Origin of the sequence: Sphingomonas sp. MM-1 (assembly GCF_000347675.2) — a bacterium.
In the GTDB taxonomy this organism is placed as follows: domain Bacteria; phylum Pseudomonadota; class Alphaproteobacteria; order Sphingomonadales; family Sphingomonadaceae; genus Sphingomonas_E; species Sphingomonas_E fennica.
On record NC_020561.1, the window covers coordinates 2,312,671 to 2,369,592 of the forward strand.

General features: G+C 65.7%; 53 protein-coding genes (1 of these 53 only partly in view). 30 read left to right on the forward strand and 23 right to left on the reverse strand.

Going from position 1 to position 56,922, the window contains the following annotated elements:
• Positions 1–14 precede the first annotated feature (14 nt).
• The 17 genes from G432_RS11120 (at position 15) to G432_RS11200 (ending at position 23,242) form a co-directional block, all read left to right on the forward strand.
• Positions 15–1,058, forward strand: a complete 1,044-nt coding sequence (locus G432_RS11120) for a phytanoyl-CoA dioxygenase family protein (RefSeq protein WP_015458920.1) — start codon at positions 15–17, stop codon at positions 1,056–1,058.
• Between the two features lie 210 nt (positions 1,059–1,268).
• On the forward strand, positions 1,269–2,147 hold the full coding sequence (locus G432_RS11125; protein ID WP_236626764.1) for a KpsF/GutQ family sugar-phosphate isomerase: 879 nt from the start codon (positions 1,269–1,271) through the stop codon (positions 2,145–2,147).
• A gap of 6 nt (positions 2,148–2,153) precedes the next feature.
• Positions 2,154–2,975: a 3-deoxy-manno-octulosonate cytidylyltransferase gene (locus G432_RS11130; RefSeq protein ID WP_015458922.1), complete on the forward strand. Its 822-nt coding sequence runs from the start codon at positions 2,154–2,156 to the stop codon at positions 2,973–2,975.
• A 212-nt stretch (positions 2,976–3,187) separates the two neighbouring features.
• Positions 3,188–4,753, forward strand: a complete 1,566-nt coding sequence (locus G432_RS11135; RefSeq protein ID WP_236626765.1) for a capsular polysaccharide export protein, LipB/KpsS family — start codon at positions 3,188–3,190, stop codon at positions 4,751–4,753.
• Positions 4,750–6,021: a capsule biosynthesis protein gene (locus tag G432_RS11140; RefSeq protein WP_015458924.1), complete on the forward strand. Its 1,272-nt coding sequence runs from the start codon at positions 4,750–4,752 to the stop codon at positions 6,019–6,021. The genes G432_RS11135 and G432_RS11140 overlap by 4 nt, the downstream gene beginning before the upstream one ends.
• 85 nt (positions 6,022–6,106) lie before the next feature.
• On the forward strand, positions 6,107–7,393 hold the full coding sequence (locus tag G432_RS11145; RefSeq protein ID WP_015458925.1) for a glycosyltransferase family 4 protein: 1,287 nt from the start codon (positions 6,107–6,109) through the stop codon (positions 7,391–7,393).
• Between the two features lie 293 nt (positions 7,394–7,686).
• Positions 7,687–9,117: a glycosyltransferase family 2 protein gene (locus G432_RS22130; RefSeq protein WP_084673650.1), complete on the forward strand. Its 1,431-nt coding sequence runs from the start codon at positions 7,687–7,689 to the stop codon at positions 9,115–9,117.
• Entirely contained in the window at positions 9,114–13,328 is a 4,215-nt protein-coding gene (locus G432_RS22135) for a rhamnosyltransferase WsaF family glycosyltransferase (protein ID WP_144062034.1), read from the forward strand. Before G432_RS22130 ends, G432_RS22135 begins: the two co-directional genes overlap by 4 nt.
• A gap of 53 nt (positions 13,329–13,381) precedes the next feature.
• On the forward strand, positions 13,382–14,359 hold the full coding sequence (locus G432_RS11160; protein WP_015458928.1) for a hypothetical protein: 978 nt from the start codon (positions 13,382–13,384) through the stop codon (positions 14,357–14,359).
• A gap of 35 nt (positions 14,360–14,394) precedes the next feature.
• Positions 14,395–15,537: a polysaccharide pyruvyl transferase family protein gene (locus tag G432_RS11165; RefSeq protein WP_015458929.1), complete on the forward strand. Its 1,143-nt coding sequence runs from the start codon at positions 14,395–14,397 to the stop codon at positions 15,535–15,537.
• Between the two features lie 211 nt (positions 15,538–15,748).
• Positions 15,749–16,912, forward strand: a complete 1,164-nt coding sequence (locus G432_RS11170) for a putative capsule polysaccharide export inner-membrane protein (protein ID WP_015458930.1) — start codon at positions 15,749–15,751, stop codon at positions 16,910–16,912.
• 3 nt (positions 16,913–16,915) lie between these two features.
• Entirely contained in the window at positions 16,916–17,698 is a 783-nt protein-coding gene (locus G432_RS11175; RefSeq protein WP_015458931.1) for an ABC transporter permease, read from the forward strand.
• Entirely contained in the window at positions 17,695–18,342 is a 648-nt protein-coding gene (locus G432_RS11180) for an ABC transporter ATP-binding protein (protein ID WP_015458932.1), read from the forward strand. The genes G432_RS11175 and G432_RS11180 overlap by 4 nt, the downstream gene beginning before the upstream one ends.
• 37 nt (positions 18,343–18,379) lie before the next feature.
• Positions 18,380–19,324, forward strand: coding sequence for a phytanoyl-CoA dioxygenase family protein (locus tag G432_RS11185; protein ID WP_015458933.1), 945 nt, complete (start codon positions 18,380–18,382; stop codon positions 19,322–19,324).
• Positions 19,325–19,621: 297 nt separating this feature from the next.
• The gene (locus tag G432_RS11190; RefSeq protein ID WP_015458934.1) at positions 19,622–20,752 is read left to right on the forward strand and encodes a polysaccharide biosynthesis/export family protein; all 1,131 of its coding nucleotides are present in this window, start codon (positions 19,622–19,624) and stop codon (positions 20,750–20,752) included.
• A 99-nt stretch (positions 20,753–20,851) separates the two neighbouring features.
• Complete coding sequence (locus G432_RS11195) at positions 20,852–22,441, forward strand: glycosyltransferase family 2 protein (RefSeq protein ID WP_015458935.1); 1,590 nt, start codon at positions 20,852–20,854, stop codon at positions 22,439–22,441.
• Positions 22,442–22,450: 9 nt separating this feature from the next.
• On the forward strand, positions 22,451–23,242 hold the full coding sequence (locus tag G432_RS11200; protein ID WP_015458936.1) for a DUF5672 family protein: 792 nt from the start codon (positions 22,451–22,453) through the stop codon (positions 23,240–23,242).
• A gap of 89 nt (positions 23,243–23,331) precedes the next feature.
• On the opposite strand, the gene glk is transcribed toward G432_RS11200, so the two are convergent.
• The 11 genes from glk to G432_RS11255 all read right to left on the reverse strand — a co-directional run bounded on the left by glk (position 23,332) and on the right by G432_RS11255 (position 32,598).
• Complete coding sequence (gene glk, locus G432_RS11205) at positions 23,332–24,300, reverse strand: glucokinase (RefSeq protein ID WP_015458937.1); 969 nt, start codon at positions 24,298–24,300, stop codon at positions 23,332–23,334.
• Between the two features lie 4 nt (positions 24,301–24,304).
• Positions 24,305–24,727: a 6,7-dimethyl-8-ribityllumazine synthase gene (gene ribH / locus G432_RS11210; protein ID WP_015458938.1), complete on the reverse strand. Its 423-nt coding sequence runs from the start codon at positions 24,725–24,727 to the stop codon at positions 24,305–24,307.
• A 7-nt stretch (positions 24,728–24,734) separates the two neighbouring features.
• The gene (gene ribB / locus G432_RS11215; RefSeq protein WP_015458939.1) at positions 24,735–25,883 is read right to left on the reverse strand and encodes a 3,4-dihydroxy-2-butanone-4-phosphate synthase; all 1,149 of its coding nucleotides are present in this window, start codon (positions 25,881–25,883) and stop codon (positions 24,735–24,737) included.
• The gene (locus tag G432_RS11220) at positions 25,873–26,484 is read right to left on the reverse strand and encodes a riboflavin synthase (protein ID WP_015458940.1); all 612 of its coding nucleotides are present in this window, start codon (positions 26,482–26,484) and stop codon (positions 25,873–25,875) included. Before G432_RS11220 ends, ribB begins: the two co-directional genes overlap by 11 nt.
• 12 nt (positions 26,485–26,496) lie before the next feature.
• On the reverse strand, positions 26,497–27,444 hold the full coding sequence (gene ribD / locus G432_RS11225; protein WP_015458941.1) for a bifunctional diaminohydroxyphosphoribosylaminopyrimidine deaminase/5-amino-6-(5-phosphoribosylamino)uracil reductase RibD: 948 nt from the start codon (positions 27,442–27,444) through the stop codon (positions 26,497–26,499).
• A gap of 22 nt (positions 27,445–27,466) precedes the next feature.
• Positions 27,467–27,790, reverse strand: coding sequence for a hypothetical protein (locus G432_RS11230; RefSeq protein ID WP_015458942.1), 324 nt, complete (start codon positions 27,788–27,790; stop codon positions 27,467–27,469).
• A 136-nt stretch (positions 27,791–27,926) separates the two neighbouring features.
• A complete protein-coding gene (locus tag G432_RS11235) occupies positions 27,927–28,571 on the reverse strand; it encodes an energy transducer TonB (RefSeq protein WP_015458943.1) in 645 nt (214 codons plus the stop codon).
• A 469-nt stretch (positions 28,572–29,040) separates the two neighbouring features.
• Positions 29,041–29,925, reverse strand: a complete 885-nt coding sequence (locus tag G432_RS11240; RefSeq protein ID WP_015458944.1) for an alpha/beta fold hydrolase — start codon at positions 29,923–29,925, stop codon at positions 29,041–29,043.
• A gap of 16 nt (positions 29,926–29,941) precedes the next feature.
• Positions 29,942–31,324: a phosphoglucomutase/phosphomannomutase PgmG gene (gene pgmG, locus G432_RS11245; protein ID WP_015458945.1), complete on the reverse strand. Its 1,383-nt coding sequence runs from the start codon at positions 31,322–31,324 to the stop codon at positions 29,942–29,944.
• Between the two features lie 63 nt (positions 31,325–31,387).
• On the reverse strand, positions 31,388–31,807 hold the full coding sequence (locus tag G432_RS11250; protein WP_015458946.1) for a molecular chaperone DnaJ: 420 nt from the start codon (positions 31,805–31,807) through the stop codon (positions 31,388–31,390).
• A complete protein-coding gene (locus G432_RS11255; RefSeq protein ID WP_015458947.1) occupies positions 31,807–32,598 on the reverse strand; it encodes a division plane positioning ATPase MipZ in 792 nt (263 codons plus the stop codon). The genes G432_RS11250 and G432_RS11255 overlap by 1 nt, the downstream gene beginning before the upstream one ends.
• 93 nt (positions 32,599–32,691) lie before the next feature.
• Here G432_RS11255 and panC point away from each other — a divergent pair, with 93 nt between their 5' ends.
• Positions 32,692–33,537 carry a pantoate--beta-alanine ligase gene (gene panC, locus G432_RS11260; protein WP_015458948.1) on the forward strand — a complete coding sequence of 282 codons (846 nt, stop codon included), beginning with the start codon at positions 32,692–32,694 and terminating at the stop codon, positions 33,535–33,537.
• A gap of 117 nt (positions 33,538–33,654) precedes the next feature.
• Entirely contained in the window at positions 33,655–33,951 is a 297-nt protein-coding gene (locus G432_RS11265; protein ID WP_015458949.1) for a sel1 repeat family protein, read from the forward strand.
• A gap of 27 nt (positions 33,952–33,978) precedes the next feature.
• Here the strand turns inward: G432_RS11265 and G432_RS11270 are convergent, their stop codons facing one another.
• From G432_RS11270 to mutS, 3 genes are all read right to left on the reverse strand, one after another.
• Complete coding sequence (locus G432_RS11270; RefSeq protein ID WP_015458950.1) at positions 33,979–34,662, reverse strand: Fe2+-dependent dioxygenase; 684 nt, start codon at positions 34,660–34,662, stop codon at positions 33,979–33,981.
• Between the two features lie 47 nt (positions 34,663–34,709).
• Positions 34,710–35,462 (reverse strand): energy transducer TonB, encoded by a 753-nt coding sequence (locus tag G432_RS11275; RefSeq protein ID WP_015458951.1) that lies wholly within the window; start codon positions 35,460–35,462, stop codon positions 34,710–34,712.
• A gap of 143 nt (positions 35,463–35,605) precedes the next feature.
• Positions 35,606–38,221 carry a DNA mismatch repair protein MutS gene (gene mutS, locus G432_RS11280; RefSeq protein WP_015458952.1) on the reverse strand — a complete coding sequence of 872 codons (2,616 nt, stop codon included), beginning with the start codon at positions 38,219–38,221 and terminating at the stop codon, positions 35,606–35,608.
• 202 nt (positions 38,222–38,423) lie between these two features.
• Between mutS and G432_RS11285 the strand changes: the two genes are divergently transcribed.
• Entirely contained in the window at positions 38,424–40,688 is a 2,265-nt protein-coding gene (locus G432_RS11285) for an NADP-dependent malic enzyme (RefSeq protein WP_015458953.1), read from the forward strand.
• 122 nt (positions 40,689–40,810) lie between these two features.
• Here G432_RS11285 and G432_RS11290 read toward each other — a convergent pair whose 3' ends face one another.
• Complete coding sequence (locus tag G432_RS11290) at positions 40,811–41,302, reverse strand: outer membrane protein assembly factor BamE (RefSeq protein ID WP_015458954.1); 492 nt, start codon at positions 41,300–41,302, stop codon at positions 40,811–40,813.
• 150 nt (positions 41,303–41,452) lie between these two features.
• Between G432_RS11290 and G432_RS11295 the strand changes: the two genes are divergently transcribed.
• The 5 genes from G432_RS11295 to G432_RS11315 all read left to right on the forward strand — a co-directional run bounded on the left by G432_RS11295 (position 41,453) and on the right by G432_RS11315 (position 44,884).
• A complete protein-coding gene (locus tag G432_RS11295) occupies positions 41,453–41,971 on the forward strand; it encodes a ubiquinol-cytochrome C chaperone family protein (protein WP_015458955.1) in 519 nt (172 codons plus the stop codon).
• Complete coding sequence (locus tag G432_RS11300) at positions 41,968–42,504, forward strand: YceD family protein (protein WP_015458956.1); 537 nt, start codon at positions 41,968–41,970, stop codon at positions 42,502–42,504. The genes G432_RS11295 and G432_RS11300 overlap by 4 nt, the downstream gene beginning before the upstream one ends.
• A 159-nt stretch (positions 42,505–42,663) precedes the next feature.
• Positions 42,664–43,203: a translation initiation factor IF-3 gene (gene infC / locus G432_RS11305; protein ID WP_041864887.1), complete on the forward strand. Its 540-nt coding sequence runs from the start codon at positions 42,664–42,666 to the stop codon at positions 43,201–43,203.
• A 229-nt stretch (positions 43,204–43,432) separates the two neighbouring features.
• Positions 43,433–44,185, forward strand: coding sequence for a TrmH family RNA methyltransferase (locus G432_RS11310; protein ID WP_041864888.1), 753 nt, complete (start codon positions 43,433–43,435; stop codon positions 44,183–44,185).
• 3 nt (positions 44,186–44,188) lie between these two features.
• Positions 44,189–44,884 (forward strand): hypothetical protein, encoded by a 696-nt coding sequence (locus G432_RS11315; RefSeq protein WP_015458959.1) that lies wholly within the window; start codon positions 44,189–44,191, stop codon positions 44,882–44,884.
• Between the two features lie 16 nt (positions 44,885–44,900).
• Here the strand turns inward: G432_RS11315 and G432_RS11320 are convergent, their stop codons facing one another.
• Positions 44,901–45,572 carry an HAD family hydrolase gene (locus G432_RS11320; protein ID WP_015458960.1) on the reverse strand — a complete coding sequence of 224 codons (672 nt, stop codon included), beginning with the start codon at positions 45,570–45,572 and terminating at the stop codon, positions 44,901–44,903.
• A 183-nt stretch (positions 45,573–45,755) separates the two neighbouring features.
• Here G432_RS11320 and G432_RS11330 point away from each other — a divergent pair, with 183 nt between their 5' ends.
• Genes G432_RS11330 through G432_RS11345 form a run of 4 tightly spaced genes read left to right on the forward strand, consistent with a single transcriptional unit; the run spans position 45,756 to position 49,209 of the window.
• Positions 45,756–46,856, forward strand: coding sequence for an ABC transporter permease (locus G432_RS11330; RefSeq protein WP_015458962.1), 1,101 nt, complete (start codon positions 45,756–45,758; stop codon positions 46,854–46,856).
• Positions 46,856–47,662: an ABC transporter ATP-binding protein gene (locus tag G432_RS11335; protein WP_015458963.1), complete on the forward strand. Its 807-nt coding sequence runs from the start codon at positions 46,856–46,858 to the stop codon at positions 47,660–47,662. The genes G432_RS11330 and G432_RS11335 overlap by 1 nt, the downstream gene beginning before the upstream one ends.
• A 6-nt stretch (positions 47,663–47,668) precedes the next feature.
• Positions 47,669–48,622 carry an MlaD family protein gene (locus G432_RS11340; RefSeq protein WP_015458964.1) on the forward strand — a complete coding sequence of 318 codons (954 nt, stop codon included), beginning with the start codon at positions 47,669–47,671 and terminating at the stop codon, positions 48,620–48,622.
• A gap of 5 nt (positions 48,623–48,627) precedes the next feature.
• Complete coding sequence (locus tag G432_RS11345; RefSeq protein WP_015458965.1) at positions 48,628–49,209, forward strand: ABC-type transport auxiliary lipoprotein family protein; 582 nt, start codon at positions 48,628–48,630, stop codon at positions 49,207–49,209.
• Positions 49,210–49,429: 220 nt separating this feature from the next.
• Here G432_RS11345 and ppc read toward each other — a convergent pair whose 3' ends face one another.
• From ppc to G432_RS11370, 5 genes are all read right to left on the reverse strand, one after another.
• Positions 49,430–52,111 (reverse strand): phosphoenolpyruvate carboxylase, encoded by a 2,682-nt coding sequence (ppc, locus tag G432_RS11350; RefSeq protein ID WP_041864891.1) that lies wholly within the window; start codon positions 52,109–52,111, stop codon positions 49,430–49,432.
• A 54-nt stretch (positions 52,112–52,165) separates the two neighbouring features.
• A complete protein-coding gene (locus G432_RS11355) occupies positions 52,166–52,576 on the reverse strand; it encodes a hypothetical protein (protein WP_015458967.1) in 411 nt (136 codons plus the stop codon).
• A gap of 186 nt (positions 52,577–52,762) precedes the next feature.
• On the reverse strand, positions 52,763–53,491 hold the full coding sequence (gloB, locus tag G432_RS11360; protein ID WP_015458968.1) for a hydroxyacylglutathione hydrolase: 729 nt from the start codon (positions 53,489–53,491) through the stop codon (positions 52,763–52,765).
• Positions 53,488–54,555: an NAD(P)H-dependent flavin oxidoreductase gene (locus tag G432_RS11365; RefSeq protein ID WP_015458969.1), complete on the reverse strand. Its 1,068-nt coding sequence runs from the start codon at positions 54,553–54,555 to the stop codon at positions 53,488–53,490. The genes gloB and G432_RS11365 overlap by 4 nt, the downstream gene beginning before the upstream one ends.
• The gene (locus G432_RS11370; protein ID WP_015458970.1) at positions 54,549–54,965 is read right to left on the reverse strand and encodes a VOC family protein; all 417 of its coding nucleotides are present in this window, start codon (positions 54,963–54,965) and stop codon (positions 54,549–54,551) included. The genes G432_RS11365 and G432_RS11370 overlap by 7 nt, the downstream gene beginning before the upstream one ends.
• A 322-nt stretch (positions 54,966–55,287) precedes the next feature.
• On the opposite strand from G432_RS11370, the gene G432_RS11375 reads away from it, so the two are divergent.
• Positions 55,288–55,653: a UrcA family protein gene (locus tag G432_RS11375; protein WP_015458971.1), complete on the forward strand. Its 366-nt coding sequence runs from the start codon at positions 55,288–55,290 to the stop codon at positions 55,651–55,653.
• Between the two features lie 134 nt (positions 55,654–55,787).
• On the opposite strand, the gene G432_RS11380 is transcribed toward G432_RS11375, so the two are convergent.
• A complete protein-coding gene (locus G432_RS11380) occupies positions 55,788–56,540 on the reverse strand; it encodes a LytR/AlgR family response regulator transcription factor (RefSeq protein WP_015458972.1) in 753 nt (250 codons plus the stop codon).
• On the reverse strand, positions 56,530–56,922 hold the final stretch of the coding sequence (locus G432_RS11385) for a sensor histidine kinase (RefSeq protein ID WP_015458973.1). The gene runs 879 nt beyond the window's last position; the window shows 393 of its 1,272 coding nt (coding positions 880–1,272); the start codon falls outside the window, past its right edge; the stop codon is at positions 56,530–56,532. Before G432_RS11385 ends, G432_RS11380 begins: the two co-directional genes overlap by 11 nt.

Below are 56,922 nucleotides of genomic sequence, written 5' to 3' on the forward strand. Positions count from 1 at the left end.
CTTCGACCGTCACGATGCCGCGGGCGCCGCATCCGGTCTCGCGCATCAAGGCGATAACGGGCTTTCCCTGGTGGCTGGCGCAGCTTTTCACCGGCGCCAAATCCTTCAAGGACAACCCCCTCATCGGTTCGCATCGGCTGAACCGGTGGGGGCTGCACGCGCTGCGGGTGCGGGTCGCCCACTCTCTGGCCGCGCGGCGGCGGCGGCGGATGGAGGCGCGCATCGCGCCGGAGCACCGCGCGGCCTTTGCCCGCGACGGTTTCGTCCGCGTCGATAATGTGCTGCCCGAGGCCGAGTTCGAGGCGCTGCGCGATCGCCTGTTCGCAGTGGAGATGCCGGCGCGCGAGATGCTGCAGGGCGATACCATCACCCGCCGGATCGCGATCGATCCCGAACTGCTCGGTGCCGTGCCCGCCCTCCGTGCCCTGCTCGCCTCGCCCCTCTGGTCGGGGCTGACGCGCTACGTCGCCAGTTTCGACAGCGAGCCGGTGCATTATATCCAGACGATCCTCACCCATCGCGCCGATGCGCCGCTCGATCCGCAGACGCATCTTCATGCCGATACTTTCCACCCGACGATGAAGGCTTGGTATTTCCTTACCGACGTGGCGGAGGACGAAGGGCCGTTCTGCTATGTTCCGGGATCGCACCGGATCACCCCGGAGCGGCTGGCCTGGGAAAAGGCGAAGAGCGAGGCCGCCCCCCACGGGATCGATCATCTTTCCGCGCGCGGATCGCTGCGGATCACGCCGGATGAGGTGGCGGCGCTCGGCCTGCCGCCGGCGCAGAGCTTTGCGGTGCCGGCCAACACGCTGATCGTGGCGGACACCTTCGGCTTCCACGCGCGGGGCCTTGCGGCGCGCCCTTCGTGCCGCATCGAAATCTGGGCCTATGGCCGCCGCAATCCCTTCCTGCCCTGGAAAGGGCTCGATCCCCTGTCCCTTCCCGGCATCGCCGAAAGACGGGTGGGGTGGATGTGGTTTGCGCGCGACAGGTTTGAAAAATGGATCGGCCAGCCGTGGAAATCCAGGGGGCGAATGAAACCAGGATCGAGTTAAAGGGTATATAACCCCAATAAAGGACCGTTCGTCGCTCGACTTCGGTTTGGCGACTTGCTAATGCCGCGCCGCAATATAGTGTGAAATGGTGACAAAAGAATAGATGGCGATCCAGTCGATATGCTGATCAACCCCAGATTGGATGCACGATCGACGGGGGCGTCGGTCATTCAGCAGGAAGCGGCGGGGCTTGCCAGTCTTGCGGCGCAATTGGATCAGTCCTTTGATGCCGCGGTTGCGCGCATCGTCGCCACCGAGGGGCGGATCATCGTCGCGGGCATGGGCAAATCCGGCCTGATCTGCCGGAAGATCGCCGCGACCTTGTCGGCAACCGGTTCGGCCGCCTATTTCATCCATCCCGCCGAAGCCTCGCATGGCGATCTCGGCTCGCTGAAGCCCGGCGATACGCTGCTGGTCCTGTCCAATTCGGGCTCCACGCCGGAATTGCGGCCGCTGGTGGCCTATGCCCTGGCGCTGGATGTTCCGGTGATCGCGGTAGCATCGGAACCGATGTCGGAACTGATGCTGCAGGCCGATATCGGCATCCTGCTGCCGAAGGTAGCCGAAGCCTGCCCGGAAAAGATCGCGCCCACGACGTCCACGGCGATGATGTTGGCGCTGGGCGACGCCCTGGCCATCACCGCGATGCAGATGCGCGGCATCTCGCGGGACGAGTTGATCCGTTGGCATCCGGGCGGCAATATCGGCTGGCAGGCGCTGCCGGTCTCCCGCCTCATTCGCCGAACCGACGCGCTGCCGCTCGTCAAGCGTTCGGCCAGCATGCGCGACGTGGTGATCGAGATGACGTCGATCGGCAAGGGCGTCGCCGGCGTGGTCGACGATGCCGGCGGGCTGATCGGCATCATCACCGATGGCGACCTCCGGCGCTCTTTCGATCGCATGTTGCTGGCAACGGCGGAGGAGATCATGACGCACGCCCCCAAGACGGTGTCGGGCACGACCACGGTGGCCGAGGCGCGCGAGCTCATGGCGGAGAACCGGATCACGGTGGTTTTCGTCATGGATGGCGATAATCCCAGCAAGCCCGCCGGGCTCATCCACATCCACGATCTCGCTCCGGCCGCCTGAGGCGCCATGGCACCGTCGGGCCCGCCCCGGGACGTCGCGATCGTTATTCCGGCGCGCTACAAGTCGAGCCGTTATCCCGGCAAACCCCTTGCCGGGATCCGCGGCGCGACGGGAATCGCCAAGCCCCTGGTTCAGCGCAGCTTCGAGGCGGCCGGCATGGTGGCCGGCGCCGCGTCTGTCCATATCGCGACTGATGACGATCGCATCGCGGAGGCGGCCCGGGCCTTCGGGGCATCGGTCATCCTGACCCCCGAAAGCTGCGCCAACGGCACCGAACGAGTCGCGGCTGCCTTGCCCGATCTGCCCGATGCAGCGGAGATCATCGTCAATTTCCAGGGCGATGCGCTGTTGACGCCGCCCGCGCTGGTCGAGGCGTTGATCGCCCACATGCGGGCTGACCCGGCTTGCGGTGTCGCCACGGTCGCGGTGCGCTGCTCGCCCACCGCCTACCGGCATCTGCTGGCCGATCAGGCGGCGGGCCGGAGCGGGGGCACGACGGTCGTCGTCGACCAGGCGGGCCGCGCGCTCTATTTCTCGAAGCGGGTGATTCCCTTCATCCAGCCGGGCAGCCCGGCCGAGGCCGACCCGCCCGTGCTGATGCACCTCGGCCTCTACGCCTATCGCAGGCAGGCGCTCGAGGGATATCGCGCCGCACCGCCGTCACCGGCGGAGGAGCATGAAGGGCTGGAGCAGCTCCGCTTCCTCGATCGCGGAATCGCGGTGGCGGTGGTCCGGTGTGATCCGCCCGAATGGGATGCGATCGAGCTCAACAATCCCACCGACATGGCCCCGATCGAGGCCGTGCTCGCCACGCGGGGGCTGGTCTGATGGCCGGCGCCACATATCGCGGCCATGCCGCAGCCCCACCTAGAGCGCCGATCCGACCGGCGGCTTTCAATGACATGATGGAGCGGGCTTATCCTCCGCGCGCGATGCGGGAGCCCCTGCTCCGCATCCCGCCATTCCCCGGCGCGCGCGTGCCGGCGCTCATGGTGCCCGCCCGGACCGCCCCGGAACGGGGGGAGGATATCGGGGCTTGCATGGCCGCTCTGCGCGAGGCGCGGGTGGGCGGGACCTTCTGGGCCGCCCGGCCGGCGATCGATGCCGCCCGGACGATCGTCGCCCGCCCCGCCAGCGCGGCTCAGGCGCGCGCAATGATCGCCGCCGCCCGCGCGGAGGGATGCCGGGACCGGCTTCTTTTCTGGCTGCCGAGGCGGATTTTCCGTCTTGGATCGGAATTGCGGGGCTTTCCGGTCATCCATGGGAATTGCGATCCGTGGGCATTGATCGACCAGGTCGAGAGGATATGGCTCGACGCGGGCGACCCTCTCGCCCTCCTCGCCCGGATCGGCGGCCGGCAGGTCAGGACCTGGGGAGACGGCGTTTTCGCCGGTCTCGCGGAGGCCGGGGAGGATAAGCTGACGGCCTGGGTCGCCAGCTTCCTGGTCGATGGAGTCTGCTATCGCGATCCCTTCTCCGGCCAGGATATCGGGCTGTCCGCGGCGATCGATCTGCTGGAATATTGGCGGCGGCTGATCGATGCCAATCGCCCCATCGCCGCCGCCGCCGGTTTCGCGCGATGGAAACGCGCGACGGTGGCGCCGCTCTTGTGGAACGGCACCGATCCCGTCCGGTTCATTTCGCCCGGCGAGCCCGCCCTTTCCAGCCTGCCCACGGGAAGCGTTCTGGCATTATGGAAATCAAAGGTCCCTGATGCGTTCCTGTCTGCGGTTGCAGAAAAGGAAATTGCGGTGAGGGAGGTTGAGGACGGCTTTATCCGCTCCAGCGGGCTCGGGGCCAATTGCGTCCCCCCCCTCTCCATCACGGTCGATCGCCTGGGCGTCCACTTCGATCCCGCCCGGGCCAGCGAGCTTGAGACGTTGCTCGAAACGGCGACTTTTCCGGCGGAGCTGCTCGATCGCGCGGACCGGCTGCGGCAGATGATCCGCGCAACCGGCCTCAGCAAATATGACGTGGGCGGCGATGCCATGGATCGCCCCGGGGGTGACCGCCGCCACGTGCTGGTGCCGGGTCAGGTGGAGGATGATCGCTCCGTGCTTTCCGGCGGCGGCGGCGTGGGTGGCAATCTCGGCCTGCTTCGCCGCGCGCGCGAAATGGAACCGGATGCCTTCATTCTTTACAAGCCCCACCCCGATGTCGAGGCCGGGCACCGGAAGGGCAGGATTCCCGAGGGCGAGGCGGAACGGCTTGCCGATATGGTGGTGCGCGACGCCCCGATCTCCGCATTGCTGGACATGGTGGACGCCGTCCATGTGATGACGTCGCTTGCGGGGTTCGAAGCGCTGGTCCGCGGAAAGCCCGTCGTCGCCCATGGCGTCCCTTTCTATGCGGGGTGGGGGCTCACCACCGATCTCGGGCCGGTTCCGCCGAGGCGGACGCGCCGTCGCAACGTCTTGGAGCTGATCGCGGCCGTGTTATTGCTGTATCCGCGCTATCTCGATCCCGCGACGCGGCTGCCATGTCCGCCGGAGATCCTGGTGGAGCGCCTTGTCGCCGGGGTTCGGCGTCAGAACGGTGCGGTGGTTGCTTTCCGGCGTCTACAGGGGAATTTCATGCGTTTGATCATGAGGGGCGGGATCGCGTGAAGCTTATCGATCGCCCGCAACGGTCCTTTCTTTTCCTCCAGGGTCCCCCGGGGCCCTTCTTCGCCATGCTGGGCGCGGAGCTGCGCGCGCGGGGCTGTGCCGTCCACCGCATCAACCTCAATGGCGGCGACAAGCGCGACTGGTCGGAAGGAGGCGTCGATTATCGCGGCCCCGTCTCGCGATGGCCGATCTTCGTCGATCGCTACATGCGGGAAAACGGCATCACCGATCTGATGCTTTACGGTGATTGCCGCCCCATGCATATCGCGGCGCACGGCATGGCGAAGCTGCGCGGCATCGCCATCCATGTCCTGGAGGAAGGCTATATCCGGCCCGACTGGATGACGCTGGAACCCGACGGCGTAAACGGCCGCTCCACGCTGTCCCGCGATCCGCAATGGTTTCTCGACCAAGCGCGCAACCTGCCTCCCGTGCCGGTGCTGCCGCCGATCACGGCCAGCTTCGGCCGGCGCGCGCACGACAGCTACTGGCATTATCATCGGATCGTCACCGGGCGGCTGCATTTTCCTTATTACCGCCCGCACCGGCCGGGTTCGATCATCATGGACGGCTTCGGCTGGCTCAACCGCTTCCGTCTGGCCAAGCGCCGCGCGCGCGAGGCGGAAGCGGTGCTGCGCGCGATCAAGGGCAGCGACTATTTCCTGTTCCCGCTGCAACTGACGGCGGATTACCAGATCCGCGCCCATTCGCCGTTCGGCGACATGAAGACGGCGGCGGAATATGTGATCGAAAGCTTCGGCCGCCACGCTCCCGCCAGCGCGAGGCTGGTGGTGAAGGAGCATCCGCTGGATTCCACCTTCTTCGACTGGTGCTCCTTCGTGCGGAAGACGGCCCGCCGGTTCGGCTGCGAGGACCGCATCTTCCATATCGACGGCGGCGATCTGGAGGCCTTGTCCTCCGCGTCGCGCGGGATGATCTGCGTCAACAGCACGTCCGGCACGCTGGCATTGGCGTGCGGCACGCCGGTGATGGTGCTGGGGGATGCCATCTACGACATTCCCGGCATGACCCATCAGGGGCGGCTGGACGAATTCTGGACGGCGCCGAAGCAGCCCGATGTCCGCCTGTTCGATGCATTTCATCGCGTGCTGCTGGCCCGCTGCCTCATTCGCGGTGGCCTGGCGAGCCAATCGGCGACAAGGATACTCGTTCAGTCGACCATCGAGCGGCTCATGATGCCAACCGAGTTGCGGGTGGCGTCTACGGTTATCGAGGTTGAAGCCCGCTGGGCTCGGAGAGGCACTTGAAGCAGGTTGACCTGGCAACGCCAGAGATGCGCCGGGGGGGCGTATTTGGTAATCAAAGAAGATGAAGATGCTCTTCCCCACGGTGATGGAGCGGTCCGCATCCCAGCGCCAGCCCACCGGAGTGGTTCGCCGCGATCCTGTAAATAACGCCACCCCGCTGGCGGACGTCGAGGTCGTGCTCGACATATCCCGCCTGATCTCGCGCATCCATCATTCGACTCCCACAGGCATCGACAGGGTCGAGATGGCCTATGCGCGGGAGCTGCTCCGGCTCATTCCCGAACAACTTTCTTTCGCGGCGCTGCATCCGCTGGGGCCTTATGGCAGGCTCCCGCGCGCGGCGGTGATCGACTTTCTCGACAACCTGGAGGCGCGATGGAGCGGGCATGGGGAGGCGGTGTCGCGCCATCCCGTGCTCAAGGCCCGGTGGATGCTGAAGGCCTTGTGGAGGATGCGTCCCCGCCCCCTGCCCCGGGGCGCATTGGGACGGAAGCGGGTGCTGTTGCAAAGCTCGCCGCACCATCTGCATGACGAACGCGCGCTCCGGAACATCCTCGACAGGGAGCAGGCGCGCTTCGTCTGCCTGCTGCACGATCTCATTCCCATGGAATATCCGGAATATGCCCGACCGGGCGGGGCGGCGCTGCATCGCCGGCGGATCGATACGGTGGCACGCCATGCCGCTGCCGTCATCGCCAATTCCGACGCTACCCGGCAGGCTTTCCTCCCCTATCTGGAGAAGGAAGGGCGCACGATTCCGGTGGAGGTCGCGCTTCTCGGATTGGATCCTTATGGGCAGGGCGAGGTCGCCGCACCGGCCGTGCAGCCATATTTTCTTTGTCTGGGGACGATCGAACCCCGCAAGAACCACCTGCTGCTCCTGCATATCTGGCGGCGCCTGTCCGAGCAGTTCGGCGCGCATAATATCCCCAAGCTGATGATAGTGGGACGGCGCGGCTGGGAAAATGAACAGATCGTCGATCTGCTGGATCGCTGCCCCGCGCTCGTCGATTGCGTGGAAGAATATGGCGATCTGCCGGATTCGGAACTCCGCGTCCTCATGAAGGGTGCGCGCGCCCTGCTGATGCCCAGTTTCGCCGAAGGCTTCGGCATGCCGGTGGCCGAAGCCCTGGCTCTGGGCGTGCCCGTGGTCTGCAGCGACCTGCCGGCCTTGCGGGAAGTTGGAGGTGCGGTGCCGGACTATCTTGATCCCCTCGATGGAAGGGCGTGGATCGAGACTATCCTCGATTTCTCGGAGGAAAATTCGGCCGGGCGCGAGGCTCAGTTGAGCCGGATTGCATCCTGGTCTCCCCCGGAGTGGAGGCAGCATATCATGGTTGTCGTCAACATATTGGCGAATATAAATTACTGAAGTGATTTGCCGATGTTGAAGATCTGTTGATCTTGTCCGATAAGGGGCGCTGCCATATGGGTAGTTATACATCCGAGCTATCAGATCGGATTTATGGGCGGGATGATTTCAATAAAATTATTCCGTCTTCGAAATGAAGTATGCTCTTCTGGTCCGCCTGGAACATTGGGGGCGCGCGAAGACGGATTGGCGAGACGGTGCAGGGTCGGCATATGAACGAGGATGGACTATGATTCCGGATTGCCCGCCGGCGACAGCCGGCAGCGGAATTCGGAAAGCGGGGCGAGTTTCTGATGAAATTGGGCGGTGAAAATAATCCTGTGAATGACATGACGATAAAAGTGGCTAACGGCGAAGAGGCCGAAGGGTCAAAGGGCGCGGCCAAGGTTGCTGTCATTACCAGAACCAGAAACCGCCCTCTCTTGCTCGAACGGGCGGCCCGAAGTGTCGCGGCACAGACTTTCAGGGATTTTATCTGGGTCGTCGTCAATGACGGCGGTGACGAATCGGCCGTCGAAAAGGTTGTGGAGGAAGCGGGATTTCCTTCCGGGCAAGTTCTTCTGATCTCGCAGCCCGTCAGCCGGGGTATGGAGGCGGCCTCCAATGCTGGCATCCGTGCATGTGGGTCCGAATATATCGTCATTCACGACGACGATGACAGTTGGGAGCCGGATTTCCTCCAGAAGACGGTAGCGTTTCTCGAGCGGCCCGAATCGTTTCGTTATGGCGGCGTCGCCGTGGAGGCGCTCCATGTCTCGGAAGAATTACGGGCGGGGCGTATCGTCGAACATGCGCGGCATTCCGCCATGCCGCTGCCTCGGCAAATCGAGCTTGCAGTCATGCTGCGCCACAATCAGTTTCCCCCCATCGCATTTCTATTCCGTCGTTCGATATGGGAAAGCATTGGCGGATACGATGAAGATCTTCCTGTGCTGGGGGATTGGGCTTTCAATCTCAATTTTCTGCTGAACGCCGACATTGGCGTATTGCCGGAGGCTCTCGCGGGATATCACCATCGGGATACCGGGGGGCTTCCCGCAGGCGCCTATGCGAATTCGGTTATTTCGGAAAAACCGTTGCATCGTGAATATGCGGCGATTGTTCGGAATCGATTCCTGCGCCGGGTCGGGAAGGATCAGACCCAAACCGCGCTCATCGCTATTCTGGGTTCGATCATCGATGACTGCCAAGCTGAAATCCGCACGCTCGAGGGTCGCCTTTCAACGATGGCGAGCAACGTATCGCGGCAAAAATCCATCGTAGAAGAGTTTTGCATAAACGCCGGGGCTTCTCTTGGAAAAGGCGGCGGCAATAATGCTCTTCAGGATTTGCTGGCGAAGATGCAGCGATACGATGCCAGCTCCACTGACAGGGTTGGAATATCGGCGCGGAACGTAGATGAATTCGACTATCTATGGGCTGCTGGCGAGGTGAATCGCCTTCTCGTGGGGTTGCGCCCTAAATATGTCATTTTCGGAAAGCGTTGCGCGCCGGTTGATCCCTCCGATCAGGATTGGGCGCCGCTTCTGAAAGCCTTGCATTATCTGCGTTCGCGGGGAAGATCCGTTTCCACGCCTTATGACTTCGATGAGGCGGCCTATCTCGCGCTGTATCCCGATGTTGGGGGAGCCGTGGCGGGAGGCAAGCAAATGTCGGGATATATGCATTATCTCTCCCACGGGCGGACCGAAGGGCGCCAGCGGACGACGCGGGGGAGGGGATGAGCATGCCGCGTGTGGAAGTTCTGGCTGCTGCATTTCGCGGGCGAAAAACAAGCGACGGTCCGAAGGATGATGATCCGCGCGAAATCTATTTCGATGCTGCATTCTACCTGCGGCGCCATGGAGTCGACGCTGATGCTTTCCGGCACTATCGCGAAGAGGGCTGGAAAGCGGGTTTCATGCCCAATCCTTTGTTCTGCCCCGTCCATTATGCCGAAGCCCACGGTCTAGGGCCGGACGAGGAGCCGCTTGCCCATTTTGTCGAGCAAGGTGACACGCCGGGCTTCACGTCGCCCGCCTTCGATGCGGCGGGTTATCTCCGTCTTTATCCGCACGTCGCCCTGAGCGGGGATGAGCCCTTGCATCACTTCCTGACGGTTGGCGTCCGTCAGGGATACGCGCCGGGCTTTGCGCTCTACGAACTCGCCGAAAGGAAAGAGGCGTTTCCCGATTTTGACTGGGAAAGCGCCGGGGCATTTCTGAACTTCGATGTGTTGGCGATTGGATCGCAGGAGGCGGAAGCCTACCGCAGTCTGATCGATCCGGTTTATTATACGGCGTTCTATCAGCATCAGTTGAACGGTCTATCCCCCGAGGAGCATTATGCCGTCCACGGCGCGCGCCGCGGAAATCGGGCCAATCCTTTTTTCGATGCGGCGTGGTATGCCCGCCGCCACGGGTTGCGCTTCGCCGATCCTCTGTGGGATCATATATTGACGGGGCGTCAGCCGGCACCGTTTTTCTGCGCAAAATCCTATCTCAGGGCGAATCCGGCGGTGGGTTCGCTTCGTGCGGCGTTCGCCCACTTTGTCGCCGGCGGAGAGGGCGGGCGTTGTGACCTGGGCTTGAATGGCGAACAGCTGACGATCTTGCGTAAGGCGTCCCCAGATTACCATTGGGACGAGGCCGGCGGCCATTATGCCTTTCCTTTCCAAGCGAGGGCGGTCGGAGGTTCGACACCAAGTGGCGGCGTTTCACTCCCGCCCAGGCGAATGGAGGCGGATCGCTTTCATCTTGATGCGATTCTTAACCGGAGCCGCCAGAAGAAGCTCATAAGTTTCGATATCTGGGACACTCTTTTGCGGCGTGTCTGCGATCCCGACATGGTCAAGTTCCATGCCGCAGCAGTCCTGCAGAACGTTATGCGGCAATATGCGCCGTCCCACGAATTGAGCGTTGCGGATCTTTATCGTCTACGTCAGCTGGCTGAATATCGTGTTGCGGACGAGCATTACGAATATCGCCACGAAACCATGATGTGGGATTGGATAGCCTTGGCTGGCGTGCCTGCCACGGAAAAAGTAGATGCCATCATCCGGGAAGTTGCCGAAGCCGAATTGGCTCGGGAGATGGAAGTCACTTGGGTGGATCCCACGGCGATCGCCCTGCTGGAGTCACTCGGTGACAAAAGAATCGTGGCTATATCGGATTTTTATCTGTCGGGTCGGCAGCTAAGTAAGATTCTGGATCATCACGGTCTGGATCGATATTTTCAGGGCGTCTATGTCTCCAGCGACTTGTTAAAGACCAAGCGAGCCGGAGATTTATTGGATCACGTCTGCGAAGCCGAAGGCTGTGATGTCGGCGATTGGTTGCACATCGGCGACAACAGGCATGCAGATTACGAAGTGCCCATCGGCCGCGGTGTGGACGCATATCATTTCGTCGACGATTTGGAGATGCAGCGCAAAATCTGCTTCCAGCGCGAGTTTGAGGCGGTGCTGTCGGGAGATGGTTCGTCGTTTGAGCCCCAAATTCTAAAGCTTCGTGATGTCGAAGAAGAGGAACGGGCGCTTGCGGCACAACTTCGCCAGGAATTATCCGCCTTCGATCCATTGAGCGATATTTCGAGCGTGGGATTGCTGGCGTCCATTTTTGCCGGATTCGGGCGTTTCATTCTGGAAAGGGCGCAAGAGGCAGGCGCAGATACGATCTATTTCGCAACGCGAGAGGGATTGTTCTTCAAAGAGGTATGCGAACTTCTGGCGCATGGCGATATCTTGCGGTCTGATTCGTATCCGGCTTTCCGAATGCTGGAGGTCAGTCGGCGGGCTACATTCGCCGCATCTCTGCGGAGTGCCTCCATTCAGGAGATGATGCGTCTGTGGTCGCTTTATTCGATACAATCGATGCAGGCTTTCGCTCGGACTCTCAATCTTGATGAAGATCGGATGAGCGATTTCTGCACGGCCGCCGGCATCAGTTTTGAAGAGAAGATAGTTTATCCGTGGAAGAATGAGCGGGTCATTGCGCTGTTCGCGGACGGGGTCTTTGTCGATTGGCTCAAGGCCGCCATCGCGCAGCAGCGCGCCGCATTGTGGGAATATCTCCAGGGCATTGGTTTCGATCCCGGTGCGGCCAAGAATCGCTTCATGGTGGACATCGGGTGGCGAGGTTCCATTCAGGACAATCTCGCATTTATCGTGAATGGTCGGCTGGATGGTGCCTATATGGCGCTTTACCGGTATCTGGCCGAGCAGCCGGCCAATGCCGCCAAGCATGGATTTCTGCTCGATCTCAACAAGACGCCGGATGATCAGTTTCACGTCGGTGATTTTGCCGCGCTCGAATTCATTTCGAATGGGCCGGGCGGATCGGTTACGGGCTATGCCGGCGGGCGGGCGCAGCGGCAGACGATCGCTAGCGAGGAAGCGCTGATGGAACAGCGGATCCTGCCGATGCAGGCCAGGATCTTGAGCGCTATCAAGGATCTGTTGCCAGTGCTGCGCGGCACGTCGCTCAGCGCCGGATCGTGGCGCGAGGTCGCGCGCCGGGCAGTCCGCAGATATACGGAGCGGCCGGATGAGGAGATCTCGTCGATCTTCCTGGAACTCGAGCATAACGAGACTTTCGGAGTCGGCGAAATCCAGGATATGCGGTCCGATGATGACGGGGAGCTTGAAAGTCTTGCGGGCGCAGCTTTCAATTCCGCAGTTCGCAATGAACTCGATCAGCGGCGCTGGTATCAAACCTGGTTATATGGCGGGCCGGGACGAAAGCTTTTATCAAATCTATCGGTAGATCAGAAGCTCAGCGCTCCTCGTCTGCAGGGAATTGTCAAGGCGCCGGCGTTGATCCGCAGTCTTGGTTATCGGGTGTCGATCTTTGCTCCGGAACCGATCCGCGGATCCGGCGGTCATCGCACGATCTACAACTTTGCCAAGGCGCTTGACGTCGCCGGTTTCAATGTGGACCTGTTTTCCGAGCGACGGGGTTCTCAATACGCCTATATTGAGCAGGAGCTGGCCGGCCATCCGATACGGATGCACGAACAGTGGTTTTCGGGAATTATCCCGGAGGCTGCTGTCGCGACAGTCAATTATTCGTCCAGCTACATATCGAAATCCTTTTCCGACAGGGTGAAGAAGTTCTACTTTGTCCAGGATTTTGAAGCAGCCTTCAATCCGGTGAGTGACGGTTACATCCGCGGCGAGAATTCATTCGCGGAGGGGCATTCCCACCTTTGCGTCGGGCGCTGGTTGCCGCATGTGCTGCGCACGCAGTTCGGCTCGGGTGCCATGGGCAGCGGGCTGGGCATAGACCCTCGAATTTATCGTCCGCTCGATGATGTCGAGCGGACCGATCGGATTGCCGTGTTGTTCCAGCCCGAAAAATGGCGCCGCTTGCCGGAGCACTGCCTAGAAGCGCTGACCATCGTCAAGGCTCGGCGTCCGCAGACGGAGATTGTCTTCTATGGCTCGGCCGAACGCCCGGCGGCTCCATTCCAGAATGTCCATCTTGGGTTGGTCGATGATCTGGCGCAGCTCAATCGACTCTATAATTCGGCCAGGATCGGCCTTTGCATCAGCCTGACCAACCCATCGCGCATCCCTTACGAAATGATGGCCGCCGGCTGCGTGCCGGTTGACGTATATCGATACAATAATTTGTTCGATTACGACAGCGGGACAAGCCTGCTTGCCTATCAGAGCGCCGCGTCGCTGGCGGCGGCGATGCTCCATCTGCTCGACGACCGAAATGAATGCGATGCTCGACGCAGGTCGTGTATCGCGACGGCCAAGGGCAGGACCCTTGCCTGGGAAATGGACGGCGCCGTCAACGCGCTCGAATATGTGCTGAACGGGGGTAGTCTGGGAGACTTGGCCGTCCCCGAACCTTCCTATACCGATCCGCCCTTCATAGCCGGGCCGGATGATCGCCCTGCCGTTCGTGCGTGGTGCGCGGCGCAGGCCAGGATGGCTGGAATGGATTAAGGCCTGGAAGCTCGGCTTCCCTTAATGCTGCAATCTTATGAGAAGTTAGACATATGTCCGAAAATGAAACGAAAATCGGCTTCGTCCATGATAATCATATTCGGAAATATGGGATATGGCCGCAGTATTTTGGTCTGAAAACCAGACTTAGGGGGAATGTATTCTTTTCGGATATTATAAATCCGGACGATCAGTGGACGGATTGGGAAGGCAGGCCGGCGAATGTCGTGGATCTGTCGCAGCAGACGCCGGAAAATTATCACGACACCCACAACCATTATCAGAATGTGATGTCCGAAGTATGGAATTTCGCGCCCCATACCAATGGCATCGCATTCTGGGGGGATGCATCGGCGATCGCGAATGATTCGGCGGCTTGGGGTGGTTTTGTATCGGCTAGGTCTTCCTATGTCCGTTATACCGGAACGCCGGGCAGCAAATTCGAGGAAGCCCTGCCTCCCGGTCTCAACCATTCCGTTTCCCGCGAAGATTTCGACTGCCAGCTGACCGGCCTGGAGGTTGATGTCATCAATGGCGGCAAGCCGGGCGTCATGGGGAACAAGGCAAAGCACGGCATTACGATCGTAGGGTTTGGCAATCCCAATTCACACGCCGTTTCCGTGATCTGCGAAAACTTCGATTGCGAGGAGTCGCGGCGTCGCGGTCAGTTCGAGACAGGCGTCTATTTCCAGAACAGTATTCATCCGGATTATGGCCGTCTGGTCGTTGCCGATTTCGATCGGGCCCGCATCGGGCTGGATTTTCGAGGTGCGGTTTTCCGGGAGGGGGCTGCGCAATTTCGCACGGTCGGGTCGGGCACCGGTATTGTCTTCAACGGCGGGAAAGGCGGCGAAGTCTATGCGGAGGCACAAAGCGCTGTGGCCCAGGAAGATAGCTGCCTCACGATCCGATGCGGAAAGGCGGGACTACGCATTCTCGACAGCGCGGGAGAGAAGACGTTGATCCACATAGACGGCGAAGGTCGAATCGTGATTTCCGGTGAGGTGGTGATAAACGGCAAGGTATTCTGAAAGCAGCTGGCAGCCGCACTTTGCGAGGTAAGAAATTGAAAATAGGCATTATTTCGACGGGCGGCGCCGGAAAGATCGCGGATTGGCAAAAATTTTCGCTTCGTGAACTCTACGATCGGGTCGGCTATAATACCGGCAATCTGGCTTTCTGGGGCGGGATCGCAAAGACCATCAGCGATGAGATGGAATTTCTCCCCTGGGATTTTATCCCCGAGGATGTTCACGAGCGCTTCGATCTTCTTCTTTTCCCGGCTGCGAACCAGTTGGCCGCTGGCGTGGACCTCGGATTCATGGCGGACAGGTTCGAACGAGCGAATCTGCCGTTAATCGTGGCGGGCCTGGGCACGCAATCCCACTCCGCATCGGATGATGTCGAGCTGACACCGGGCACCCAGCGATGGCTCTCGGTGGTCTCGGAACGGACGGCGGAAATAGGAGTGCGCGGTGAACGCAGCCGGGACGTTCTGGCGCGCTATGGCATACACAATGTGACCGTGATCGGCTGCCCCTCGCTCTTCATAAACGAAGATCCGTTCCTCGGCCGCAGGATTCACCACAAATATGTGGAAGGTGGAGAGAAATTCCTATTCTGCCAGGGTGAGATGAGCGCGCATTCCATGCCGCAAGAACGCGCCTTGTTCAGCCTGGCCAGAAAGTTTCGGGCGCCCTATATTTGCCAAGCCCCGGACATAGTTCTAGCTCTCGCGTCTGGTATAAGTGACGAGCTTACATTCGGTGGCATGAAAAGAATACGAAACTATTATTGCCCCAATATTTCGTTCGACGAAATGCTTGATTTCGCTGAGTATAACATGCGTGCTTTTTTCGATTTTGAGGAATGGATTTCATTCGCGCAACAGCATGATTTCTCGGTTGGCGCGCGTCTGCATGGTAATTTTCTGGCGCTGCAGGCAGGCGTTCCCGCGATGGTCGTTTGCCAGGACGGCCGTATGTCGGAGCTGGCAAATACCATTCAATGTCCGACGATCGATCCCGGCCTATTGCGCCACGACATGGGCAAGCTCGACTTCTATCGGCGATTTAGGTTCGACCATGACGCTTTCGATCGGAATCGTGCTGATCTTGCTGGGCGATATATGAAATTATTCTCCGCCATGGGGGTTTCTCTGAAGGATTATGTGGCGCGGATCGCCACACCGGGCTTGCCGCCGTCGTGATGGCGCGAGCCTTGTTGGATAGGCATGGGCGTATCGGCGAGCTCGACAGGTCGTGATCGACGCGCGATCCAGCGTTTTCGGGACTAATTCAGGGGAATCTGCGCTAGAGATGCTCCGCTGGGAGAGGCGCGGGCCTTCCCTTGCGTATTTATCGGCGTGATTCTACAGCCGCGGCTTTTCTAGGGTTCGAAGCAATGCGAGACGTTTCCCCATGCTGATGGAAAGCCGTGCGGAGCTCGAGATCCAGCTTGAAAGGCGCGCCAGCCGGATTGCGGCCAAAGCCAGGCGCCACCGTTGGTTCCTGCTGTTTGTGGTTCTGCCGACCCTGCTGGCCGCTATATATTATGGCGCGATAGCTTCGGATGTCTACGTGTCGGAGTCCCGCTTCGCGATCAAGAGCCCGGGGCGGCAGCCAAGCCAGACCTCCGCTTTGGCGAGCCTGTTCCAATCCACGGGGCTATCCGCGGGGCAAGAACAGGCGAACGAGGTGATCGCCTATCTGCGTTCACGCGATGCCTTGACGGCCTTGACACGCTCGGTCGACGTGCAGGCAATGTATCGCGATACGGATGCGGATTTCCTGTCCCGCTTCCCCAAGCCCTTCTGGGAAGATTCTTTCGAGAATTTCTATAAGTATTTCAGCAAGCAAGTACCGGTAAAGTTTGATCCTGAGACGAACGTGGTGGTGCTGCAGGTCCAGGCCTTCAAGCCGGGGGACGCGCAGGCGATCAACGAACGCCTTTTGCGGCAATCCGAGGCGCTCGTTAACAGGTTGAACGATCGGGCGCAGAAACAGGCGATCCAGGAAAATCAGCGGCAAGTGGAGGAGGCCACCCTTCGCCTGAGCAAGGCGCGGGTTGCCCTGCAACGCTATCGCAACGCGGAAAAGCTGCTGGATCCGGCGGAGCAGGCCTCTGGTGTCCTGCAGGTCTCGAACAACATGGTCGCCGAGCAAGCTGCTCTGCGCGCCCAGTTGCAGGCGACCGAAAGTGCAACGCCGTCCCATCCCTCGCTGCCGGCATTGCGCGCAAAGATCGCGGCTATCTCGGCCCAGATTGCGGCGCAGGACAGCAAGGCGGTGGGCACGCAGACGGGCATCGCATCGAAGCTGACCGAGTATGAGCGGTTGGCCGTGGAGCAGGAATTCGCGACCCAGATGCTCAACGCGGCGAACACCGCGCTGGAGCAATCCCGCGCTGAAGCGCAGAAGCAGCAATTCTACCTCGAGCGAGTGGTGGAGCCGAACAAGCCGGATATGGCGTTGCTGCCGAACCGTTTCCGTAACATTCTCACCATAGCCGGGATAGTGATCTGTCTCTATCTCATCGGCTGGATGCTGATCGTCGGCATCCTCGAACATTCTCCGGACGACTGAGGCATGGCATCGTTGCGTCAGGGCTGGCGGGTGCAGAGCCGCGTCGTAGCGGCGCTGCTGATCCGCGAGATGCATACGCGCTTCGGCCGTGAAAATATCGGTTTCCTGTGGATGATGGTGGAACCGCTGTTGTTCGCGGGCCTCGTCGCACTCATCTGGCGCGTCATGAAGGGGCCGGAAGAGCATGGCGTCGATATCGTCACATTTGTGGTGTCGGGATATATTCCGCTGGTTCTCTTCCGCCACGCCGTGAATCGGTCCGTTTCGATCTTCGTGGCGAATGGCAGCCTGCTTTATCATCGGCAGGTGCGTATCATTGATTTCATCATCTCACGCTTTCTGCTCGAGATGATAGGGAGCATGATGGCCTATGTATTCATTGCCACGGCTCTGTATATGCTGGGGTTCTTTCCCTTGCCTGCCGATGTCGGAATGCTGATCGTGGGATGGGTACTATATTCCCTATTTACGCTATCGCTTTGCTTCATCATTGCGCCGCTTTCGGAAATGTCTCCCGTCCTCGAAAAATTCATGCCGGTGACGACCTATGTGATGATCCCTTTTTCGGGAACGTTCACCATGGTGGCGTGGCTGCCCGCGCAGGCTCGTGAGCTTATTTTATGGTCGCCATGGGTCAGCGCCATGGAGATGATGCGGCACGGCCTTTTTGGAGACAAGGTGCAGACCTACTATGTCTATTCGGTGCCGATCGCCGCTTCGATGATTTGCACCGTCATCGGGCTCGCATTGTGCCGGCACGTGCGTAAAATGCTGGTCGTCGAATGATCGTCTGCGAAAATCTGCACAAGGCATATAAGGTCGGAGCGGGCTCAAAGACCGTTCTCAGCAACTTCAACTTCACCGTCGAGCGAGGCGAGCATATCGGCTTGCTCGGCCGCAATGGCGCGGGCAAGACCACCCTTATCAAGATGATTGGCGGCGTGGAAATGCCCACGTCGGGCAAGGTCCGCCGCAAGATGACCGTTTCCTGGCCGCTGGGTTTTGCGGGCGGTTTCCAAGGTAGTCTGACGGGATATGATAATGCGCGGTTCATCGCGCGCATATATGGCTCCCGATACGAAGACATCCGCGACTTTGTCGAGGACTTCACGGAATTGGGCCGGCAGCTGAAGATGCCGGTGAAGACCTATTCATCGGGCATGCGGGCGCGGCTGGCCTTTGCTCTTTCTCTGGCGATCGAGTTTGATTGTTATCTGATCGATGAGATCATCATGGTCGGGGACCAGAATTTTCAACGCAAATCCCATCACGAGCTATTTGAAAAGCGTGCCGATCGTGCCCTGATACTGGCGTCGCACAGCCCCGAAATCGTTCGGAAGTTCTGCGACCGGGCGCTGATCATTCACAAGGGGGTTGGGGCTATCTACGAAGATGTCAACAAGGCCCTGGAAGTTTACTCCAAGCTCTAGGTAATGCCCGGCTGGATAGCCTTTTGGGAAGAGATTCATGCCTCAGATATTCCCCGGCCTGCCGGCGGTGGAAGCCCCGCTTTTTGAACCGGCTGCTCCCGAATATGGGCTTACCGGCCAGGAACAGGCGATCGCGCGGAGCCTCCACGAGCGGGGGTTTGCCCTGTTCGATTTTCCGGATACCCAGCTCGATGCCCGGATCGATAGGATAAAGACGCGGCTGGGCCCGCATTTTCAAGTCGATTTTTCAGATGCTGAGAGCGACAAGACGGCAGGCCTGGGACGCATCCAGGACGCTTGGCAGTTCGACGAGGACGTGCGGGCGATTGCGACAAACGAAGCGGTGATCGCGCTTTTGTCGAAATTATACGGGCGTGACCCCTTTCCCTTCCAGACGCTGAATTTTCCGGTGGGGACGCAGCAGGGCATCCATTCGGATTCGGTGCATTTCTCCAGCCTGCCGGAACGCTTCATGTGCGGCATATGGCTGGCGATGGAGGATACCGGGCCGGATAATGGGCCCTTATTCTACGTTCCTGGCTCGCACCGCTGGCCTATCGTGACAAATGCCATGATCGGGCGGAGGGGCTATGGTGGCCAGCTCCCGTCAGCCCAGGATCCCTATGGGCCGGCATGGCAGGCATTGTGCGAGGCGCACGGCGCCCAGGCGGAGCAGTTTCATGCCCGCAAAGGGCAGGCGCTGATCTGGTGCGCCAATCTGCTGCATGGTGGCAGCAGCGTGCGCGATCCCCGGCGCACCCGCTGGTCGCAGGTGACGCATTATTATTTCGATGATTGCATTTATTATACCCCCGCTTTTTCGGATGAAGCGTTGGGCAGGCTCGATAGACGCAGCCCCGTCGACATTCGCGACGGCCGCCCGCGTCAGGGCCGCTATCTCGGTGAGCAGGTCGACGAAACGTCGCCCCGGCGGCCTGTCGCTGGCTTCCTGGGTCGGCTTCGTTCACGCCTCCGCCGGTAAGCGCGGCGCACTGGCATTTTCCCGTTCGACATGGCCGGGGGCGGCGGTGTTTCCTTCGCGAGTTTGAATATCGGCCCGTTTCATGCACGATCTGCCGTGATCGTGCGAAAGTGGGGCGGTGTCCTTCGGTTGGCGTTGAGGGTTTTTCCAGCTGTCCATGCAGGTTGATGGAGCAGAAGTGTCCGGCTCCTCATGCCTCGGTCTTGCCTGTTTCGTTTGCGTGAGGTTATCGATTGCGGCACGGACGGCCGACAGCTAACCGATGTTGGCGAGATCCCGCTCTTATTGCGATAGGTAATGTTCAGAAAACGCTTCATCACGCTTGTCATGTGCAGTGCTCTGGAAGCCTGCTCGACACTACCGTCCAGTGGCCCGACAGGCCTGCAGGTCCGTAAAAGCGCGGAGGCCGCGCCAGGCGGTGAAAACATCAAGATCGTCGAGGTTACGGATGCCTCGGCGCTGCCTGCGCAAGGCGGCAAGGACAAGTTGCCCTTGGCGAATCTCGCGCCACCGCCCACCGATATGGTCGGGCCGGGCGACGTCATGCTGATTTCCATTTACGAAGCGGGCATTCCGCTTTTCAGCGGCGGCACTGCGGTCGCAAACCCGTCGGTGCCCTATGATGCCGGCGTTAAGGTTCAGACGCTTCCCCCGACGAGAGTAGACGATAATGGAGACATTGTCGTTCCTTATGCGGGCAAGCTGCGTGTGGCCGGCAAGACGGCCTTCGAGGTGCAGAATCAGATCCGCAATGCCTTGCGAGGCCGCTCGCAGGACCCGCAGGTCCTGGTCAACATCACCCAGGTGATCAGTAATTCGGTCATAGTGGGCGGGGAGGTCGCCAATCCGGGTCGGATTGTCCTTCAGACGAATCGGGAACGGCTTTCCGATGTCGTGGCGCTTGCGGGCGGCCAGCGTGGGAACACCAAGGATCTGGCTCTACGGGTGGTGCGTGGATCGCGCGTGGCCGAACTGCGCTTCAGTGACCTGCTGGATAATCCCGAAGCCGATGTGCCGGCCTATCCTGGTGATCGATTGACGGTCGTTCAGGACCCTCTCTCATTTTCCGTTCTCGGCGCCTCGGGCCGAGTGCAGCAGATACCTTTCGGCCGTTCGACGATGTCGCTTGCCGAATCCGTGGCGACGGCTGGTGGCGCGAATCCAAATCTCGGGGACCCACAGGCGATTTTTGTGTTTCGCTATGTCAAGGATCAGGATGGAAAGGCTCATCCTGTTGTCTATCATTTCAACATGATGAATACCGGAACCTACTTCCTGGCCCAAAAATTCATGATGGCTAACAATGATATACTTTACTTTGGCAGCGCTAGGGCAAACCAGCCTAGCAAGCTGATTCAGCTTATCAGCCAGCTATTCTCGCCCGTTGTGGCTGTTACCAATTCCATCGATATCTTGCAGAATAACTGACGGGTGCGCGAAAGAATTTGAACTGGAACGATCCGGCGATCGGCCTCAGATGAAACGGCTTCCGACCTGTGGTGGCTCTCGGCAATGCGGATAAGGCCGATGCCGGGAAGATGCGGCAGGGCCTGGCTGGCGCTGTCGGCGCATCTCGATGCGGCGCGGGTAGCGCCGCGCGCTTATCTGACCGCCTCATGGTGGTGGCTGCGTGGCAAGCGGTTGCGCGCGCGCAGCCAGTTTGCGCCACTTCTCGGCGTATCGTCCAAAGCCTATCAACTTTGGATTCTGAAGCAGATCGGCGGTGAAGATAGGAGCGCCAGGCACGCATCACCGCCTATTGTGGCGCTCGTGGACATCGGGGTTGGGCGGATTGGCCTGAACGAAACTCTGCTCAGCCTGACGGCCGCCGGCGTGCCGGCGCATTTGGTGGACAGCGGCAACGTCTCGGCGCTTGCTGAAACGGTCCGGCAAATCGATTGGCAAGAAAAGCCCTGGCTGATGCCGATCATGGCCGGCGATATAGTGGCACCCGCAGCCGTCCAGGCCTATCGCGCGGCCATCATCGGATCGGAAACGCGGATCATCTACGCCGACGACGACTTGGTCGATGGAAGGGGGAGGCGCATTGCGCCCCATTTCAAGCCGAGCTGGAATAGCGAGCTTTTCCGTCACTTCGACTATATGACGGGCGCCTGTATCGCGCGAGCCCAGCCGGAAGATCTGGAGGGGCTGTCCGGTGAGGACTGGGCGGGGCGGCTTGTCGCGTCGCTTGCGGCACGCACGGTTCCCCTGCACTTGCCGCAAGTGCTGCATCATCGCCGCCGGCGTCCCCGCCCGCGCATTCCCGCGACGTTCCATACGCCGGGCGGCGGCTTGCCGCCGGTCAGCGTGATCATACCCACCCGCAATCGGCACGATCTGTTGCATACGTGCCTCGCTGGATTGGAGAATACCGACTATCCGGATCTCGAGATAATCATCGTCGATAACGATAGCGATGATCCGGCGACGTTGGCCTATCTCTCTGGTCTCGATCCAGTGCGTTACCGGGTGCTGCGCCATCCTGGCCCCTTCAACTTTTCCGCGATGAACAATCGCGCGGCATCCGAGGCCCGGGGGCAGTTGCTGTGCCTGCTCAACAACGACATAGAAGTCGTAACGCCAGGCTGGCTGAAGGCGATGGCCGCACAGGCATTGCGGGAGGATGTCGGCGCGGTGGGGGCGCAACTGCTCTATCCTGACGGACGTATTCAGCACGCAGGCGTGGTTCTGGGCGTCGGAGGAGCCGCCGCCCATGCCCATCGGCTGCTGCGCCCGAATGAGGAAGGCTATTTTCATCGCCATGCCCTCCCGCAATTCACCTCGGCGGTGACGGCGGCCTGCCTGGTCGTGATGCGTCCCCGCTTTCTTGCGGTAGGCGGACTCGATGAAGGCAGGTTTGCGGTCGCCTTCAACGATGTGGATTTGTGCATGCGCTTGAATCGCCGGGGTTGGCAGTCACTTTACGAGCCGAGGGCGATGCTGATTCATCATGAATCCGTCTCACGGGGATTCGATCGTGACCCCATCGGCGCCGCGCGACTGGCCAGGGAACTGGCGGCGCTCCAGGAGCTTTGGGGCACAGGCGAGCGGGTCGATCCGTTCCATCATCCGGAACTTAGCCGGTTTAGCGAGCGCTTTGTGGTGAGGTTATAAAGGGTGGACATGAAGGCTCGATCCTATCCTTCGTCGCCGATCTGGCTCGCTCTGCCGGATGTGACCCTCTGCGCGGTGACTTCGGTGAACGTGAAAGCCACGGTGCGTGCGCTGAGCGCCAGCCTCGAACAGGTGGCCTTCGCCGATTGCATGCTGTTCACCGATGTGCCCGTCCAACCCGAACATCCGGGAATACGGGTTGTCCCCATCGATCATCTCGATTCAGCGGCGGCATATTCGAAATTCCTCCTCAGCGAGTTGGTGAGGCATGTGGAGACTTCGCACTGCCTCGTCGTTCAATGGGACGGGCATGTGCTCGATGCCCGGCGCTGGCGACCGGAATTTCTCGAATATGACTATATCGGCGCAACCTGGCCCCAGTTTGATGATGGCCATGATGTCGGCAATGGCGGTTTCTCGCTACGCAGCCGGCGCTTGATGGAAGCCTGCCAGGCCTCGAACTTCATATCCGGGCATCCCGAGGACGTGGCCATCTGCCGCACCAACCGCGCATTTCTGGAAGCGCGGGGCATTCGCTTCGCGCCACGTGCGCTTGCCGATCTGTTTGCCGCGGAGCGGGCCGCCGATGTCGGAACCACTTTCGGTTTCCATGGCGTGTTCAATATGCCTCGCATCATGGACAACGAGGCTTTCTGGGAAGCCTATCGCAGCCTCGATAACCGTTCGAGCCTGCGCCCGGACTTTTTGGATCTCCTGAAGTCGCTCCGCGGCGGCCGCAGGGGCTTGGCCCGATCGTTGCGCATGATCGCTGATCGGGCATACGATATCGCGCGCGGATAAGTGGAAACGCCTCCCACTGCCGGTTGAGCTCACGCTTCGGGCTTCTGTTCGGACTTGCCGAGCTCAGGGCTTCGGGTTGTGGATTTCCATCACTTGCTCCCCCGCTCCCCGAACGCCACCGCCGCGCCCAGCAGGCCGGGCTGGGGGTGGGTGATGAGGCGGATGGGCATGGCGGCCATCATTTCCTGGTAGCGGCCCTTGGCGACGAAGCGGTCGGCGAAGCCGGAGCGGGGGAGGTGGCGGGCCAGGCGCGCGCCGACGCCGCCGGCGATCACCACGGCATTGGCGCCCTGCACCAGCGCGATATCGCCCGCGACGCTGCCGAGCGCGAGGCAGAAGCGGTCGAGCGCGGCGGCCGCCAGCGGATCGCTGCCCTCGATCGCGGCGGTCCACAGGTCCTTGTCCTCGCGCGGCGGCACCGGCTGGCCTTCGATGGCGGCGATGGCGGCGTGGATCGCGGCGAGGCCGGGGCCGGCCACCACCCGTTCGGTGGAGACGCGGCGATGCTGCGCGCGCAGCCGGGCGAGCACGGCCTCCTCCAGCGGATCGAGCGGGGCATAGTCGCCATGGCCGCCCTCGGTCTCAATCACGAACTGCCGGCCGCCGCGCCGGAGCAGCGAGGCGACACCGAGGCCGGTGCCGGGGCCGACGATCGAGATCACGCCTTCCGTGGGCAGCGGCCGGTCAGGCCCCGCGATGTGGAGGAAATCCTCCGGCCCGGCATGGGCCACGGCATGGCCGACCGCGCCGAAATCGTTGATCAGCACCAGCTCGTCGACGCCGATCTCGTTCGCCAGCGTTGCCGGGCGGATCAGCCAGCTATTGTTGGTGAGCTTCAGCGTATCGCCGCGGATGGGGGCGGCCACCGCGATGCCGGCGGCGCGCGGCAGCGGCCGGCCGATCCGCTGGGCGAAGGCCGCCCAGGCGAGCGGCAGGCTGGCATGGGCGGATGTCGGCAGCGTCACCGGATCGCCCAGATGGGTGACGCGGCCGTCCTCGATCGTCGCCAGGGCGAAGCGGGCGTTGGTTCCCCCGATATCGCCGGCGACGATCTCCATGCCGTCAGTGGCCGAAGCGCTCGCGCAGCGCCAGCATGGCCAGCGCCGCCTTGGCAGCCTCGCCGCCCTTGTCCTTCTCGTCGGGGCGGGCGCGGGTCAGCGCCTGCGCCTCGTTCTCCACGGTCAATATGCCGTTGCCGATGGCGATGCCGTCCATGCTGAGTGCCATCAGGCCGCGCGCGCTTTCGTTGGAAACCACCTCGAAATGATAGGTTTCGCCGCGGATGACGACGCCGATCGCCACGAAGGCGTCGTAACGGCCGGTTTCGGCCGCCAGCGCGATCGCGCCGGGTATCTCCAGCGCGCCCGGCACGGTCACCGTCTCATGCTTGTGGCCGCCCTCCTCGATCGCGGCGCGCGCGCCCTCGATCAGCAGGTCGTTCAGATGGTCGTAGAACCGCGCCTCGACGATCAGCACCTTCGCCATGGTCGTATCAGAGCCCTTCGGTGGAGATCGGCTGCTCGCCGATGATGTTGAGGCCGTAGCCCGAAAGCGCGATCAGCGTGTGGTGCGAATTGGTGAGCAGGATCATGTCGTGAATCCCCAGCTCCGCCAGGATCTGCGCGCCGATGCCGTAATCGCGCAGCTCGTTCATATCGTCCGAATCCGGGCCCTTGCCCTCGGCGCGGGCGCGCACCACGGTGGACATCGCGTTCACCAGCGCGCGGTTGATGATGACCACCACGCCCGATCCCGCTTCGTCGATCGCGCGCATCGCGCCCTGCAGCATGCCCGAACGGTCGTTCAGCTCGCCCAGCGAATCGTTGAAGATGTTGAGCGTGTGCATCCGCACCAGGGTGGGCTTGGCCGGATCGATATGGCCCTTCACCAGCGCCAGCGTCTCGGTGCCCACCGCCTTGTTGCGATAGGTGATCGCCCGCCATTCGCCGCCATAGCGGCTGTCGAACTTCGTCTCGGCCACCTTCTCGACATTATGGTCGTGGCGGCGGCGATAGGCGATCAGATCGCGGATCGTGCCGATCTTCAGATTGTGGAGCTGGGCGAAGGCGACGAGATCGTCCAGCCGCGCCATCGTCCCGTCATCCTTCATGATCTCGCAGATCACGCCGGAGGGGTTGAGGCCGGCCAGCCGCGCCACGTCCACCGCCGCCTCGGTATGGCCGGCGCGCACCAGCACGCCGCCCGGCCGGGCGACCAGCGGGAACACATGGCCCGGCGTCACGATATGCTCGGGGCCCTTGGAGGCGTCGATGGCGACCGCGATGGTGCGGGCGCGGTCGGCCGCGGAGATGCCGGTGGAAACCCCGTCGCGCGCCTCGATCGAAACGGTGAAGGCGGTTTCGTGGCGGGTGCCGTTGTGCCGGCTCATCAGGTTGAGGCCGAGCTGGTCGACCCGCTCCTTGGCCATGGCGAGGCAGATCAGCCCGCGGCCATATTTGGCCATGAAGTTGATCGCGTCCGGCGTCGCCATCTGCGCGGGGATGACGAGGTCACCCTCATTCTCACGGTCCTCGTCGTCGACGAGGATGAACATGCGCCCGTTCTTGGCCTCGTCGATGATCTCTTCGGGGCTCGAAAGGAAGGCGTGGCGCAGGCGGGAAAGCTCTGGGTTACTGGACATGGCGTAGCTGCTCCATCCGCCCGAGATAGCGGGCGAGAATGTCGATTTCGACATGGATCGCGCGGCCGGGCGCGATGGTGTCGAAGGTGGTGTTCCGGGCGGTGTGGGGGATGATGTTGACGCCGAAATGCACGGCCCTGCCGGGCGCGTCGGCCACGTCGTTCACCGTCAGCGATATGCCGTCCAGCGCCACCGATCCCTTGGCCGCGATATAGGGGGCGATTTCCGGGCCGCCGGCGATCACGATGCGCTGCGAATCGCCCTCCGGCGTCACGGAAAGCACCTCGGCGATGCCGTCGACATGGCCGGTCACGATATGACCGCCCAGTTCGTCGCCCACCTTCAGCGCGCGCTCCAGGTTCAGGCGCTCGCCCTCGTTCCAGCGGCCCTGCGCGGTGCGGGCCAGCGTTTCGGCGGAAATGTCCACGGCGAACCAGCCGGGGCCCTTGTCGACCACCGTCAGGCAGGCGCCCGAACAGGCGATCGACGCCCCCATGTCGATGGTCGCGGTGTCGTAGGCGGTGGCGATCCGGGCGCGCAGGTCGCCGCGCTGCTCGGTCGCGGTGATGGTGCCGATGTCCGTGATGATTCCGGTGAACATGCAGATGGGGTCCTATTCTCGGACGCGCTCGTAAACCTCAAGCCGATCTATGCCAAGCATCCGCTGATCGTGCAGCCGCCAGCGCCCGTGCGCGCCCTCCAGATGGACGAGGCCGATATCGGCGATGCCGGGCCGGCCCCCACCGATGACGATCGGCGCGCGGTAGATCAGCAGGCGATCGACGAGGTCGGCGGCGAGGAAGGCGGCCGCCGCGCCAGCGCCACCTTCCACCAGCACGTCCAGGGCCGGCGTGTCGGCGATCGCTTCCGGCCGGTCCACGGCGATCCAGCCGAACGGCGCCGCGCCATGGCCCAGCACGGCGCGCGCGGGCGATCGGTGCGCCAGCCCCGGCAGCCGCACGTCCAGCTTCGGGGCGTCCGCCTCCAGCGTGCCGCGCCCCACCAGGATCAGCTCGGTGCGGGCGCGTTCCAGATGCGCGTGGGCGCGGGCGGCGGGGCCGGTGATCCAGCGGCTCTCGCCCGATGCCAGCGCGATGCACCCGTCGATCGAAAGGCCAAGCTTCAGCGTCACATGCGGCCGGCCGTGCCTGGCCCGCATCAGGAAGCCGGCCATGGCGCGTCCCGCCTCGCGCGCGGCGATGCCGGTGGCGGTGGCGATTCCGGCCGCTTCCAGCCGGGCGATGCCGCGGCCGTCGGTGCGGGGATCGGGATCGCGGCAGGCGATCACAACGCGGGCGATGCCGCTTGCGGCCAGCAGGTCGGCGCAGGCGGGGCCGCGCGGCGATTCATGCGCGCAGGGTTCCAGCGTCACATAAGCGGTGGCGCCGCGCGCGGCGGGGCCGGCGGCCTCCAGCGCCATCGCCTCGGCATGGGGGCGCCCGCCCGGCTGGGTCCAGCCCCGGCCGACGACGCGGCCGTCCTGCACGATCACGCAGCCGACGGCGGGGTTGGGCGCGGTCTGCCCCCGGCCGCGCGCGGCCAGCGCCAGCGCCGCGCCCATCCAGCGCGCGTCCCGGGCGGCGTCAGTCAACCTTGATGCCGAGCTGATCGGCCAGCCGGCGATATTCCTGCCGCTTCGCCTCGCGCTTCGCGTCCAGCTTCTTCTGGTCGATCTTCTGCTGGGCGATGATCTCGGCATCGCTGCGCGTGGCGGGCCAGCTCGGGATGAAATACATTTGGGGCTTGGGCGGATCGACCCGCGAATCGACATAGAATCCCGCCACCAGCAGCGCCGGGATCAGGACGGATATCAGGCCGATCAGCAGCTTGTGCCGCTGGTTGCCGGCCATGAAGGCGCGCAGGTCGCGCCACACGGCGGATGGCTTGGAAGGGCGGGGTATGGCCATGGCCGCCTAGATAAGCCCAGTGGGCCGCTTATGCCACCCTTGGCCGAAGGCCGCCCCGCCGGGCCCGAAGGCGGCGGGGCGGGTGGCGCCGGGGAGAGGGAGAAGAGCCGGCGCCGGTATCGGCCGGGGTCCGCCGTCAGGCCTGCATCTCGAACTTCACCCGCATCGTCCGCCAGCTTTCCACCGCCACACCGTCGCGGGTGGCGGGGCGGAAGCGCCATGCGCGCAGCGCCTGCCGTTTCGTCGCCTCGAAGAAGGCGGGATCGGTGGCGGAAACCTGCTCCACCGCCTTCACCCGCCCATCGGCGCCGATCAGCACGCGCACCACCACCACGCCCTCGATCTCCTGCCGCGCCATCCGCGCCGGATAATCGGGCTGGAAGGGCACGCGCGGGTCGATCACTGCATCGGTCAGCACTGGGGCGGTGGGGGGCACGATCTCCTCGCCCTTCGGCAGGGGCGGGGGATCGATCGGCTTCGGATCGTCCGTGCCGGTCCGCGTGAAGATGGTCTCGTTCGTCGTCTGCGTGGCGACTTCGGTTTCGGGCCTGGTCACGGGCCGCTCGGCCCTTGCGACCGGCGGGGCCTCCTTCACCTCCACCGGCGGCGGTGGCGGCGTTTCCGTGATCGGGATCAGGGGGAATACCGGCATTTCATGGACGATGAAGCTCGGCGGAAACAGGATCAGCGCCGCGATCGCCGCGCCGTGCAATCCCGCCACGATCGCCACGCCGGCGGGGCTGCGATTGCGTTGATTGAGGAAACCTGCCTGCTCTTGCATGACGCCCTCCTGTCTCGGTGATGATACACCGTAACAGAAACGTTATACTATTTCATTGCCGTGGAAAGAGGGTTTTTGGTGGGCCCGGATCTTGCGATCCGCCGGGCGGGTGCGCGGGGACGCTGTCGCATCGCCCCCTGAAATCGCTGAGGTGCCCGCATTTGGGCGCGCTGAACGACCATTGGCAGGCACTGTTTGCTGGAAGCGGAGAGGCTGGGCGCGCCGACAGATCCGTCATTCCCGCGCAGGCGGGAATCCATTGTGTCGGGTGCTATCGAGCCAATCGAGCCAACCGCGCCCGTGGATCAGCTACGCTGGCCTACGGCTTCCGCCTGCGCGGGAATGACGATGGGAGGGTTGCTGAAATATCCGCTCCCCTCTCCCGACAAATTGGCCCGACTGATAGCTGAACCGGGCGCTGGTTCACCCCGCCAATTCCTCCGCGCCGCCCGCATCGGCAAGCCCCGTATCAGCCGATGAAGGCGCGCATCATCGCGATGAAGGCGTCGCGGCGGTCGTGGTGCAGCCAGTGGCCGGCATTGTCGAACATCTCCACCCGCGCATTGCGGAAATGGGTCGCGCGGCCGTCCTCGGCGGGGCTGGAGGCCCAGCTTTCGCGGCCATAGGCCAGGATCACCGGGCAGGCGACGGCCGCCCACAACGCATGCTTCTCCGTCTGCAGCAGGTCGACCGGGGACATGGCGCCCACCGCCGGATCGAACTTGAACCGCACCCGCCCGTCCGCGCCGGTCCGCGATCCGTGGATGGTCAGGTGACGGGCCAGGTCGGACGCCAGCCGGGGATTGGCCGCCATCATCCGCGCGGTCGCGGCCTCGATCGAATCATAGCTGCGCTGCCCGGCGGCGCTCATCCGCTGCTGCCGCGCGATCCAGTCGCGCATCCGCGCGGCGATCGGCTCGGCGGCGATCTCGGCGGCGCGGGCGGGCGACGGGCCGAGGCCCTCGATCACGATCAGCCGGCTCACCCGCTCGGGATAGAGGCCGGCATGGCGCAGCGATATGTTGCCGCCCAGCGAATGGCCGACGACGGCGGCCCGTTCCACGCCCAGGGCCGGGAACAGAGCGGCCATGTCGGCGACCAGATCGGCCATCTCATAGCTGCCGTCCGATACCCAGTCGCTGTCGCCATGGCCGCGCAGGTCGGGCGCGATCACGCGGAACCGGTCGGCGAAAGCGGCCGCGATCGCATCCCAGCTGCGGGCATGGTCGCGCCCGCCATGCACCAGCAGCAGGGGCGGGGCGGCGGGATCGCCACATTCGGCATAATGCAGCTTCAGCCGCTGGGTGGTGAACCACCCGTCACGCGGTTCCGCCGCCTTCCCGCCGCCCGCCATGCCCCGCCCGCCCGGATCAGTGCCCGGCGGCAAGCACCGGCTTCACGCCCGAAGCCTCGAGCTGGGCGTTGATCTGCGCCACCAGCCGGTCCAGCCCCGCCTGGTCCTTCGCCTCGGCCCGGGCGACCAGCACGTCCTGGGTGTTGGATGCGCGCAGCAGCCACCAGCCGTCGGGCGTCGTCACCCGCGCGCCGTCGGTGCGGTTCACGTCGGCGCCGGCGGCGGCCAGCCGGTCCAGCACTTCCTCCACCACCTTGAACTTGCGGTCCTCGGACGACTGGAAGCGCAACTCCGGCGTGTTCACCATCTTCGGCATGGCATCCTTCAGCGCCGTCAGCGATCCGCCCAGCAGGCGGACGGCACGGATCAGGCGGACGGCGGCATATTGTGCGTCGTCGAAGCCGTAATAATCGTGCGCGAAGAAGATGTGCCCGCTCATCTCGCCGGCCAGCGGCGCGTTGGTCTCGCGCATCTTGGTCTTGATCAGGCTGTGGCCGGTCTTCCACATCAGCGGCTTGCCGCCCAGCTCGGCGATCCGGTCGTACAGCGCCTGGCTGGCCTTCACGTCGGCGATGATGGTGGCGCCGGGCTCCTCGCGCAGCACCGGCTCGGCCAGGATGGCGAGAAGCTGGTCGCCCCATACCACGCGGCCCTTGCCGTCGATCGCGCCGATGCGATCGCCGTCGCCGTCGAAGGCCAGGCCGAAGTCCAGCCCCTTCTCCGCCACCAGCGCCTTCAGGTCGGCGAGGTTCTTTTCCTCGGTCGGATCGGGATGGTGGTTGGGGAAGGTGCCATCCACCTCGGTGAACAGCAGATGGTGCTCGCCGGGCAGCAGCTTCACCAGCTTCTCGATCACCGGGCCGGCCGCGCCGTTGCCGCAATCCCAGCCGATGCGGAAGGCGCCGCCGGCATAGCCCGCCAGCAGCCGGCCGACATAATTGTCCATCACGTCGGCATTGGTCACGGCGCCCTCGCCGCTCTCCCAGTCGTCCTCGGCCGCCATCCGGCCGATATCCTGGATGTCCTCGCCGAAGAAGGGCTTGTGCTGCAGCACCATCTTGAAGCCGTTATAGTCGGCCGGATTGTGGCTGCCGGTGATCTGGATGCCGCCGTCCACCTCCAGCGTGGCTTCGGCATAATAGAGCATCGGCGTGGGGCCGAGGCCGATCCGCACCACGTCCACGCCGCCCTGGGTCAGCCCCTCGATCAGCGCGGTTTCCAGCACCGGGGAGGATATCCGCCCGTCATATCCCACCGCGACGCGGGTGCCGCCGGCGCGGCGCACGCGCGTGGCGAAGCCGCGGCCGATCGCATAGGCGTCGGGCGGGCCGAGCGTCTTACCCACGATGCCGCGTATGTCATATTCGCGCAGGCTCGTGGGATCGAAACGGTGGCTCATGAAAGGGTCTCCTCGGGTAATTCCATGGTCAAGACGCGCCCGGGCCGTTGTGGTTCAATCTGGTCACCGACGATATCGCTCGCGCTGCTCGATCGCGCCCAGCAGCGTATCGCGCGCCAGGTTCACCCGCCGGGTCAGCGCGGCCGATCCGCCCGCATCGGGGTGGACGCGGCGGATCAGCCGGCGATGCTCGGCGCGGATCGTATCGGCATCGGCGTCGGCCGGCACGTCCAGCACCGCGCGCGCTTCCTCGATCGACATGGCGGGCAGGGCGCGGTCCTGGATGCGGCGGGCGCGGTTCAGCATCATCGCCGCGCCGATCAGCAGGGGAATGCCGATGATCGGCTTGCCCTTGGCGGCGGAAGCCGCGCCGGTGATGCCCAGCAATATCGCGATCGCCTCGGCCGGGGTCGGCGCGCGCAGCCGGCCTTTCTTCCAGGCCCAGGCGATCAGCGCCAGGGCGGCGATGGCGATCCACGCCATCAGCCGTTGGCCGCGCGCTGCACCGGCCAGTCGGGCAGCGCCAGCCCCGATACCATCTCGCGCAGTTCCTGCCGGGCGGCGATATGGGCGATGCCCGGCTCGCCGATGGCCGAAAGGTCCAGCAGCGTCACCCCCTTGGGGAACAGCTCGCGATAGATCACGCGTTCGGAAAGGCCGGGGATCACGCGGAAGCCCACGCGCCGCGCCAGCTCGTCCAGCGCATTGGCCACGCGGCGCATGTTGCGCGCCTCCACATGCTGCAGGCGGTTGCGCAGCAGCACCCAGTCCACCGTCTTGCCGTCGGTCTTGGCGCGCGCCTTGCGGGCATCCCACACCACCTCGGCATAGAAGCTGGGCCGGCGGATCTTGTAGGTTTCGGGATCGACCTGGCCGATCAGGTCGAGATCGATGAAGCTGTCGTTGATCGGCGTCACCAGCGTGTCGGCGCGCGCGATCGCGGCCAGCGCGTGCTGGTCGTCGCGGCCGGGCGTGTCGATCACCACAACGTCGGCGTCGGCGGCCAGCCGGTCGATCTGCTCGTTGATCGGCTCGCCCCTGGCGGGGTCGAAAGTCTCGGCCCTGGGCGTCGGCAGCTCGATCAGCTGGCGGCGCGACGTCGCCTCGCGATTTTCCATGTAGCGGCCCAGCGTGCGCTGGCGCGTGTCGAGGTCCAGCGCGGCCACGCGGCGCCCGGCGGCGGCCAGCGCCACGGCGACATGCACCGCCGTGGTCGACTTGCCGGAACCGCCCTTCTCGTTGGCGAATACAATCAGGTGGGCAGCGGCGGCCATGCGTGTCGGGTTCCCTGCTCTTGATTCCGCCCGCGGCGGCCCCCAAAGACGCCCCGGACGATCCGTCCAGCGCTTATCGGAGGTTCCCTGCCCGTGCAAATCGTTCGTACCGTCGCCGCGCTTCGCGAGGCCGTGGCCGAGCTTCGGGCCGATGGCGGCCGGGTGGCGCTGGTGCCGACGATGGGCGCGCTCCATGCCGGGCATCTGGCGCTGGTGGCGGAAGGCCGCGCGCGTGGCCCGCATGTCGTCGTCTCGATCTTCGTCAATCCCACCCAGTTCGGCCCGAACGAGGATTTCGATGCCTATCCCCGGCGCGAGGCGGCCGATGCCCGCCTGCTGGAGGATGCCGGCGTCGCCATCCTCTGGGCGCCGACGGTGGAGGAGATGTATCCCCAGGGCTTCGCCACCTCCATCACCGTCGCCGGCATCACCGAGGGGCTGGATGGCGCCGCCCGGCCCGGCCATTTCGATGGCGTCGCCACGGTGGTGAACAAGCTGTTCGCGCAGGTCCGCCCCGATGTCGCGCTGTTCGGGGAAAAGGATTATCAGCAATTGGCGGTGATCCGGCGGATGGCCGCCGATCTCGATACCGGGGTGGAGATCGTCGGCGTCCCCACCCAGCGCGACGATGACGGCCTCGCTCTCTCCTCGCGCAACGCCTATCTCCAGCCCGAGGAGCGGCAGGCCGCCCGCGCTCTGCCCCGCGCGCTGGGCGAGGCGTCGGCCGCGATCGCCGCCGGCGGCGATGTCGCCCAGGCGCTGGAGGTCGCGCGCGGCCGGCTGACGGACGCGGGCTTCGCGCCGATCGATTATGTCCTGCTCTGCGATGCCGCGACGCTGGAACCCCTGTCCCGCGCCGATCGCCCGGCCCGGCTGCTCGCCGCCGCCAGGATGGGCCGCACCCGCCTGATCGACAATCTCGAAGTCCCGGCGGCGTAAAGATCGCGGCTTATCTTGGCGCCATCTTTCCCGCTATTTCCGCCGATCGCGCGTTAACCATTTATTTCTTCCTCTCATGACACTCCTTGTCCGGTGAAGAACCGGCAGGGGGCCGAAATGGGACAAGTTCTGAAAAGCGTGGACGCGCTGCTCGAAAGCCGGCTGGCGCAGGCGGCCAACGGCAATCCCCGCGCCTGCTTCGATCTCGGCATCGCTTATTCCACCGGCGCGGCCGGGGTGGAGGTCGATCTCGTCGCGGCGCATAAATGGTTCAACCTCGCGGCGCTGGGCGGCCATGCCGAGGCCCAGGCCTGCCGCGCCGAGATTTCCGAGGACATGACCGCGCGCGAGATCGCCGAGGCCCAGCGCCAGGCCCGCGCCTGGCTGCAGCTCACCATCCGCCAGGCGGCGTGATGCTTTCAGGCGCCGCCAGCTGACCCGTCAGGCATCCGCCCAGCGGCGGAGCAGGTTGTGATAGACGCCGGTCAGCCGGATGATCGCCGGGTCGTCCTGCCCGCGATCGGCGGCCACCGCCTGGATCGAGGTGTCGAGGTCGAACAGGGTGCGCCGGGCGCCGTCGTCGCGCACCATGCTCTGGATCCAGAAGAAGCTCGCCACCCGCGTGCCGCGCGTGATCGGCTCCACCCGATGCAGGCTGGAGGCCGGATAGAGGATCATGTGCCCGGCCGGCAGCTTCACCGCCTGCACGCCGAACTGGTCCTCCACCACCAGCTCGCCGCCGTCATAGCTGTCCGGATCGGCGAGGAAGAGCGTGGCCGAAAGATCGCTGCGGATGCGGAAGTCGGTGCCGCGCTGGATGCGCACGGCATTGTCGATATGGGTGCCGAAGGTTTGCCCCGGCCCATAACGGTTGAACAGGGGCGGGAACACCTTGAGCGGCAGCGCGGCCGCCACGAACAGCGGCGACCGGCCGAGCGCGTCGAGGATGATGGCGCCGGCCTCGCGCGCGGCGTCCGAATCCTCGGGCAGCTGCTCGTTCTGCTTGGCGAGCGCAGATTGCCGGCCGGAGGTGACGTTGCCGTCCACCCATTGGGCCGCATCGATCAGCGCGCGCACCCGCGCCAGCGCGCCCGCATCCAGCAGGTCGGGAATGGCGATCATCATAGGGAATTGGGCATCATCAGGAATGGGGCATCATCGAGGGATAGGCTCTAGCTCTTGAGGACGAAGGGGATTTCCACCACGCCCCGCACCATCATCGGCTGGCCGCCGCGCATGGTGGGGGACCAGCGCCATTGCCGCACCGCTTCCAGCGCCGCCTTGTCGAGCCGTTCGAACCCGCTCGACGTCTGCACCGAGATATCGGCCACGGCGCCGTCCGTGCCCAGCAGCAGCGCCAGCACCACCGTGCCCTGTTCCTTGCGCCGCCTACATTCCACCGGATAGCGCGGCGCCTTGAAGGAAATCATGTTGGACGAAAGGTCGCCCGCGCTGATCGGCGCTGCGGAAGGCGCCGCCGGGGCCGCCTTGGGCGCCACGATCACCGATTGCGGCGGCGGCGGCGTCGCCGTCGTCACCACAAGCGGCGGCGGGGCGGGTGTCTTCACGATCGGCGCGGGCGCCACGATCACGGGCTCGATCGGCTTTACCGGCTCCACCTTCTGCTCGGGCGGCGCGGGCGGCGGCGCGGGCGGCTCGGCCAGCAGCTCCACCACCAGCGGCGCGGTCTTGATCCGCTTCACCGGGATGACGTTCATCTGGATCAGCGCGGTGAACAGCGCCGCATGCACCAGCGCCACCGCGCCGATCGCCGGCCAGTTGGCCCCGCTGCGCGCGCCGTAGCGGGCGGGGGCCGACTCGATCGCCGCCTCGGCCTCGGCCGGCGGCGGATCGATCGGGAAGCTCGCATGGAACACGGCCTCGCGGCGGGCCTCGCCGGCATCGCGCAGGGAAACCGTGTGCATTCGCCTCACCTCGCCACCGCCCCCTTGCGGGCGATCCAGACACATTCTGACATGTGCCGGTAGCGCGAATACTATTGCGGATCAATCGCAAGAATCGAAGGGAAGGCTGCTATTCGGTATAAAGCCGGCCCTCGCCGAACCGTTCAGCCGGTCGCGATCCCCTTCAGGCGATAGAGCAGGTCCAGCGCCTCGCGCGGCGAAAGCGCATCGGGCTGGATCGCGTCCAGCGCCTCGCGCAGGGGATCGGCGGCGGGTTCGGGCGCCTGGGCCGCGGCGGCGAACAGGGGCAGGTCGTCCAGCCCCGCCGCGATGCCGCCGGTCGCCGCCCGGCCGCTTTCCAGCTTGGCCAGCACCGATTTCGCCCGCGCCAGCACGGCGGGCGGCAGCCCGGCCAGCTTGGCGACGGCGATGCCGTAGCTGCGGTCCGCCGGCCCGTCGGCCAGCTCGTGCAGCAGCACCAGATCGCCCTTCCACTCGCGCGCGCGGACATGGTGGAGCGATAGCGCGTCCAGCCGCTCCGCCAGCCGGGTCAGCTCATGATAATGCGTAGCGAACAGGCAGCGGCAGCGGTTCATGTCGTGCACCGCCTCCACCACCGCCCAGGCGATGGCCAGGCCGTCATAGGTGGATGTGCCGCGCCCCACCTCGTCCAGGATCACCAGCGATCGTTCGGTCGCCTGCGCCAGGATGGCGGCGGTCTCGACCATCTCGACCATGAAGGTCGATCGCCCGCGCGCCAGATTGTCCGATGCGCCCACCCGGCTGAACAGCCGGTCCACCAGCCCCAGCCGCGCGGACGTCGCCGGCACATAGCCGCCGGCCTGCGCCAGCACCGCGATCAGCGCGTTCTGGCGCAGGAAGGTGGATTTGCCGCCCATGTTCGGGCCGGTGACCAGCCACAGCCGCCGGTCCGGCTCCAGCCGGCAGTCATTGGCGACGAAGCGTTCGCCCGTCGCCGCCACCGCCGCTTCCACCACCGGATGCCGCCCGCCCTCCACCGCGAAGCAGGGCTCGTCGGCAAAGGCCGGCCGGCACCAGCCGCCCTCGATCGCCCGCGTCGCCAGCCCCGCCGCCACGTCCAGCCGGGCCAGCGCGTCGGCCGTCGCGGCGATCTCCGCCTTGGCGGCGAGCGCGGCGGCGATCAGCTCCTCCAGATGCGCGGCCTCGGCCGCCAGCGCGTGCGCGCCCGCCTGGCCCACCCGCATCGCCTGCTCGTGCAGGTCCGGCGCATTGAACCGCACCACGCCCGCCAGCGTCTGGCGGTGGGTGAAGCCGGATTCGGGCCGCATCAGCGGATCGGCATGCCTGGCCTGCACCTCGACATGATAGCCCAGCACGCCATTGTGGCGGATCTTCAGGCCGGCGATGCCCGTCTGCTCGCGATAGCGCGCCTCCAGCACGGCGATGGCGCGCCGGCCCTCGCCGCCGGCCGCGCGCAGCTCGTCCAGCGCCGGATCATATCCTTCCGCGATATAGCCGCCCTGCGCGGTATCGATCGGCGGCTGCGGCACCAGCGCGCGGGCGAGCAGGTCGATCAGCGCGCCGTGCCCGCGCAGCCGGGGCAGCAGCGCGTCCATCAGCGCCGGCCGCGCGGCCAGCCCCAGCAGCCGTTCGTGCAGGCCGTGCGCCTCGTCCAGCCCGTCGCGCAGCAGGCCCAGGTCGCGCGGGGAGCCGCGCCCCGCCACCAGCCGGCCCAGCGCGCGGCCGATATCGGGCGCGGCCTTCAGGTTGGCGCGGATCGATTCCCTGAGGCCCCCGTCCTCGACGAAGCGTTCCACCAGGTCCAGCCGCGCCTCGATCGTCGCGCGCTCGGCCAGCGGCGCGCCGATGTCGGCCGCCAGCATCCGCGCGCCCGCGCCGGTGACGGTGCGGTCCACCGCGTCCAGCAGGCTGCCCTTGCGGCCGCCGCCCTGCGCCTGTGTCAATTCCAGGCTTTCGCGGGTGGCGGCGTCGATCAGCATATGATCGGCCGGCTGGCGGCGCGCGGGCGGCTGCAGGAAGGGCAGCTTGCCCTGGCCCGCCCGGTCCAGATAGGCGATCAGCCCCGCCGCCGCCGCCAGTTCCGCCCGGCCGAATCCGCCATATCCGTCCAGCGTCGCCACGCCGAACAGCGCCTTCAGCCGCGCCTCGCCGGCCGCGCTGTCGAACAGGCGGGGCTCCTGCGGGATGGCGTCCGCCGGGGCGCCGGCCATGCCCTCGGGCACGATCGTCTCGGCCGCCGCCAGCCGGGCAAGCTCCGCGTCCAGGCTGCCTTCGGCGATCGCCGCCAGCTCGAACCGGCCGGTGGAAATGTCCGCCGCCGCCAGCCCGGTGCGCCCGCCGGCCTCGGCCAGCGCCACCAGCCAGTTGGCGGCGCGCGCGTCCAGCAGCGCTTCCTCGGTCAGCGTGCCGGCCGTCACCACGCGGATGATCGCGCGGCCCACCAGCGCCTTCGATCCGCCGCGTTTCTTGGCCTCGGCGGGCGTCTCGGTCTGGTCGGCGATGGCGACGCGGTGGCCGGCCTTGATCAGCCGCGCCAGATAGCCTTCGGCGGAATGGGCCGGCACGCCGCACATGGGCACGCCGTCCCCGCGCGATGTGAGCGCTATATCGAGGCACGCCGCCGCGATCTTCGCATCGTCGAAGAAAAGTTCGAAAAAATCCCCCATGCGGTAGAAGAGCAGGCAATCCCGCGCTTCCGCCTTCAGGGCGTGATACTGGGCCATCATCGGCGTCTGCGCCGTGGGTTCCGTAACGGTTTCATTGGTTCCGCGAGCCATATCGGCGCTGATAGCGGCTTGTCCCCAAGCCGGCCATGCCCCAAAAGGCCCTTCAGAGCCTGCGTCGGTATTGTCCGGCAGGATAGTGAGAGATTCTTCGTGCCCGGCGCGGGCATCCGCCCGCCTGCCCGACCCGGACCGGTTTCGACACAGGCTCCCGAAAGAGCATGCGACAACCGGTGTCCCAAGGAGCAGCACGACGATGAGTGAAGGCAGCAACGTCCAGTTTTCGGAGCGCGAAGCGCTGCTGTTCCACTCGCACGGCCGCCCCGGAAAGATCGAGATCGTCGCCTCCAAGCCGATGGCGACCCAGCGGGACCTGAGCCTCGCTTATTCGCCGGGCGTCGCCGTGCCGGTGCGCGCCATCGCCGAGGACCCGGCGACCGCTTATGATTATACCGCCAAGGGCAATCTCGTCGCCGTCATCTCCAACGGCACCGCCATCCTCGGCCTCGGCAATCTCGGCGCGCTGGCGTCGAAGCCGGTGATGGAGGGCAAGGCGGTGCTGTTCAAGCGCTTCGCCGACGTCGATTCGATCGATATCGAGGTCGCGACCGAGGACGTCGAGAAGTTCGTGGACGCGGTCGCCCTGCTCGAACCCAGCTTCGGCGGCATCAATCTGGAAGACATCGCCGCCCCGGGCTGCTTCATCATCGAGCAGGCGCTGCGGGAACGGATGAACATCCCGGTCATGCATGACGACCAGCACGGCACCGCGATCATCGCGGCGGCCGGCCTCATCAACGCCTGCCACCTCACCGGCCGCGACATCCGCGACATCAACGTCGTCGTGAACGGCGCCGGCGCCGCCGCGATCGCCTGCGCCGCGCTCATCAAGTCGATGGGCGTGCCGTCCGATCGCGTCATCATGTGCGATCGTTCGGGCGTGATCTACCAGGGCCGCGAAACCGGCATGGACCAGTGGAAGTCCGCCCATGCGGTGAAGACGGACAAGCGCACGCTGGCCGAGGCGATGGTCGGCGCGGACGTGTTCCTCGGCCTGTCGGCGGCCGGCGCGCTCAAGCCGGAAATGGTGAAGACGATGGCGGACAAGCCGATCATCTTCGCCATGGCCAATCCCGATCCGGAAATCACCCCGCCCGAAGCCAAGAAGGCGCGGCCCGATGCGATCGTCGCCACCGGCCGGTCGGATTATCCGAACCAGGTCAACAATGTGCTGGGCTTCCCCTTCATCTTCCGCGGCGCGCTCGATGTGCGGGCGACCACGATCAACGAGGAGATGAAGATCGCCGCCGCCCAGGCGCTGGCGGAGCTGGCGCGCGAGCAGGTGCCGGAGGAAGTGGCGCTCGCTTATGGTGGCGCGGCGCCGCATTTCGGCAACGACTATATCATCCCCGCGCCGTTCGATCCGCGGCTCATGGAAATCGTGCCGGTCGCCGTCGCCAGGGCGGCGATGGATTCGGGCGTCGCGCGCAAGCCGATCCTCGATCTCGCGGCCTACAGGGAGGAGCTGAAGGCCCGGCTCAACCCCACCACCTCGGTGCTGACGCTGGCTTATGAAGGCGCCAAGGCGCACCCCAAGCGCGTCGTCTTCGCGGAGGCGGAGGAGGAAGTGGTGTTGCGCGCCGCCATCCAGTTCCGCGACGGCGGCTATGGCATCCCCGTGCTGGTCGGCCGCGATGACGTGCCCGAACGGCTGCGCGCGCTCGGCGTCGACAAGCCCGAGGAGTTCGAGCTGCACAACAGCCGCGTCTCGCCGCTGGTGCCCAAGATGGTCGACTATCTCTACCAGCGGCTGCAGCGGCGCGGCTATCTGCGCCGCGATGTCGAGCTGATGGTCAATCAGGATCGCAACATCTTCGGCTCGCTGCTGGTCGCCCTGGGCGAGGCGGATGCGATGATCACCGGCGTCACCCGCACCTATTCGCAGACGATGCGGCAGGTCCGCCGCGTGATCGATCCCGCCGCCGGCCGCAAGCCGTTCGGCATCCACGTCCTCGTCGGGCAGAGCCACACGGTGTTCATGGCCGATACCACGATCACCGAACGGCCGACCGCGGAGGAGCTGGCCGACATCGCCGAGCGCACCGCCGCCGTCGCCCGCAGCATGGGGCATGAACCGCGCGTCGCCTTCCTGTCCTATTCCACCTTCGGCAATCCGTCCGGCAACTGGCTGGAACCGATCCGGGGCGCGGTGTCGCTGCTCGACGAACGCGGCGTCAGCTTCGAATATGAAGGCGAAATGGCGCCGGACGTCGCGCTCAACCCCAAGGTGCAGAAGAATTATCCCTTCATCCGCCTGTCGGGCCCGGCCAATGTGCTGATCATGCCGGGCCTCCAGTCGGCCAACGTCTCGGCCAAGCTGCTGCGCGAGCTGGGCGGCGATTCGGTGATCGGGCCGATGCTGGTCGGCATGGAAAAGCCGGTGCAGATCGCGACCATGGGCGCGTCCGCGTCCGAACTGGTCACGCTCGCGGTGCTGGCCGCCGGCGGCATCGCCCGCTGATCGGCTGGCCCGGCCCGCGCACAGCAAAAAGGGGGCCGTCGAGCCCCCTTTTTCATGCCGCTTGTTCCTTGCATCCCCCGAATCAGGCGCGGGGTGACGGCGCTTCCTAAAAAGCGCGCCGCTTATTGGGGATTGTCGGTCGTGCCGCCGCCCACCGGCGCGCCGACGCCGCCGACCCGGCCGATATTGCCGAACAGCTCGGCGAAGAAGCCGCGATCGCGGCCCAGGGTCGGCGTCTTGTCGCCATTGGGGCTCAGCGTCACCACCTTCTCCAGCCCGCTCTTGTCGACGGCGGTCACGTTGCCCGCCTTGTCGAACCGCACCGCCAGCGTCATCTGCGAAACGGGGCGGGGGCTGGCGAAGGCGAGCTGGCGGGTGTCGCGGCTGATATAATACCAGCTTTCCGCGCCGCCCTTGTCGAACTGCCCGGCGAAGCTCGGCCGGCCCAGCGTCTTCGACACCGAATCCTTGTTGTCGATGCCCGGCTGCACCGAATCGATCAGGGTCGCATCGACCACATAGCCCTTATGGTCGCGGATGCGCGCGCAGCCCGCGGTCGCCAGCACGGTCAGTGCCAGGGCCGCCGTTCCGAGGCGCGAAAGCGTAAGCGACATAATAAGGCATCTCCTGATCGGCGCATCTGCGGGCGGCCCATGCGCGGGCGCGCTGCCGAATGCCATTGCATCGGCGCCCGCCCGCCTCAATATGCGGGGAAGCCGTGCCGACGCAAGCGCGGCGAGACAGACCGGAAAGTGCCTGCCCTCGTGTCCATCCTCCGCCGCCTCTTCCCCGAACGCGATCAGCGCGCGCCCTATCGCCCGCTCTACGATGCCATCGTCGCCGAAGCCCGCCAGCCCGCCTGGTATCTGGAAGGCGGCGCGCCCGATACGGTGGACGGCCGGTTCGACATGGTGGCCTTGGTGCTGGCGCTGGTGCTGATCCGGCTGGAGGCGGAAGGCGTGCCGGGCCGGCTGCCCTCCACCCTGCTCACCGAATTGTTCGTGGACGACATGGACGGCCAGCTCCGCCAGATCGGCGTCGGTGATGTCGTGGTCGGCAAGCATGTCGGCCGGATGATGAGCGCGCTCGGCGGCCGCATCAGCGCCTATCGCGCGGCGCTGGCCGATGGCGGGCCTTTGGCGGACGCGCTCGGCCGCAATCTGTGGCGCGGGGCGCCCCCGGCCGATACCGGCCCCGCCGAGGCCCGCGTCCGCGCCCTCTACGCCGCGCTCGCCGCCATGCCGGCCGATGCCCTCTATGCCGGCGGGATGCCCAGGCTGTGACGACCGCGCCCGAATTCGCCCGCCCCATCCGCTTCGATTCGATCGGCGAGGCGGAACGCGCCGTCGATCTGGAGGCGACGCCGGAAGAGCGCGCCGCGCTCGCCCGCCGCTTCGGCCTGATCGCGCTCGATCGGCTGGTGGCCGAGGCCCGCCTTCACCGCCAGGGCCAGGCCGTCCTGGCCGAAGGCCGGCTCGCCGCCGAGGTGCAGCAGGCCTGCGTCGCGACCGGCGAGCCGGTGCCGGCCGCGATCGACGAATCGTTCCGCCTGCGTTTCGTGCCGGAGGCGGAGATGTCCGCCGAAGGCGACGAGATCGAGCTTTCCGAGGAGGATTGCGACACCATCCCCTTCGACGGCGCCCTGATCGACATCGGCGAGGCGGTGGCCGAGACGCTGGCCCTCGCGCTCGATCCCTTCCCGCGCAGCCCCGATGCCGCCGCCACGCTCAAGGCGGCGGGCGTGCTGCTGGAAGGGGAGGAGGAAACCGGGCCGTTCGCGGCGCTCAAGGCGCTGCGCGACAAGCTGGGCGGCTGAACGGCGGGCGGCACGGGGGGCGAAAAGCGCGTCCGCCCTGCAACAATCGCCACGAATCTGCATGTGCGGGCGCCGCCGCATCTTCCAAAATGCCCCTCCGCGCATTACATCGCGCCCTTGCTGAAAGCCTCGACAGGAGAAACTGCTATACGTCCGCCCATGATGCGCCGCCCGCTGGGGCAGCCGCCGATGCCGCTCAATGGCCCGCGATATAATGAGTTCATCCAGTCGCCCAAGGTGCGGGTGATTGATGAAAACGGCGAGAATCTGGGCGTGATGTACACGCGCGAAGCGATGGAGCAGGCCCAGGAGGTCGGGCTCGATCTGGTCGAGGTCTCTCCCAACGCCGATCCGCCCGTGGCCAAGTTCCTGGACGTGGGCAAGTTCAAGTACGAGGCGCAGAAAAAGGCCAACCTCGCCCGCAAGAGCCAGAAGACGCAGGAGATCAAGGAGATCAAGATGCGTCCGAACATCGATGACCATGATTACGACACCAAGATGAAGAAGGTGTTCGAGTTCATCGAGGAAGGCGACAAGGTGAAGGTGACGCTGCGCTTCCGCGGGCGCGAGCTGGCGCACGGCCAGCTCGGCATGCAGGTGCTGCAGCGCGTCCAGGCCGACACCAACGAAGTGGCCAAGGTGGAACAGTTCCCCCGCATGGAAGGCCGCCAGATGCTGATGGTGCTGGCGCCCAAATAAGGGCGGGTTTTTCCTCACCTTCACTCATTTTCCGGCCGTCATCCTGACGAAGGCATGTCCCGGGCGAAGTCACGGGGGTCAGGATCCATTGCCGCTCCGGCCGTTATCGGGCGCTGCGGGCAATGGATGCTGAATCAAGTTCAGCATGACGGTGGATGGGCGGCGAATAATGCGGCGAGCCCCCACGGCCCGCTTGCGTCCGGCCCCGCTCCCCGCCAAACACGCGGGCATGCGTAGAGGCCATCGTCCATCCGCGCCGGCTTCGGGCCGGCCCCGTTTCTGGGGGCGCCATGCGGTTATCGCCGCGCTCGCCAATCCCGATCGCACCGTCCGCCGCATGTGGGGCACGCGGGAGGCGCTGGCCGCGCTCGATGTGCCGCCCGTCATCCCCCTCACCTTCGCCGATGTCGCCGATCTCGGCCGGCTGGTGCCGTCCGATGCGCCGCATCAGGGGCTGGTGATCGAGGTCGATCCGCTGCCCGATATCTGGCTGGGCGACCTGCTGGAACGCGGGCGCGACGATCGCCGCCCGCTGATCGTGCTCGATCAGGTGACGGACCCGCACAATGTCGGCGCGGTGCTGCGCTCGGCGGCCGCCTTCGACGCGCTCGGCATCGTCACCCAGGATCGCCACGCGCCGCCAGAATCGGGCGCGCTGGCGCGGGCCGCCTCGGGCGCGCTGGAGATCGTGCCCTGGGTCCGCGTCGTCAACCTCGCCCGCGCGCTCGACGAGATCGCCGAGGCCGGCTTCTGGCGGATCGGCCTGAGCGGCCATGCGAAGCAGTCGCTGGGCCAGGCGATCGGCACGGCGCGCGTGGCGCTGGTGCTGGGCGCGGAGGGCGAGGGCATGCGCGCCAATACCGAGGCGCATTGCGACGAGCTTGCCAAGCTGCCGATCAGCCCGCGTGTCGAAAGCCTCAATATTTCCAATGCCGCGGCGATCGCGCTCTATGCAGTGGCGACGCGCGACCAGGGGGATTGATCGATGAAGCTGGCGCGTCTCGCGGTGGCCTTTCTCGCGCCGCTCCTGCTCGCGGCCTGCGTGCTGCAGCCGGGCAAGTTCGCCTCCGCGCTCACCGTCAAGGCGGATCGCAGCTTCACCTTCGCCTATAAGGGCGAGGTGATCGCCATCGATCCGGCGGAGATGATGTCTTCCAGCCTGGCGACATCGTCTTCCGACGACGGGGATGGCGAGGCGGCGGCCGATCGGAAGGCGGAAAAGGCGAAGGAGGCCGGCGAGAACGAGGCCAAGCGCAAGGCGATCGCCGAAGCGCTGATGAAGGAGGAGGGCTATCGCGCCGTCACCTATCTCGGCGGCGGCAAATATCTGATCGACTATGAGATTTCGGGCAAGCTCGATCACGGCTTCGTCTATCCGTTCAATTCGGATGCGGAGGTGCTCTTCCCCTTCATCGCGATCGAGCTGCGCAAGGACGGCCTGGTCCGCGTCTCCGCCCCGGCCTTCGTCGGCTCGACCAAGAAGGCGGGCGGCGCGCCGGGCATGCCGAGCAGCAACGATGCGGTGGACGGCAGCTTCACGCTGACCACCGATGCCGAGATCACCATGCACAATAACGAGGCCGGCGCGCAGCCCGGCCCCGGCGGCATGAAGACGCTCAGCTGGCGGGTGACGCCGATCAGCAAGGACGCGCCGACGGCCGCCCTGCGGCTGGCGCGCTAGGCCCCGGAACGGGGCGTCAGCCCCATTCGGCGGTCGGCCAGCCGCGCTCGGCCGCCAGCCGGCGCAGCCGGTCGTGCGCGTTGACGGCGAAGGGCTCGTCCGCCCATTCCATCACCGGCGCGTCCGAGGCGTGATCCGAATAGAAACGGATGTGGCAGGCCTCGCGCGCCAGCCCTTCGGCGGCCATCCAGGCCTGGATCATCCGCAGCTTGGCCGGGCCGTAATTATTCTCCCCGTCGATCCGCGCCCGGATCCGGCCATCCAGCCCGATCACGCTGTTGGTGGCGATCACGTCGTCGAAGCCCAGCCGTTCGCCGATCGCCTCCGAATAGAGCCGGTAGGATGCCGTCGCCATCACCAGCCGCCGTCCGGCGGCGCGATCGGCGGCGATCTGGGTGAGCGCGCCGGGATGGATGTTGGCCGCCACCGTCCGGTCGGCGAAGCTTTCGGCCACCGGCGCCAGATCGGCCGGCGATATCGCGCGGCCCAGCAGCAGCATGTGGTTGATCTCCTTCAGCCTGCCCCGATCGATCAGCTTCAGCACGTAAGCCAGCATGGACAGCAGCACGATCGGCACGAACAGCAGCCGCCACGGCGCCCGCCGCCGCGCCGCGTGGAGCAGGAAGGGCGTGTAGGTGGCGATCCGCGTGATGGTGCGGTCCATGTCGTAGATGGCAAGCTCGGTCATGTCCGCGCCTTAGAGCCTGTTCGGCCGAGATTGAAGGGTCGCCCGGCCGCGATCGGCGGATGAATCGCCGCCGCCGTCCGCTTCGCTTCGCCCCGCGCGACGGAAAAGAACGCGATCTCCGCGATTTCGCGGGTCAGCTTCCCGGCTTGCCGCGCGGACGATCCTCCCCCATGGTTGTCGGGCATGAGCGACGCTGCGGATTTCACGATAGACGACCAGCGGGTCCTCCGGCTTTCCGGGGAATGGACGCTGGCGCGCCTGGGCGAGGTGCCCCGCCGGATCGAGGCGCTCGATACGCCGCCGGCGCGGATCGACCTCAGCGATGTGCCGCGCATCGACACGGTCGGCGCCTGGCTGGTGCATCGGCTGTCGCGCGACAGCGGCGCCGCGATCGACGGCACCAATGCCGATGCCGCGCAGCTCATCGATCAGGTGGCCAAGGCCGATCAGGCCACCACCGTCCGTGCCGAGCACGTATCGCCCACCACGCGCATCCTTTCCCAGGTCGGCCTGGCCACCGTCACCGCCGGGCAGACCCTGGTCGGGCTGGTCGGCTTCTTCGGCGCGATCCTCATTTCCTTCTGGTCGGTCGTCCGCCATCCCCGCCGGTTCCGGGGCAATGCCGTCACCCGCCAGTTCGAGGTGGTCGGCGTCGACGCGCTCGGCATCATCGGGCTGATGAGCTTCCTGATCGGCATCGTCATCGCCCAGCAGGGGGCGGTGCAGCTCCGCCAGTTCGGGGCGGAGGTGTTCACGATCAACCTGATCGGCCGCATCACCCTGCGCGAACTGGGCGTGCTGATGACGGCGATCATGGTCGCCGGCCGGTCGGGATCGGCCTTCGCCGCGCAGATCGGATCGATGAAGCTCGCCGAGGAGGTGGATGCGATGCGCACCATCGGCATCGCGCCGATGGAGGCGCTGGTGCTGCCGCGCGTGATCGCCACCGTGGTGCTGATGCCGCTGCTGGGTTTCTATGCCTCGCTGGTCGCGATCGTGGGCGGCGGCATCCTGTGCTGGATCTCGCTCGATATCCCGCCCGCCACCTATATCCAGCGCATGCGCGAGGTGGTGCCGATGACCGATCTTTGGGTCGGCCTGGTCAAGGCGCCGGTGTTCGGCGCGATCATCGCCATGGCGGGATGCTTCCAGGGCATGCAGGTGCAGGGCAATGCCGAGGAAGTGGGCCTGCGCACCACGGCGGCGGTGGTGCAGGCGATCTTCCTGGTGATCGTGCTCGACGCCTTCTTCGCGGTGTTCTTCTCGTCGATCGGATGGATCTGATGGCGGGGGAGGATGACATCGCCATCCGGGTCGAAGGGCTGAAGAACGCCTTTGGCGATCAGGTGGTGCACGAGAATCTCGATCTCGAGGTCCGGCGCGGCGAGATCATCGGCGTCGTCGGCGGATCGGGCACGGGCAAGTCCGTGCTGATGCGATCGATCATCGGCCTCCAGCGCCCGGAAGCCGGCGAGGTGACGGTGTTCGGCGTGCCGATGACGGGCGAATCGCTCCACACGCCGGAGGCCGAGGCGATCCGGCGGCGCTGGGGCGTGCTGTTCCAGAACGGCGCGCTTTTCTCCACGCTCACCGTGGCCGAGAATGTGGAAGTGCCGCTGCGCGAATATTATCCCGCGCTCGATCAGGAATTGCTGGACGAGATCGCCGGCTACAAGATCGTGATGTCGGGCCTGCCGGTCGATGCCGGTCCCAAATTCCCGTCGGAGCTTTCGGGCGGCATGCGCAAGCGCGCCGGGCTGGCCCGGGCCCTCTCGCTCGATCCCGAGCTTCTGTTCCTGGACGAGCCGACGGCCGGCCTCGACCCGATCGGCGCGGCCGCCTTCGACGAATTGCTGCACGATCTCAGCAGGACGCTGGGCCTCACCGTGTTCCTCATCACCCACGATCTCGATACGCTCTATGCGATCTGCGATCGGGTGGCGGTGCTGGCCGATCGCCGGGTGATCGCGGTCGGCACCATCCCGGAACTATTGGCGTTGGACCATCCGTGGATTCAGGAATATTTCAACGGGCCGCGTGGAAGGAACGCCGCGCAATCCGCGGAGCGGGCCGGAACGGGGAGAGACTGACGAATCATGGAGACCCGTTCTAACCACGTCCTGGTCGGCAGCGTCGTGCTGGCGCTGCTCGCCGCCGTGCTGCTCTTCACGGTATGGCTCGCGCGGCTTTCCGGCGCGAACGAGCATGAGTTCGACATCTTCTTCAAGCAGTCGGTCGATGGCCTGGCCAAGGGCACGGCGGTCACCTTCTCGGGCGTGCCGGTGGGGCAGATCAAGGAAATCGTGCTGATGCCCGATCAGCCGGAATTCGTGCGCGTGCGGATATCGGTGAAGGGCGACGTGCCGATCCTGCAGGGCACCACCGCCACGATCAGCGGCGTCGGCTTCACCGGGGTCAGCCAGATCAACCTCGACGGCGCGATCCGGGGCCAGCCGCCGATCGCCTGCCCGGATGACGATCGCAGCGCCCAATGCCCCTATGGCCGCCCGGTGATCCCCACCAAGCCCGGCACGCTGGGCGAGCTGCTCAACAGCGCCCCCCAGCTCATGGAGCGGCTGTCGACGCTCACCGAGCGGCTGGGCGAGCTGGTGAACGACAAGAACCAGAATTCGGTGGCCCACATCCTCGCCAATCTCGAACGGCTGAGCGGGTCGCTCGCCGATCGCGGGCCGGAATTGCAGGGCGTGCTGGCGGACAGCCGCGTCGCCATCCGCCAGGCCGGCGACGCGGCCGAGCAGATCGGCGCGCTGGCCAGCAGCACCAACGGCCAGCTCCAGCCCATCGCCGCCGATCTGCGCCGCACCGTCCAGTCGGCAGAGCGCAGCATGGCGGAGCTGGAAGGGGCGATCGGCGATGCCCGGCCGGGCCTCAAGGCCTTTTCCACCCAGACGATCCCCGAGGTCGGCCAGCTCGTCCGCGATCTGACGGAGATGTCGGAGGCGCTGACCGGCGTCGCCAACAAGCTCGATCGCGGCGGCGCGGGCGCGGTGCTGGGGGGCAGCAAGCTTCCGGACTACAAACCGAAATGAGGCGCATGAAACCGCATCCGATCCTGATCGCGGCAGTGCTGCTGCCGCTCGCCGCCTGCGTGCGCATCGGCGAGAAGCCGCCCGCCAGCCTGATGACGCTCACCTCCGCCGCCGCGCTGCCGGCCGGCCCGCCGCGCACGGCGCGCGATGGCCAGGCGGTCGCCGTGCTGGTGCCCAGCGTGCCCCAGGCGCTCAACGTGCTGCGCGTGCCGGTGCAGACGGGGCCGACCGGGCTCGCCTATCTCAAGGATGCGCAGTGGGTGGAGCCGCCCGCCCGCCTGTTCCGCAACCTGCTGGCCGAAACCATCGCCGCGCGCACCGGGCGGCCCGTGTTCGATCTGCGCCAATATTCGCTGGCGCCCGGCATGCGGCTGGCCGGCCGGCTCCAGCAATTCGGGCTGGATGCGGGCAGCGGCGAGGTCGTGGTGATCTACGATGCCACGCTGGCGCGCGGCAACGATGTCGAAACCCGCCGGTTCGAGGCGCGGACGAAGGTGACGCGCGAGGAGCCCGGCCCGGTCTCCGCCGCGCTCAACCAGGGCGCGAACGAGATCGCCGTGCAGGTGGCCGACTGGATCGGCGCCTGATCCGGCCCGCGCCGGACCTTTGGGGCGGCGTGGGGGTGTGTCGGCGAGGAGGCCGACGCTTAAAAGCCCCTCCGTCATTCCCGCGAAAACGGGAATCCATTGTGTCGGAAGCTATCGGCTCAATCGAGCCAACCGCGTCCATGGATTAGCTGCGCTGGCCTCCGGCCCCCGCCTGCGTGGGGAATAACGAGGGAGGGCGTCCGCCCACCCCCGATCCTTGTCACCCGCTGTTGCGCAGCGCCGTGGCGATGGCGTTGATCGAAAGCTGGATGCCTTCGTGGATGCGGGGATCGTCCTCGCCCGCGCGATGGCGCTTCAGCAGCTCGATCTGCAGGTGATTGAGCGGCTCTATATAAGGCAGCCGGAGCCGGATCGATTCGTCGAGCGCCGGGCTCTTTTCCAGCAGCCGGCTCTGCCCGGTGATGTCGAGCAGATTGTCCCGCGTGACATGCCAGCCGTCGCGGATGCGATCGAAGATCGCCTGGCCATGCGCCTGATCCTCGACCAGCGCGACATAATGGCCGGCAATCTCCATGTCGGACTTGGCGAGCACCATTTCGAGATTGGCCAGCGTCGATTGCAGGAAGGGCCAGCCCTCCACCATCTCGGCCAGCAGCCCGCGATCCTCGAACGCCGCCAGCGCCTGGCCCACGCCATACCAGCCGGGCAGCATCACGCGGGCCTGCGCCCAGGAGAATACCCAGGGGATGGCGCGCAGGTCCTCGATCCGGTCGCTCTTGGTGCGGCTGGCGGGGCGCGATCCGATCTTGAGGTCGGCGATCTCGGCGATCGGCGTGAACTGGCGGAAGAAGGTGCGGAAGCCCTCGGTGCCGTAGACGAGGTCGCGATAGGCGTGGAAGGCGGTGTCCGAAAGCTTGGCCATCGCGCCCGCGAACCGTTCATATTCGGCCTCGGCGAGCTGCGGCGGCTCCAGGCTGGCCAGCAAGGTGGCGGATGCCATGGCCTCCAGATTGGTGACGGCGCTTTCGCGGGTGCCATATTTGGCGGCGATCACCTCGCCCTGCTCGGTGATGCGGATGCGGCCCGCGACCGTGCCGGGCGGCTGCGCGCGGATCGCCATGAAGGATGATCCGCCGCCCCGGCCCACCGCGCCGCCCCGGCCGTGGAACAGCTGCATCGCCGCGCCCGCGCGTTCGAACACCGGCGCCAGCGCCCGGCTCGCCTGGTGCAGGCTCCACACCGAGGTGAGGTAGCCGCCATCCTTGTTCGAATCCGAATAGCCGACCATCACCTCCTGCACGCCGCGCGCGGCGGTGATCGTCGCGGCCTCGGGCAGGGCGAACCAGGCGGTCATCACCTTCGGCGCGTTTTCGAGGTCGGCGATGGTCTCGAACAGCGGCACCACCATGATCGCGGAGGTCGGCGTGTCGCCGGGGACGTAGAGGCCGGCTTCCTTGAGGAGGATATGGACCTCCAGCAGGTCCGACACGCTTTCCGCCTTGGAGATGATGTAGGTGGTGATCGCCTCGGCCCCGTAGCGGGCGTGCGCCTCGGCCGCGGCGTGGACGATCGCCAGCTCGGACGCGGTCTCGTCCGAATAGGTGACATAGGGGCTGGAAAGCGGGCGGGAACTGGCCAGCTCCCGCCGCAGCAGGGCGACGCGGCCTTCCTCGTCCAGCGCGCGATAATCCGCCTCGACGCCGGCGCGGTTCAGCAGCTCCGCCACCACGCGCTCGTGCACGTCGGCATTCTGGCGCAGGTCGAGCGTGGCGAGGTGGAAGCCGAAGGTCTCGACCGCGCGGATCAGCCGGCCCAAGCCACCGCCGCCCGCCAGCGCGCCATCGCCGTCGCGGGCCAGCGCATGGGCGATTGCGACCAGATCGGCGCGGAAGTCGGCCGGATAGACATAAGGATCGGCATCGGCCGAGGCCGGCGGCCGGGGCGGCTCGCGACCAACCAGCACGCGATAGGTCGCCGCCAGCCGCGAATAGACGCCGGTGATCGCGCGGCGGAAGGGCTCGTCGCTGCGGCTGGGGGAATTGTCGCCGCTGCGCTCGGCCAGCGCGATCACCTCCTCGGTCACGGGCGTCAGCTCGGTCGAGATCGAAAGCTCGGCGCCCAGCCGGTGCAGCAGGTCGAGATAATGGCCGATCACGGTCTCCGCCGCCCGGCCCAGCGCCAGCCGCAGCGAATCGGCCGTCACGTTGGGATTGCCGTCGCGATCGCCGCCAATCCAGCTTCCCGGCTTCAGGAAGCTGGGCGGGCGCTGGCCCAGCGCGCGTTCCCAGCGGGCGTGGAGCGCGGGGATGACGGGCAGGAACACGTCGCGCAGATAGGCGAGCGCGGTCTCCACCTCGTCGGCGACATAGAGCCGCTCGCGCCGCAGCGGCCGCGTCTGCCAGAGCAACGCGATCTGGCGGTAGATCGCCTCCTCCACCAGCTCGCCGCCGTCGGTTTCCGTGCGGCCCATGTCGCGCAGCTTCATCAGCTCGGCGATGTGGTTGCGGTGGTCGATGGTGGACTTGCGCCGCACTTCGGTCGGGTGCGCGGTCAGCACCGGCGCCACCAGCGCCTGCTGTAGCAGCGCCGTCACCCGATCGCGGTCGATCCCCTCCGCCTCCAGCCGCGCGATCGCCTGGGCGACGTCGGCCCCCGGCTCGGCCGCCACGCCCTGCCGGTCCTCGGCCAGGTTGGCGAGCATCGAGAACAGCATGAAGCCGCGCACGAAGGAGATGGTGTCGTCGAGGGTGAGCGCATCCAGCCCCAGCTCGATCGAATCCGGCGCGGCGATGCCGCGATGCCGGTCGACCGAGGCGGACCGGATATATTCCACCCGCCGGAACAGCGCGTCGCCGCCATAGGCCCGGATGACGTCGCCGAGCAGGCGGCCGAGGAAGCGGATGTCGGGGTTCTGGCGGGTATGGGGGATCGCGATGCGCATGCGGCGACGCTGCAACGCAACAATCGTGGCGTCAATGCCTCGCTTGGCCGAATATCATTGTTTCTTGCGATATTCGGTGAAGGTGCCGAGCGGGCAGGCGCCATATTGGATCGGCGAGGGCGGATCGATCACGGTGACGAGATCGAGGTTGCACAGATTGCCCGTGGTGATGCGGGTGACGAGCGCGCGGTCCTTGCGCAGCCCGGTGCAGCGTCCGCCGGCGGGCTGGTTCACATAGAGCCGGTTGGACGTGATCTCGTAGATGATCGCGGTCGGATCGATGATCCGGCTGCTGCGCACCTGGCTCAGCGGGATGCAGTTCGCCGTGCCGACGGGCTCATAGCCGGCAAGCGCCTTCTGGGCGGCTTCGCTCAGCGGAGCGTCGGCCTTGCTGTCGGCGGCATAGGCGCAGCCGCCGATCGTCATGGATGCGGCCAGGGCGGCGACAAGATGGAGGTTGCGCATTGGTCTGTCTCCCGGATCCCATCCCCTGATGGCGCGCATCATAGCATGGGCTGGGCTGACTGTTTTGAAAATCCGGCTTACGCCGGATTTCGGCGGCACCGGCCCGCTCCCCCACCCGGCCGCCCATTAAGATACTGCCGTTGGGCAGCCGGTGGGGGAGCGGGCCGGTGCGGCGCTGACAAGCCCTCAGCCCCGGAACGAATCCTTGGCGGCGCGGCGTTCGGCCAGCTCCTCGATCGATGTGGCCCGCATGAAGGGGTTGGTGGCGCGTTCCAGCGCGATGGTGGTTGGCACGGTCGCCTCGCCCCGGGCGCGCAGGGCGTCGACTTCGGCCATGCGCCGGGCGATCGCTTCATTGCCCGGTTCCGCCGCCAGCGCGTAGCGTCCGTTGGACTGGGTATATTCGTGCGCGCAATAGACGGCGGTGTCGTCCGGCAGCGCCTCCAGCTTGCGCATGTTGGCGAACATCTCCGCTGCCGTGCCCTCGAACAGCCGGCCGCAGCCCATGGCGAACAGCGTGTCGCCCACGAACGCGGCCTTCGCCGCCGGCATCAGATAGGCGATATGGCCCGCCGTATGGGCCGGCACGTCGATCACCCGCGCGGCATGGCCGCCGAGATGGACGACATCCCCTTCCGCCACCAGCCGGTCGAGCGTCGGGATGCGCTCCGCCTCGGCCGCCGGGCCGGTGACGGTGCAGCCGGTGGCCTGCCTGATCTCCGCATTGCCGCCGGTGTGGTCGGGATGCCAGTGGGTGTTCCAGATCTGCGTGATCCGCCAGCCCCGCGCCTCGGCGGCGGCGAGCACGGGCCCGGCGACGGCGGGGTCGATCGCCGCCGTCTCACCGCTTTCGCCGTCATGGACCAGCCAGACATAATTGTCGGTCAGCACGGGGATGCGGGCGATCTCGATCATAGCTGCCAGCCTGCATCGGTCCGGCCGAGCAGCGCAAGCGCATCCGCCGCGAGATGCTCGGTCAGCGTCCTTGCCGGCAGCGGCCGGCCGATCCGTGCCGCCTGCCCCGCCCAGCAGGGGCCGAAGCCCTCGGGATCGGCGGTGCGCAGCCGCGCCAGCGCCGTGGAGGCATAAGGGAAGCGCGGCGCCTCCTCGCGGATCGGGCCCAGCGCTTTCATCAGCCGGTTGGGAATGCCGCGGGCGAGGCCGCCGCTGAACAGGTTGGTGAAAAGGCTATGCTCGGCCGCCTCGCTCGCCAGCAGGTCGCGGTGCGGCTCATGGATCAGGCTTTCCGGGCAGTGGAGATAGGCGCTGCCGATCTGCACCGCGCTCGCGCCCAGCAGCAGGGCGGCGGCGATGCCCCGGCCGTCGGCGATGCCGCCCGCCGCGATCACCGGCACGTCGACCGCGTCGGCGACCTGCGGCACCAGCGCCATCAGCCCCATCTGCGCCGCCGGGTCCTCGCCCAGGAAGCGGCCCGCATGGCCGCCGGCTTCCCAGCCTTGCGCGATCACCGCGTCCACGCCGTGCGCCGCCAGCCAGCGCGCCTCGGCCACGCTGGTGGCGCTCGCCAGGATCAGCGCGCCGGCGCCACGCGCGCGGTCCATCAGCGGGGGATCGGGCAGGCCGAAGTGGAAGCTGACGATCTCGGGGCGCAATTCCTCCACCAGATCGGCCATCGGGGCGTCGAACGGCGCGCGCAGCGGCGGTGGCGTGGTGGGCGGGCCGACATGGAATTCGGCGTAGAAGGGCTCCAGCAGCGCCCGCCACGCGCTGTCGTCGGGTTCGGCGCCCAGCCGGTGGCAGAAGAAGTTGAGGTTGATCGGGCCGGCGGCTCGCGCGCGCAATTCGCTATACTGGCTGCGCAGCGCGCCGGGGGAGAGCATGGCGCAGGGCAGGGTGCCCACCGCGCCGCCGGCCATGGCGCCCGCCGCCAGGCCCACCCCGCCGGCGCCCGCCATGGGCGCCAGCAATATGGGGTGGGCGGACCCCAATCGTTTCAGGAAGGAGGCGCGGGTTACCATGTCCCCGTATTGGGCATCGAGGCCCAGGGCTCCTGCTGCGGCAGATGGCCGTCCTGGAGCAGCTCGATCGAGATATTGTCCGGCGTGCGGACGAAGGCCATGTGGCCGTCGCGCGGCGGGCGGTTGATCGTCACGCCGGCGTCCATCAGCCGCTGGCAGGTCTCGTAGATATTGTCGACGCGATAGGCGAGGTGGCCGAAATTGCGGCCGCCGTCATAGCCGCCCTTCTCGTCCCAATTGTGGGTCAGCTCGACCTGGGCCTCCTCGTCGCCCGGCGCGGCGAGGAAGATCAGGGTGTAGCGCCCCGCCTCATTTTCCATGCGGTCCACTTCCCTGAGGCCCAGCAGCTCGAAGAAGCGGATGGTCGCGTCCGGGTCGGACACGCGGATCATGGTGTGCAGATATTTCATCCTGCCTATCCTAGGCGCGGATGCCCGCCGGTTGAAGGGGAAAGCGGCGGATGCCCGCAGGCTTCCGCCCGAATCGAATCGCGGGAAAGGCCGCCGGCACCCCTCGCCGCCCGCGTTCAGGTCGTTCGTCGGTGGCTTTTGCATGTTCGTCGCAATCGCGGGGAATTGGTAGAGCGAAGGGGCGCTCCGGTCGAACCTGTAATGCGTGCGAAGCCAGCTTTCCGTAGGGAAAATGCATGGCGACGGGGCAGTCCGTTCACCGTCTCCAACAGGATCGCAAATCCGGCCGAAAGGCCCTGTATCGGTTCGAAGGAGAGTTACCATGTTCACGCGTTTCACCCGCTCCGCTCTTTTAGGCAGTCTTGGTGCCGTGGTTGCTTCCGCGACGCTGCTGGCGGCTCCCGCCTCCGCCCAGAGCGAACCCCGCACCGCCGTCGTCCGCTACGGCGATCTGGATCTGAACTCGAGCGACGGCGTCGCCGCCCTCGACAGCCGCGTCCGCCGGGCCGTCGCCAATGTCTGCGGCGTCGGTGACTCGCAGACGCTCACCGAAATCGCCCAGTCGCGCAAATGCGCCCGCACGGCGATGAACGAAGCCAATGGCCGGGTCCAGTTCGCGGTTGCCGCCGCCCGGTCCAAGCAGGGCTATGCCAGCAACGATGTTACGGTGAAGACGCCGGCCCGCTGATCAGCCCGTCACACGGAATATCGCCGGCGCAGAACTGGAAATCAGTCCCTTCCACGGCGTCTGCGATGCGCCCCCGGGGTTCCCTTGCCCCGGGGGCGCTTATTCATGGGCCCGTGCCGGCTGGAAACCGGCCCTCAGCGCCCCGTGATCGCCTTGGCGGCCTGCAGATAGGTGCGGCCGATCCGCACCTCGGTGCCGTCGGCCAGGTCGGCATGCCACACGCCCAGCCCGTCGTGGCGCAGCTTGGCGATATGATCGCGGCGGACGATGGTCGATCGGTGCAGGCGGATGAAGCGGTTGGGGTCCAGGCGCCGTTCCAGTTCGCTGATCGTCTGGTGCAGCAGGAAGCTGCGCTGGCCGATATGCAGCCGCATATAATCGCGCTCCGCCTCGATCCGGTCGATATCGGCGGCGGCGACGCGGATCATCTCCGATCGGTGCGGCACCCAGAATTCCTCGGTCCAGCCGGTCGGCTGCGGCTTTTCCGTCGGCGGCTGGCGCAGTTTCTCGTGCACGCGGGCGACGGCCTTGCTCAGGCGCTCGCCAGAGACCGGCTTCAGCAGATAATCGACCGCCGCCACGTCGAAGGCGGCGACGGCGAACTGGTCGAAGGCGGTGCAGAAGATGATCGCCGGCCGGTCCGCCTGCTTTTCCAGCGCCTGCGCCACGCCCATGCCGTCCAGCCCCGGCATGGCGATGTCGCACAGCAGCAGGTCCGGCTTCAGCGCCTCCACCAGCCGCAGCGCGGCCTCGCCGTCGCTGGCCGTGCCGACAAGGTCGATGCCGTCGGTCTGGGCGCAGAGGATCTGCAGCCGCTCGATCGCCAGCGGCTCGTCATCGACGATCAGCGTGCGGAGCGCGCGTTCGGGCGCGGTATCAGCAGCCATGGCGCGACAGCGGCAGGAACAGGGTTACGGCGAAGCCGCCGCCCGGCAGCGGCCCCCAGCGGCAGCTGCTGTCGCTGCCGAAGCGGGCGGCCAGCCGTTCGCGCACGTTGCGCAGGCCCACGCCCGTGCCGCCGTTCATCTCATTTTCCGGCATCGGGTCCCCATCATCCTCCACCGTCAGCACCAGCCCGTCCGAATCCTCGCGGGCCTTGATGCGGATCGTAACCGGACGGCGCGCACGCGAAACCCCATATTTGACGGCATTCTCGACCAGCGGCTGGAGGATGAGGCCCGGCACGCATGCGGTGCGCAGCGGATCGGGCACCTCCACCTCCACCTTCAGCCTGTCCGGGAAGCGCACCGCCTCTATGTCCAGATAGAG

Excerpts from the sequence above, each read along its gene's own strand:
- G432_RS11285 (WP_015458953.1), top strand. The coding sequence starts at position 38,424 with ATGAGTGAAGGCAGCAACGTCCAGTTTTCGGAGCGCGAAGCGCTGCTG.
- G432_RS11180 (WP_015458932.1), top strand. The coding sequence starts at position 17,695 with ATGATCGTCTGCGAAAATCTGCACAAGGCATATAAGGTCGGAGCGGGC.
- gloB (WP_015458968.1), bottom strand. The coding sequence starts at position 53,491 with ATGATCGAGATCGCCCGCATCCCCGTGCTGACCGACAATTATGTCTGG.
- G432_RS11330 (WP_015458962.1), top strand. The coding sequence starts at position 45,756 with ATGAGCGACGCTGCGGATTTCACGATAGACGACCAGCGGGTCCTCCGG.
- G432_RS11120 (WP_015458920.1), top strand. The coding sequence starts at position 15 with ATGCCGCGGGCGCCGCATCCGGTCTCGCGCATCAAGGCGATAACGGGC.
- infC (WP_041864887.1), top strand. The coding sequence starts at position 42,664 with ATGATGCGCCGCCCGCTGGGGCAGCCGCCGATGCCGCTCAATGGCCCG.
- G432_RS11315 (WP_015458959.1), top strand. The coding sequence starts at position 44,189 with ATGAAGCTGGCGCGTCTCGCGGTGGCCTTTCTCGCGCCGCTCCTGCTC.
- G432_RS22135 (WP_144062034.1), top strand. The coding sequence starts at position 9,114 with ATGAGCATGCCGCGTGTGGAAGTTCTGGCTGCTGCATTTCGCGGGCGA.
- G432_RS11175 (WP_015458931.1), top strand. The coding sequence starts at position 16,916 with ATGGCATCGTTGCGTCAGGGCTGGCGGGTGCAGAGCCGCGTCGTAGCG.
- G432_RS11265 (WP_015458949.1), top strand. The coding sequence starts at position 33,655 with ATGGGACAAGTTCTGAAAAGCGTGGACGCGCTGCTCGAAAGCCGGCTG.
- G432_RS11235 (WP_015458943.1), bottom strand. The coding sequence starts at position 28,571 with ATGCAAGAGCAGGCAGGTTTCCTCAATCAACGCAATCGCAGCCCCGCC.
- G432_RS11240 (WP_015458944.1), bottom strand. The coding sequence starts at position 29,925 with ATGGCGGGCGGCGGGAAGGCGGCGGAACCGCGTGACGGGTGGTTCACC.
- G432_RS11370 (WP_015458970.1), bottom strand. The coding sequence starts at position 54,965 with ATGAAATATCTGCACACCATGATCCGCGTGTCCGACCCGGACGCGACC.
- mutS (WP_015458952.1), bottom strand. The coding sequence starts at position 38,221 with ATGGCTCGCGGAACCAATGAAACCGTTACGGAACCCACGGCGCAGACG.
- G432_RS22130 (WP_084673650.1), top strand. The coding sequence starts at position 7,687 with ATGAAATTGGGCGGTGAAAATAATCCTGTGAATGACATGACGATAAAA.
- G432_RS11200 (WP_015458936.1), top strand. The coding sequence starts at position 22,451 with ATGAAGGCTCGATCCTATCCTTCGTCGCCGATCTGGCTCGCTCTGCCG.
- G432_RS11290 (WP_015458954.1), bottom strand. The coding sequence starts at position 41,302 with ATGTCGCTTACGCTTTCGCGCCTCGGAACGGCGGCCCTGGCACTGACC.
- G432_RS11255 (WP_015458947.1), bottom strand. The coding sequence starts at position 32,598 with ATGGCCGCCGCTGCCCACCTGATTGTATTCGCCAACGAGAAGGGCGGT.
- G432_RS11345 (WP_015458965.1), top strand. The coding sequence starts at position 48,628 with ATGAAACCGCATCCGATCCTGATCGCGGCAGTGCTGCTGCCGCTCGCC.
- G432_RS11145 (WP_015458925.1), top strand. The coding sequence starts at position 6,107 with ATGGAGCGGTCCGCATCCCAGCGCCAGCCCACCGGAGTGGTTCGCCGC.
- G432_RS11170 (WP_015458930.1), top strand. The coding sequence starts at position 15,749 with ATGCTGATGGAAAGCCGTGCGGAGCTCGAGATCCAGCTTGAAAGGCGC.
- G432_RS11320 (WP_015458960.1), bottom strand. The coding sequence starts at position 45,572 with ATGACCGAGCTTGCCATCTACGACATGGACCGCACCATCACGCGGATC.
- G432_RS11310 (WP_041864888.1), top strand. The coding sequence starts at position 43,433 with ATGCGTAGAGGCCATCGTCCATCCGCGCCGGCTTCGGGCCGGCCCCGT.
- G432_RS11250 (WP_015458946.1), bottom strand. The coding sequence starts at position 31,807 with ATGGCGTGGATCGCCATCGCCGCCCTGGCGCTGATCGCCTGGGCCTGG.
- G432_RS11190 (WP_015458934.1), top strand. The coding sequence starts at position 19,622 with ATGTTCAGAAAACGCTTCATCACGCTTGTCATGTGCAGTGCTCTGGAA.
- G432_RS11230 (WP_015458942.1), bottom strand. The coding sequence starts at position 27,790 with ATGGCCATACCCCGCCCTTCCAAGCCATCCGCCGTGTGGCGCGACCTG.
- G432_RS11195 (WP_015458935.1), top strand. The coding sequence starts at position 20,852 with ATGCCGGGAAGATGCGGCAGGGCCTGGCTGGCGCTGTCGGCGCATCTC.
- G432_RS11355 (WP_015458967.1), bottom strand. The coding sequence starts at position 52,576 with ATGCGCAACCTCCATCTTGTCGCCGCCCTGGCCGCATCCATGACGATC.
- G432_RS11160 (WP_015458928.1), top strand. The coding sequence starts at position 13,382 with ATGTCCGAAAATGAAACGAAAATCGGCTTCGTCCATGATAATCATATT.
- glk (WP_015458937.1), bottom strand. The coding sequence starts at position 24,300 with ATGGAGATCGTCGCCGGCGATATCGGGGGAACCAACGCCCGCTTCGCC.
- G432_RS11340 (WP_015458964.1), top strand. The coding sequence starts at position 47,669 with ATGGAGACCCGTTCTAACCACGTCCTGGTCGGCAGCGTCGTGCTGGCG.
- G432_RS11220 (WP_015458940.1), bottom strand. The coding sequence starts at position 26,484 with ATGTTCACCGGAATCATCACGGACATCGGCACCATCACCGCGACCGAG.
- G432_RS11375 (WP_015458971.1), top strand. The coding sequence starts at position 55,288 with ATGTTCACGCGTTTCACCCGCTCCGCTCTTTTAGGCAGTCTTGGTGCC.
- G432_RS11380 (WP_015458972.1), bottom strand. The coding sequence starts at position 56,540 with ATGGCTGCTGATACCGCGCCCGAACGCGCGCTCCGCACGCTGATCGTC.
- ribB (WP_015458939.1), bottom strand. The coding sequence starts at position 25,883 with ATGTCCAGTAACCCAGAGCTTTCCCGCCTGCGCCACGCCTTCCTTTCG.
- G432_RS11270 (WP_015458950.1), bottom strand. The coding sequence starts at position 34,662 with ATGATGATCGCCATTCCCGACCTGCTGGATGCGGGCGCGCTGGCGCGG.
- ribD (WP_015458941.1), bottom strand. The coding sequence starts at position 27,444 with ATGGGCGCGGCGCTGGCGCTGGCCGCGCGCGGCCGGGGGCAGACCGCG.
- G432_RS11335 (WP_015458963.1), top strand. The coding sequence starts at position 46,856 with ATGGCGGGGGAGGATGACATCGCCATCCGGGTCGAAGGGCTGAAGAAC.
- pgmG (WP_015458945.1), bottom strand. The coding sequence starts at position 31,324 with ATGAGCCACCGTTTCGATCCCACGAGCCTGCGCGAATATGACATACGC.
- ppc (WP_041864891.1), bottom strand. The coding sequence starts at position 52,111 with ATGCGCATCGCGATCCCCCATACCCGCCAGAACCCCGACATCCGCTTC.
- G432_RS11130 (WP_015458922.1), top strand. The coding sequence starts at position 2,154 with ATGGCACCGTCGGGCCCGCCCCGGGACGTCGCGATCGTTATTCCGGCG.
- G432_RS11185 (WP_015458933.1), top strand. The coding sequence starts at position 18,380 with ATGCCTCAGATATTCCCCGGCCTGCCGGCGGTGGAAGCCCCGCTTTTT.
- G432_RS11365 (WP_015458969.1), bottom strand. The coding sequence starts at position 54,555 with ATGGTAACCCGCGCCTCCTTCCTGAAACGATTGGGGTCCGCCCACCCC.
- G432_RS11135 (WP_236626765.1), top strand. The coding sequence starts at position 3,188 with ATGGCCGCTCTGCGCGAGGCGCGGGTGGGCGGGACCTTCTGGGCCGCC.
- G432_RS11275 (WP_015458951.1), bottom strand. The coding sequence starts at position 35,462 with ATGCACACGGTTTCCCTGCGCGATGCCGGCGAGGCCCGCCGCGAGGCC.
- ribH (WP_015458938.1), bottom strand. The coding sequence starts at position 24,727 with ATGGCGAAGGTGCTGATCGTCGAGGCGCGGTTCTACGACCATCTGAAC.